The organism is Sphingomonas sp. ACRSK, from assembly GCF_022346685.1.
In the GTDB taxonomy this organism is placed as follows: Bacteria; Pseudomonadota; Alphaproteobacteria; order Sphingomonadales; family Sphingomonadaceae; genus Sphingomonas; species Sphingomonas molluscorum.
Map to the genome: position 1 here is coordinate 1 of NZ_JAKRNR010000009.1, position 56,166 is coordinate 56,166.

Here is a 56,166-nt window from a genome sequence, read left to right on the forward strand (position 1 = left end):
GCTGGCGCTGGGGGCGGGCGGTGCGCTGTGGATCAGCCTGACGATCGCGCTGAGCTTTGCCTTCTATGGCCTGATCCGCAAGCTGGCACCCGTCGAGGCGTTCGAGGGGCTGACGGTCGAGACGCTGCTGCTGGCGCCGTTTGCGCTGGCCTATCTCGTCTGGCTGTCGGGCCACGGTGGCATGAGCTTCGGCCGGGAGGGTGGGACCACCGCGCTGCTGGTGCTGGCGGGGGCGGTCACCACGGTGCCGCTGCTGCTGTTCGCGGCGGCCGCGCGCGAGCTTCGCATGGCGACGTTGGGCCTGCTCCAGTTCCTGGCGCCGACCATGCAGTTCCTCTTGGCGATCACGCTGTTCGGCGAGCGGCTGGACCCGGCCAAGCTGCTGAGCTTCGGACTGATCTGGGCCGGGCTTGCGGTCTATGTCGGCGGCAGCGTCCTCGGCCGCACGCGGCGGGACGCAGTCGCCTGACGGAAGCGGGGCCGGCAGGCGCCGGCCCCTCCAGGCTTAGCGGCAGACCACCTCGCGACGGTCCAGCGAGCGGCCGAGCAGTGCGCCGCCCGCACCGCCGATCAGCGTCCCCAGCAGCTGCGAGTCGCCGTTGGTGAGGATGTTGCCCAGCACGCCACCGGCCAGGCCGCCGACGATCAGTCCGGTCGTGCCGTCTGTGCGGCGGCAGTAGTAGCGGCCGTTGCTGCCGCGGTAGACGCGGTCGTTCCGGCTGAGGTAGCGCGGCTGGTAGTAGTTGCCGCCGCGATAGTAGCGATCGGCATAGTAGCGGCCCTGGCCACGCTCGTACCGGTTGTAGTCGTAGTTGCGGTACTGGCGCCAATCGCGCTGGTTCTGGACGGCGCGGCGCCGGTCGTCGCGGCGATCCTCGCGGCGTTCGTTCCAGCGTCGCTCGTTCCGCTCGCGCTGCTGCCGGGCGCGGGCATCGCGATAATCCTGATCGCGCCATCCCTGCGCGGCCGGCGCTGCCGACGCTGCAGCCGGGATGGTGGGAAGAACCATGGCCGCCATCAGGCTGGCGATCAGGGGAATACGCATGACAGTCTCCACTTGGCTTTGATGCGTGAAGAACGGTGCGATGGAGTCCCGGGTTGCGTGAACGGCATACTACCTTCCGTTCATCCAGAGGCCAGCAAGCGAGGCGGAGAGCGATGCATGATGGCCAAGAATGGGTGGGGAGCCACCATTGTCCCGTTGGCCTTCAATGCGTCGTTTGCTATTCTGCTTGAATGACAAGTCCGCTCGGCGAAAATATCCAGCGTGAATGGGATAACGAGCCTCTTTCCGACGAACTCTGGGACGCACTAGAGGCAAAGAAGAGCAACCAAGCGACCGGCTTGGCGATGCTGACCGACCTAGCGTCGGGCGGCTCCGCATTGGCGATGATGTATCTTGGACATGCCTGCGTTACCGATAACGGCCAAGCTAGTTTGGTTTTGGGAGAAGAGTGGCTGAAACGTTCAGCCGATGCGGGCTCGATTGAAGGTCGCTTACAATTGGCAGTTCACTACCAACGGCAAGAGCGTTGGACCGATGCCGAAGCTGAACTCAGAGCGCTTGTGGCTCAAGACTATGCGCCAGGAATGTATGCCCTCGGGCACTTACTCTATGCAAGACACTCGGGACAGAAGTCCGTGTCAGAGGCTATTCGTTACCTCAAGCTAGCAAAGGCTGCCGGTCATCTCCCCGCGACGGGTCTCCTTTCTTGGATTTACCGAAAAGAGAAATTTGGACTGCGTGGACGAGTAATTTCGCATTGGCATTGTGCAGCTAAAATCCCATCTGCGATCTGGTATCTTTGGAGATATCCGAACAGCGACAGACTTCGACGGGGCTAGGGATTGCCGTTCTACCGAAGCTACGTCCGCAAGTGGGCGCTAGCTGCCGCTCTCGTTCAGGCCGCAACCTAGTCCGCGTCTGCCGAGCCGAGTGCCTCGGCCATGCCCGCGGCGGCTTCGCGCAGCATCGCTTCGGATTGCGCGGCGGCTTTCAGGAAGTCCGCCTGGGAGGCGGGCGTATAGTTGCAGCCGACGAACAGATGGTCCGCGGGAGGGGACGGGGGCGCCTCGCCGCCGAACGCCTTGGCCAACGCCGCCTCGATCGAACCGCCGGTCGGTTCATAGGCGCCGAGCATGGGGCCGGTCTCGGGATCCACGAAGCGGTAATATTGCTCGGCGACCTTGACGGGCGCGCGCTCCATCTTCTGCGCGGCGATGAAGGCCGCCGCCTTGTCGCGCGGCCAGAACGTCACGACCCAGTCCTTCAGGAAATAGACGGTGGAGACCTGCTCCCCCAGGAACGCGACGGGCTTGGAGAGCGTGTAGCCGTAGAGGCCGATCACGCCCTTTGTCTCCTCGCTCTCCTTGATCTCCCGCATCCAGGCGGGCGGCTTGCCCTGGAGGAACAGCGCCGTGGCGAACGCGACCGCGGCCGGATGGGACCGGCAGGCGAGCGCCTCGCCCAGCGTCTCGGGCGTAAGCGGGATGTCCTCGTCCTCCACCGCGTCCTCGGTCGCCTCAGGCTCGGCCTCGTCGGCCTGGGCGAGCGCGGGCAGGGGCAAGGCAAGCGAGAGCGGAAGCAGCAGGCGCAGCAGAGTCGCGTTCATCAACCAACCTGTCGAACGGAGGCGGGGCCGACCCGACCGCGGGCGCGCGGGTCGGCCGTGTGGATCAGGCGGCGATGCGTTCGCTGCCCGGGTAGGCGAACAGCAGGTCGGCGCCTTCGCCGGCTTCGACCTGGGTGGTGCCGGTCAGCGTCAGGCACTCGCCGGCCTTGAACGGCGTGCCGTCGGCGGTGCCCTCGCCGGTGACGGGCACGAGCCAGCCGGTGGTGCCTTCGGGAAGCGTCACGGTGCGGGAGCCGGCGGGCCAGCGCTCCAGCACGAATTTGGGGCCTTCGACCAGGATGGTGCGGTCCTCGGCGATCTTGCCAGGTGCGGCCGGGGCGACGAAGGGCACGGCGTCCGACACGGCGACGCCGTCGTCCAGGTGCAGCTCGCGCGGGCGGCCATAGTCGTAGAGGCGGTAGGTCGTCTCGGAGTTCTGCTGGATCTCGATCAGCGTGATGCCCGCCCCGATCGCGTGGACGGTGCCCGAGGCCGAGTAGAAGAAGTCGCCCGCCTTTACCGGCTTCCAGTCGAGCTTGTGCTCGATCGAGCCGTCCTCGGCCGCCGCGCGCAGTTCCTCGTGGGTCATGGGGGCAAGCGTGCCGAGCGCGATGGTCGAATCCGGCTCGGCGGCCAGGATCACCCAGCATTCGTCCTTGCCGCGCGGCAGGCCGCGGGCCTGGGCCTGGGCGTCGTCGGGGTGGACCTGCACCGACAGCTTCTCGCTGGTGAAGAGGTACTTCACGAGCAGGTCGGGGGTCGAATCGCCGGGCGACTTGAACCAGACCTCACCGATAGGATCGCTGCCCGGGGCCGGATCGGGGAAGCCGGGCCACAGGTCGGTGCGGCCCCAGGGCTTCTCGACGCGGTGGGTTTCGAGCATCGTCGCGGGCAAGTCGGTTCTCCGTTCTCGTGGGGCACAAGGCATCGGGATGCACGACGGGGCCGCCGTGCATCCGATCGGTTTCACGTTGCGCGAAAGCTATTGTTCGCGCCACCCCTAAGCGGCTAGGACGCAGCTCATGCGTAAGTCCCTGTTCCGTGCAAGCACGCTGGTCCTGTTCGCCGCTGGAGCGGCAACCCTCTCCGGCTGCGCGCGCAGCGGGGGCGGCTCCGCCGACACGCCCTATGTGGCGCGCGACGTGGGCACCCTCTACACCGCGGCGAAGAACCGCCTGGATCGGGGGCAGTACAAGCTCGCCGCCGGCCTGTTCGACGAGGTCGAGCGCCAGCATCCCTATTCGGTGTGGGCGCGCCGTGCGCAGGTGATGGGCGCGTTCAGCTATTACCTCGACAAGGACTATGCGAAGGCGATCGCCGGCGCGCAGCGGTTCCTGACGGTGCACCCGGGCAACCAGGAAGCGCCCTACGCCTATTACCTGATCGCGCTGTGCTATTACGAGCAGATTGCGGACGTCACCCGCGACCAGAAGATCACCGACCAGGCGATGACCGCCCTGGGTGAACTGATCCGCCGCTATCCCCAGACCAACTATGCCGCCGACGCGCGCCTGAAGCTCGACCTGGTCCGCGACCATCTCGCCGGCAAGGAAATGGAGATCGGCCGCTTCTACGAGCAGCGCGGCCAGTGGCTGGCGGCGTCCATGCGCTTCCGCCGCGTCGTCGACGAGTATCAGACCACCACCCATGCGCCCGAGGCGCTGATGCGCCTGACCGAAACCTATCTGGCGCTGGGCGTGCCGGACGAAGCGCGCAAGGCCGCGGCCGTGCTCGGCGCCAACTATCCCGGCACCGAATGGTACGAGCGCGCCTACAAGCTGATGCAGGAGCATGCGCCCCAGACCGCGGCCGCCAAGGACGCCTGACGCGCGCGATCCCCGACCCCGGACGATGAGGACGGATCGATGCTGACGGCACTGTCGATCCGCGACGTCGTGCTGATCGAGGCGCTGGACCTGGAGTTCGGCGCCGGGCTGGGCGTGCTGACCGGCGAGACCGGGGCGGGCAAGTCGATCCTGCTCGACGCGCTCGGCCTTGCGCTCGGCGCACGCGGCGACACCGGGCTGGTGCGCGATGGCGCCACTCAGGCGGTGGTGACCGCAAGCTTCGATGCGCCCTCGGCCGGCACGCCGCTGGCCGCCATCGTCGAGGAAAACGGGCTGGAGCTGGAGCCCGGCGAGCCGCTGATCGTGCGCCGGCTGGTGAAGCGCGACGGCGGCAGCCGCGGGTTCGTCAACGACCAGCCGGCGTCGGTGGCGCTGCTGCGCGAGATGGGCCAGCATCTGGTCGAGGTCCACGGCCAGCATGACGATCGTGGCCTTCTCAACCCGCGTGGCCACCGCGCCCTGCTCGATGCCTTTGCGCGGATCGACGCGCGGGAGGCGGCTGCCGCCTATCGCAAGTGGCGCGATGCCGAGGCGGCGCTCGGCGAAGCGCAGGCGGAGATCGAGACCGCCCAGCGCGACCGCGAGTGGCTGGAACACGCCGTCGCCGAACTCGACGCGCTCGCGCCCGAGCCGGGGGAGGAGGAGGCGCTCGCCGACCGCCGCCGCCTGATGCAGCGCGCCGAAAAGGCGTCCGACGATCTGCGCGCAGTGGAAACCTTGCTGGAAGGATCGGGCGGCGGCCTCTCGCAGCTGCGCCAGGCGGCGCGGGTGCTGGAGCGGCTGGGCGACGACCATCCCGCGCTCGCCGAGGCGCTGGCGGCGGTAGATCGCGCGGTGATCGAGGGGGCAGTGGCCGAGGACCGGCTGCGCGAGGCACGCGCGGCGCTGGCGTTCGATCCGCGCGCGCAGGAGGAGGATGAGGCACGCCTGTTCGAGCTGCGCGGCGTCGCGCGCAAGCATCGCGTGCGGCCGGACGAACTCGCGGATCTCGCCGACGAGCTGCGCGGGCGGCTGCGGCGGCTGGAATCGGGCGAGGAAGGGATCGCCGCGCTGGTGGCGGAGGTCGCGACGGCGCGCGGCGCCTATGATGCGGCGGCCGAGGCGCTGACCGAGCGGCGGACGGCGGCGGCGGGCGCGCTGGGCCGTGCGGTCGCGGGCGAGCTGGCGCCGCTCAAGCTGGAGGCGGCGCGCTTCCGCACGGTGGTGGCGCTGCTGGGCTCCGAGCAATGGTCGGCCGCGGGCAAGGACCGGGTCGAGTTCGAGATCGCGACCAACCCGGGCACGCCGTTCGCGCCGCTGATCAAGATCGCGAGCGGCGGCGAACTGTCGCGCTTCATCCTGGCGCTGAAGGTCGCGCTTGCCGAGGAAGGCGGCGCGGGGACGATGGTGTTCGACGAGATCGACCGCGGCGTCGGCGGCGCGGTGGCGTCGGCGATCGGCGACCGCCTCGCGCGGCTGGCGGAGCGCACCCAGGTGTTGGTGGTGACCCACAGCCCGCAGGTCGCCGCGCGCGGACGGCGGCACCTGCTGATCGCTAAGCGCAGCGACGGGGTGGTGACGCGCACCGGCGTGACCCCGCTTGATCCGGCGGAACGGCGCGAGGAGATCGCGCGGATGCTGTCGGGGGCGGAGATCACCGACGAGGCGCGCGCGCAGGCGGCCCGGCTGATCGACGCCGCCTGAGGGGGGGCATTGCGGGGTGCTGGGTGGTGAACCTCTAACAGCGGACGTCCGCTTCCGCCCATAGTCGGCCGTTCAGCGCTAGACTGTCGCTTTCTGAAAGCGGACGCGCGGGCTGTCAGTCTAACCAGCGTGTGCGCGGCTCTTGCGAGGCCAGCGCGATGGTGTTCGCATCCCGCTCTTCGATGTTGATGACGTGCTTGGCGGTGAAGGGAAGTTCGCTGCCAAGCCAGAATTCGTTGTTCTCAGCGATGGCGTCCGGTTCGTTATCGAGAACCCCAAGATACCCGTTTGCCGTGCGCTTCCGAACAAGGACCCACATCCGCTCGACAGCGACATTCTCGTCGGCGTTATCCACGCTGATGCGGAAAATGAGTTTGGCAAGATCACGGCCTGAAGGCCCTCTCGCCTGTGCCGCTTAGGTATCCAGAATGTGTCGGGCGCTCGGGCGTGGTAAGCCTCTCCGTCCTCAAGGCACCACCCGTCTATGTCAAAGTCTGGTTCCCGCATGTGACGAGCTTAGCGCGATGCTGAGCGTCTGCAATGCGCTGCCGGTCGCCGAAAGCGAACTGTCCGCTTTCCACCACTTCCGGTCCTCCGCAACAGAGACACCCTCCGCTCGGCCTGCCGAGGCCGCAGAAACGCTGGCAGGGGCCTGGAACGCATCGCTGTACCCCAGCAGTGCCTACCTTCACCGGCAGCCCCCTACTTCGAACATGAGGCGCCGTGCTATGGATGACCCATGCTCGGTCTAAAGCTAGCCTCGTGCGCCCTTCTCTTCATGGGGGTTCTTACCCCTTCGGCGAACGCATGCCGCGTGTTGCAAACACCGGAGAAAAGGATCGCGAATGTATACGCTGAGGAGCCCGAACTGCGGGTGGCGCTGGTGACTGTGACCGAAGCTCGGCACCTCAGCAATTCAATGACCCGAAGGATGCAGGCCCTTTTCGAAAGCTACGAGGCTCCGTGGCGCGTCACCGCTTCGATCAACCAGACGGTCCATGGGGGCGACTCACCCGAGCTGGTCGTCTTCGACAGGGGGTGGGGAGCTGCGGCATGTGATGACGAAACGCCGATGCCACGTCCAGGAGATCGTTGGGTGATCTACTATGTTGCTGACCACGAGATTGGCGCAACGAAAGTCATCCTGAGCTACCCGCTGGATACCGCGAAGCGCGTGGACCCCCGACTACATGGCCTGGGCAGCTAATCCACACCGGACGTTCACTTGGGTAAGCCGGTTGCCTGAAAGCCAGCGTTCGTGAGAAACCAGCGAGGTGTTTATTCGGGGTGCGCTGATGCCAGAAAAGACCGTCGATGCGGTGCTTGACTACCCACCTGCTTGGGCGGTCGCTAAAATTCTGACGCTGTCCGTCTTCATGATTGCGACCGCTGAGTGGTGGGTTCGGCGCTCGCCCTTGATGCTGGCAGTAGACCTACTTCTAGTCGGCCTTTGGTTGGCAATCCGGCGATTGAAGCCCGTCGATTATGATCCCAGATGGCCGCGCAAGCTTAGATACGACCCCTGATCCGCAGGGCAGCGGCAGCTTGGACCTTCCAACGCCCCAAAATGGACCGTCCGTTTCCCCTCCTAATGCGACAGTCAGGTCAGCGATCGGCGGAGCGACCGTGACCGCCCGGTTGCCGACGCGAAATCGCTCAAGCGATGAATGACGATGGACGCAGGTTATGGGGGCTTGAACCACGTTTCCTGGCGCCTGTGGCATGCCGCTTCTGATTGCAGCTATCCTGCTCTAGGGTGGTGCTTTCTCTCCCTCCCCGAAAGTTGCCGATGCGTTCCCTGCTGCTTTGCCTGCCGTTGCTTTCCCTGATCGCGGCACAGCCCGCGCTTGCCCAAGCCGCGCCTGCGGTGTCCACGGCCGAGGCGGCGCTGACCCCGAAGCAGGCGGCGCTGAAGGCGCATGTCGCGTTCCTGGCCTCCGACGCGCTGCGCGGGCGGGAGGCGGGGACGCCGGACTATGACGTGGCGGCGGAATATGTCGCGGCGCAGATGCTGGCGGCGGGGCTGACGCCGGGTGGCAAGGACGGCAGCTGGTTCCAGCCGGTGCCGCTGGTCGCCGCCAAGCCGGCGGGCGAGCCGACGATGGCGCTACGCGTCGCGGGGCAGGTCGTGCCGATGGCGTTCGGGACCGACTGGACGATCCGGGTGACGCCCACTGCCGAGCGCGTCGCGCTTTCCGCGCCGGTGGTGTTCGCGGGCTATGGCATCATCGACAAGGCCAGCGGGCGGGACGATTATCGCGGGCTGGACGTGCGCGGGAAGATCGTCGCGATCCTCTACAGCGGGCCCAAGGGGCTCAACAGCGAGATCGCGGCGCACCTGAGCAACCGGCTCGACCGCGCGCGGGTCGCCAAGGCGCATGGCGCGGTGGGCGTGGTGGTGATCGAGACCAGCCAGATCCACCAGGTGTTCCCGTTCGAGGCGATGGCCGAGGGCTGGGACACGCGCGGCGTGACCTGGGCGGACGCGGCGGGCAAGCCGCGCGACGCCGGCGTGCCGACGCTGGGCGTGCTGAGCTTTGCCGGTGCGGAGAAGCTGTTCGCGGGATCGAAGATCCGCTGGAGCGACGTGCGTGCCGCGGACGATGCCGGCAGGAAGCTGCCGACGGGGGCGCTGGCGGCGACGCTGTCGACGGAGCAGCGCTTCACGATCGAGCATGTGCCGAGCGCCAATGTGGTGGGCATGCTGCGCGGCTCCGACCCGACGCTGTCGAGCGAAGTGGTGGTGCTGTCTGCCCACCTCGACCACATCGGCGTGACCAAGCCGGTCGATGGCGATGCGATCAACAACGGCGCGCTCGACAATGCGATCGGCATCGCCTCCATGCTGGAGGTTGCCAAGGCATTCGGCGCGGCGGGCACGCGGCCGAAGCGGAGCCTGTTGTTCGTGGCGGTCACCGCCGAGGAAAAGGGGCTGATCGGCTCCGACTATTTCGCGGTGCACCCGACGGTGGCGAAGGAGAATGTGGTCGCCAACGTCAACCTGGACATGCCGATCCTGACCTATCGCTTCGTCGACCTGGTCGCGTTCGGGGCGGACCGGTCGAGCATCGGACCGGCGGTGGCGGCAGCGGCCAAGGCACGCGGCCTCGCGCTGGTGCCGGACCCGGCGCCCGAGGAAGCGGACTTCGTGCGCACCGACCATTACAGCTTCGTACGGCAGGGCGTGCCTTCTGTGTCGCTAAACCCAGGACCCGGCGGGCCGGGGGCGGCGGCGACCAAGGCGTTCCTGGAGAACAACTATCACCAGCCCTCGGACGAAATCGGGCTGCCGATCGACTGGAAGGCGGCGGAGGACTTCGTCGACGTGAACCAGGCGATTGCGCGCACGCTGGCGGATGCGCCGGACCGGCCGCGCTGGAACAAGGGCGATTATTTCGGGACGCTCTACAAAGGGCCGATGGCGAAGTAGGCGGGTCGCGCAGGATCCCACCCCCGTTTGTCTCGAGCAGGGATCGAGCTTGTCGAGAGCCCGTGTCGAGAGGGAGGCGCGACCTCTCGACACGAAGGGGAGGGGTGCAGGCGGGCTGTGAGAACGGCGTCGAAAGAGCCGCAAGCGATTTCTCGATACGCCGTCTCGACAGGCTCGACGGCTACTCGAAACAAACGGGTAGGAGGGATGGCGTGGTGAGGATGGGGTCGGTCTAGGATGCGGATGCTGGTGTTGGGGCTGGGCTATGCCGCGGGCGTTGCTGCCGAGCGGCTGCGCGTGCGGGGCTGGCGGGTGATGGGCACGAGCCGAGACGGGCGTGATGGGACGATCGCGTTTGGCGATGCCGATCGCGTCCGCTTCGAGATTGCTGCGGCTGATGCGGTGTTGTCGAGTGTGCCGCCCGAAGGCGACTTGGACCCGGTGCTGGCGGCTTATGGCGCGACGCTGGCCGAGCGCGGATGCTGGCTCGGCTATCTGTCGTCGACTGGGGTCTATGGCGATGCCGGGGGCGGCTGGGTGGACGAGAGCGCGCCGCTAGGCGGGCGGCGGCCGGCGCGGGTGGCGGCGGATCGGGCGTGGCTGGCGCTGGGCGCGCGGGTGCTGCGGCTGCCCGGCATCTATGGTCCCGGGCGCTCGCCGCTGGAGCGGGTGCGGGCCGGGAGCGCACATCGGGTGGATCTGGAGGGCCAGGTGTTCAGCCGCGTGCATGTCGAGGACATCGCCGCTGGCGTGGCTGCCGCGCTGGACGGGCCAGCGGGGGCGTACAATCTCTCCGACGATCTGCCGGCGGATCAGAATGCGGTGGTCGACTATGCTGCGCGGCTGCTGGGGATGCCGCCGCCGCCGTTCGTGCCGCTCGAAAGCCTGTCGCCGATGGCGCAGGGTTTCTATGCCGAGAACCGGCGAGTGGCGAACGGGCGGGCGAAGCGCGTGCTCGGCTGGCGGCCGCGCTATCCCGACTATCGGTTCGGCCTGCGCGCGCTCAATGCGATGACCAGCCCGGTGAGTACCAGCAGCGCGCCGCCTCCGGCGAGCAGCGACCAGCGATAGCCCTCGAACAGTGTCGACAAGAGCATCGCAATCACCGGCACGACGACGCCGTTGTACGCCGCCTTGGCCGGGCCGATCGCGCGGATGATGCCGAAGTAGAGCGCAAACGCGATCGCCGAGCCGAAGATCGCGAGATAGAGGATGCCCGCGACATAGGCCCAGCGCCAGTCGAATACCGGGGGGCCGACGGTCGCGGTGGCGAAGGCGGCATCCATCGCCGCGCCCATCAGCATGGCGATGCCGAGCACCGGCGCCATCGGATAGCGCTTGGCGGCCTTGGTCGCCTGCATGACGTTGGCGACGGAGGCGCAGAGCACGCCGGCAAGGGTGATGCCCATGCCGAGCAGCACCGTGTCGCTGTCGGCCGCTGCCTGGCGCAGCTCATGCACGAACAGTAGTGCGACCCCGGCCATGGCGATGCCGGAGCCGACCAGCAGCTGGCGGCCCATGCGCTGGCCAAGGAAGATGCGCGCGAGCGTCGCATTGGGGACGATCAGCAGCGCGTAGACGACGGCGACCAGGCCGGAGGTCACGAACTGTTCGGCGCGATAGACGAAGTTGAAGTTGAGGCAGAATTGGGTGAGCGCCAGCACGGCCGCGAAGCTCCAGCCGCGCGCGTCGAGGCGCAGCGACTCGCGCCGGAGCAGCGCCCACACCAGCATGGCGATGCCGCCGACGCCGAAGCGATACGCGACCGACCAGGTCGGCGGCACCACGCCCAGCTGGTCACGGATCACGATCCAGGTCGATCCCCAGATCAGCGTGACGATCCCGAACGGGATCAGCACGCCCAGCGTAGCGGAGCGCGGCGTCTCGCCGGCGGGGACGGGCGTGGTCACAGCGCCGCGATGGCGTCGGCGAGCGGGCGGATCTGCTCCTCGGTCTGGTCCCAGGAGGTGACCAGCCGGATCTCGCCCGGCGCCCAGTCGTAGAAGTCGAAGCCGAGCGCGCGCAGCGAGGCGGCTTCCTCGGGGCTCGCGCGCAGGAACACCTCGTTCGCCTGGACCGGGTGGACGAGGCGGTCGCCTGCGGCCCGCGCGAGCAGCGCGGCCCCGGCGTTGGCGGCACGCGCGTTGGCGAGCCACAGGTCGTCCTCCACCATTGCCAGGATCTGCGCGGCGAGGAAGCGGCCCTTGGAGGCGAGCAGGCCGGCGCGCTTGCGGCGGTATTTGGTCGCGGCGGCGAGTTCGGGCTTGAAGAACACCAGCGCCTCCGCGCTCATGCCGCCGTTCTTGATGAAGCCGAAGCTCAAGGCGTCGACGCCGGCCTTCCAGGTGACCTCGGCGGGCGAGCAGCCGAGATGCGCGACGGCATTGGCGAAGCGGGCACCGTCCATGTGCAGGCCCAGGCCCCGGGCGCGGGTGATCGCGCCGATCGCTGCGACCTCTTCGGGCGTGTAGACCAGGCCATATTCGGTGGCGTTGGTGATGGAGACGGCGTGCGGCTGGACCCAGTGGACGCCGTCGACGATGCGGTCGAGGCGGGCGGTGAGCGCGTCGGGCGTGAGCTTGGCGCCGGGGCCCTCGACCAGCAGCAGCTTGGCGCCGTGGGTGTAGAATTCCGGCGCGCCGCCCTCGTCGTTCTGGATGTGCGCGTCGGCGTGGCAGACGACGGCGCCGTGCGGCGGGCAAAGTGCTGCGAGCGCCAGGCAGTTGGCGGCGGTGCCCGAAGGAACCCACAGCGCCGCGACCTCGGTCTCGAACAGCTCCGACAGGCGGCCGTCGAGCGATTGGCTGAGCGCGTCGCCGTCATAGGCGGTGTCGAGCCGGTTGGCGGCGAGGATCGCCTCGATCACCTGCGGGCAGGCGGCAGCGGCATTGTCGGAGAAGAAGCGCATGGCCGCGCCTTGGGCGGCGGCGCGGCCGAGGTCAACGGCTAGCTAGGCCGCGCTCACTCTTCGTCTTCAGGCAGGCGGCGGGCGTCGGGTTCCCGCGGCGGCGGGGGCGGGCCGCGGCGGTCGCCGTTGCGGTCCACCACGATGCCGCCGTCCCGGTCGAGGCGCAGGTTGAGGCCCAGCCCCTGGACCTGTCCCTCCAGCGCGTCCGTCGCCTCGTCGATCCTGGCACCGGCCTCGTCGATCGCGTCGCCTGCGATGTCGACGCTGTTGTCGATCGCCTCGTCGAAGTCCTCGTTCACCTCGGGCGGCGGGGGCGGCAGTTGCACGCCAAGCGCCTCGGTCATGAAGTCGCGCCAGATCCGCGCGGGCAGGCCGCCCCCGGCGAGGCCGGGGTTGGGCGTGTTGTCGTCGTTGCCGAGCCACACGCCCGCGACGATGTCGCCGGCATAACCCACGAACAGCGCGTCGCGGGAATCCTGGGTGGTGCCGGTCTTGCCGAACGCCTCGATGGGCAGGTTCGCCTGGTGGCCGGTGCCGCGGATCGAGGCGGCGAGCAGCTCGCGCATGCCGTCGAGTTCGCGGCGGCCGAGCGGGCGGCTGCTGTTGCGCAGCCGTTCGAACCAGCTGGTCTGTTCCTCGGCCTTCAGGCCATGCGGGCGGACCGGCGCCTCGCCGGCCGCGATCGCGGCATAGGCTGCGGTGAGTTCGAGCAGTGAGACGTTGGCGGTGCCGAGCGCGATCGTCGCCTCGTTGGGGATCGGGGTCGAGATGCCGAGGTCGCGGGCGGCGCGGATCACGTTGCGCACGCCCACTTCCTGCGTCAGCCGCGCCGAGGCGACGTTGCTGGAGCGGGCAAAGGCGCGGGTGAGCGGGATGGTGCCGAGATAGCGGCCGTCGCTGTTCTTGGGGCTCCAGTCGCCGATCGTGAGCGGCTCGTCCTGCACCGGCGAGTCGGGGCTGAGGCCGGAGCGCAGCGCCGCGAGGTAGACGAAGAGCTTGAAGGTGGAGCCGGGCTGGCGGCGCGCCTGCACCGCGCGGTTGAAGGGGCTGTCCTTGTAGTTCTTGCCGCCGATCATCGCGATGACGCGGCCATCGGGGTGCATCGCGACCAGCGCCACCTGGGTCTGGCGCAGGCCGGCACGGCGAACCGCACGCTCGGCGGCGCGCTGGATGCGGCTTTCCAGCGTGGTGGTGACGCGCAGGTCGGTGCCGACGCCGCCGGCGCGGTCGCGCGCCGCCGGGATCACCCAGTCGGCGAAGTAGGTGCCGCTGGGGAGATCGTCGCCCTTGGACACGCGGAGCTTGGCGGGCTTCACCGCCCGTGCCTCGGACGCGGTCAGGAAGCCGGCGGCCTTCATCGTCGAGACGACCACGGCCTGCCGCTCGCGCGCGCCCTTCAGGTTGCCGGTGGGAGCGAGGCGGGAGGGCGCCTTGACCAGCCCGGCCAGCATCGCTGCCTGCGCGGTATTCAGGTCCTGCGGCTTGCGGCTGAAATAATGCTCGGACGCGGCCGACAGGCCATAGGCGTTGTCGCCGAAATAGACGTTGGAGAGATAGCGGGAGAGGATCTCGTCCTTGGTCAGCCAGGCCTCCAGCCAGAAGGCGATCATCACCTCGCGCAGCTTGCGCGCGGCGGTGCGGTCGGAGTCGAGGAAGGCGTTCTTCGCGAGCTGCTGCGTGATGGTGCTGCCGCCCTCGCGCACGCCGCCGGACATGGTGTTGTGCACCATGGCGCGCAGGATTCCGCGCGGGTCGATGCCCCAGTGGCTGTAGAAGCGGCGGTCCTCGACGGCGAGGAACGCCTGGGTCACGCGCTTGGGAAGCTTGGTCGCGTCGACCGGCTTGCCGATGTTGGCGCCGCGCTGCGCGATCGGCTTGCCCTCGGCAGAAAGCAGCGTGATCGAGGGCGGCAGCGGCGGCTGCAGCGACTTCGACAGGGGGGCGGTGAGCGCCAGCCAGGCGATCGCCAGCACCAGCAGGATGATGCCCGCCGCCACCAGCCGGATCGTCCAGCGCAACCAGCGGGGGCGGCCGCTGCGGACCGGAGGAGCAGGCGGCGGCGGCGGGGGCGGCGGTGCCCCGAAGCCGCCGTTGTTGCCGAGCGGCGTGGCGGTGCCGGCACCGGCGCCAGCCGCCAGATCGAACTCCGCCAGCGCGGCATCGAACTGCGCCATCCGCGCACGGCGCTGCTGCTCCAGCTCGCGCAAGGCGGTGGAGGAGCGGCCGACGCGGGCCGGATCGAGCGGGCGGCCTTGCGGAAAGGGATCGTCTTGCATCTGAAGGGCTGTGTTACGTCTCTAGCACAGCATCCGCAAGCGCGGGTGCGTCGCGGTGGTGCGCAAGGAGCCGCTAGCGCAGGAGCTAGGCGAGGAAAAGGCAGGTGGGGGTGCGAGACGTGGCTGGCTTGACCGGCCCGGCCCTCAGGCCTCCAGCTCGGCGTCCCAGTAGAGCCAGTCGTGCCAGGTATCGTGCAGGTGGTTGGGCGGGAAGCGGCGGCCGTGTTCCTGCAACTGCCAATTGGTCGGGCGGATCGGCGCGATGTGGAGCGGCATGGCTGCCTGGGCGGGGGTGCGGCCGCCCTTTCTGAGGTTGCACGGCGCGCAGGCGGTGACGACATTCTCCCAGGTGGTGCGGCCGCCCTGCGCACGCGGTACGACGTGGTCGAAGGTCAGATCCTTGGGCGCGCCGCAGTACTGGCAGGCGAAACGGTCGCGCAGGAACAGGTTGAAGCGGGTGAAGGCGGGAAAGGCGGAGGGGCGGACATATTGCTTGAGCGCGATCACCGAAGGAAGCTTCAGCGAGGCGGTGGGGCTGTGTACTTCGCGTTCGTAATGGGCGACGATGTCGACCCGGTCGAGGAATACCGCCTTGATCGCGGTTTGCCAGGGCCACAAGCTCAAGGGATAGTAGCTGAGCGGCGTATAGTCGGCGTTCAGCACAAGGGCCGGGCAACTGTCCGGATGGCGCATCAGATCGGGATGAAACATGCGTTCCCCTCGCCCTCGTTCCCGGCTGCCTATGACAGCGCGTGGTGACAAGGGCATGACAGCATGGGCCAACAGGGCCGGTCAAGGGGGAGTTGCATGAGCCGCACCAGTCGCTTCGCGCCGAGCCCCACGGGACGGCTGCACCTGGGACACGCCTGGTCGGCGGTGCAGGCCCATGCGCTGGCGCGGGCGAGCGACGGCCGCTTCCTGCTCCGCATCGAGGACATCGACCAGGGCCGCAGCCGGCCCGAGCATGTCGAGGGGATCCTGGCGGACCTCGCCTGGCTGGGGCTCGATCACGACGGGCCGGTGCTGTTCCAGTCGCAACGGCTGCCGATCTACGCCGAGGCGCTCGACCGGCTGAAGGCGCAGGGGCTGGTCTATCCGTGTTTTTGCACCCGCGCCGACATCGCGCGCGAAGTGGCGGCAAGCGCATCCGCTCCCCACGGCAGCGACGGGCCGGTCTACCCGGGAACCTGCCGCGAGCTTGCGCCCGATGTCCGCGCCCGCCGGCTCGCGGTCGAGCCGCACGCCTGGCGGATCGACATGGCGCGCGCGGTAGCGGTCGCCGGCCCGCTCGAATGGCACGATGCTTATGCGGGCGTGGTGCGCGCTGATCCGCAGGGTCAAGGCGATGTCGTGCTCGCCCGTAAGGACGCGGGCGTCAGCTATCACCTGGCGGTGACCGTGGACGACGCGGCACAAGGCGTCACCGACGTGGTACGCGGCCGCGACCTGTTTGCGGCGACCCATGTCCATCGCCTGCTCCAGGCGCTGCTCGCCCTGCCGACCCCCTTCTACCATCACCACCGGCTGCTGGTGGGCAGCGATGGCGAGCGGCTCGCCAAGCGCCATGGCGCGCCGACGCTGGAGTCCCTGCGGCTGGCGGGCGTCGATGGGCGGGCACTCGCAGGCGAGCTGAGGGCGGAGCGCCTGCCGCTTGGCTTCGCGCTGGCAAGCGCCTAGGCTCCCCGCATGAACACGTTTCTCGTCCTGCTCCTGATCGCGGCGATGATCGCGACGGTGGTTGCGCTGGTCCGTGGCGTCGTCACGTTCCTGAAGACCTCCGGTGAGGAGGCGCGGGGGCAGGGGCCGAGTGCGGCGAGCGTGAAATCGAACAAGATGATGCAGGCGCGGATCCTGTTCCAGGCGATCGCCATCCTGATTGTGGTACTGATCCTGTTCGCGGCGGGGCGCACCTGATGGTCAAGCTCAACAAGATCTACACCCGCACCGGTGACGACGGCACCAGCGGCCTGGCCGACGGTTCGCGGGTTGCGAAGTCTTCCTTGCGCATGACGGCGATCGGCGACGTGGACGAGGCGAACAGCGCCATCGGCGTCGCGCGCACGGCACTGGGGCACGGCATCGTCGAGGAAGCACTGGCGCGGATCCAGAACGACCTGTTCGACCTGGGCGCGGACATCGCCACTCCGCTGGTGGAAGGGGAAGCGCCGGGCGCGGCGCTTCGCATCGTCGCCTCTCAGGTCACCCGCCTGGAGCAGGAGATCGATCGGCTGAACGACGAGCTGAGCCCGCTCACCAGCTTCGTGTTGCCGGCAGGGGACGCGTCCGCGTCCGCTCTCCACCTCGCGCGCGCCATCGCCCGGCGCGCCGAGCGTAGCGCGGTTGCCGCTACCCAGGATGCGATGCTGAACCCGCTGGCGCTCGCCTATCTCAATCGTCTGTCCGATTATCTGTTCGTCGCCGCCCGCTGGGTGAACCAAGCCGGGGCCGGAGACGTTCTCTGGGTTCCAGGGGCACAACGATAGGCGAAGCGGCGGGCGATGCAGGACATTCAGTACGAGCCTGCGTATCCCCCGCTCCAGAGTCGGTTCGCCGGGGTGCGCGCCTTGAGCGAGGCGCTGGTCGCACCGCTCTCGGATGCCGACGCCAGCGTCCAGTCGATGCCCGACGCGTCGCCCGCGAAATGGCATCTGGCGCACACCAGCTGGTTCTTCGAAACCTTCGTGCTGCGGGACCATGTGCCGGGCTACACGCTGCACGATCCGCGCTTCCCCTTCCTGTTCAACAGCTATTACGAGGCAGAGGGAAAGCGGCATGCCCGCGCCCGCCGCGGCATGGTGACTCGCCCGACGCTCGCGGAGGTGCTCGCCTATCGCCGCGCGGTGACCGAGGCCGTGCTGGCGCACTGGGCGCGCCTGCCGCCGTACGCCTTGGAGCTGGTCGAGCTCGGTTGCCACCACGAACAGCAGCACCAGGAACTGCTGCTCACCGACATCCTGCACCTCTTCTCCGAGAACCCGATCGAGCCGGCGCTGTGGCCTGCGCCGCGCAAACAGCCGGTCGCGGTGCCGCCGCCCACCGGCTGGATCGAGCATGGCGGCGGCATCGTCGAGGTGGGGCATGATGGCGGGGGCTTCGCCTTCGATTGCGAGGGGCCGCGCCACCGGGTGCTGCTGAACCCCCATGCGATCGGGGATCGTACCGTCACCAATGGCGAGTGGGCGGCCTTCATTGCCGACGGCGGCTACCGCGAGCCGCGCCACTGGCTGTCGGACGGCTGGGCCTGGGTGCAGCGCGAGGGGATCACCACGCCGCTCTATTGGGCGGAAGGCGAGGGCGGCGGCTGGACCCGCTTCGGGCTGGATGGACGGCGTCCGATCGATCCTGCCGCCCCGGTCACGCATGTCAGCTTCTTTGAAGCGGATGCCTATGCCAGCTGGGCGGGCGCACGCCTGCCGACCGAGCAGGAGTGGGAAGCGGCAGCCGCGGGTGAGGATGCCTGCGGCGGTAACCAGCTGGACGGGGCCGGGCCGGTCGAGCCGCGTCCCGCCGCGGCCGCTCCCGCCTTCTTCGGCGATGTGTGGGAATGGACCGGCAGCGCCTACCGTCCCTATCCGGGGTTCCACGCGGCCGAGGGCGCGGTCGGCGAGTACAACGGCAAGTTCATGAGCAGCCAGTTCGTGCTGCGCGGAGGCTCCTGCGCCACGCCGCGCGGGCACCTGCGCGCCAGCTACCGCAACTTCTTCTACCCGCACCAGCGCTGGCAGTTCACCGGCGTGCGGCTCGCGAAGGACCTTTGATCCCCCTGATGCCAGGACACCACGCTGCCGCGCCGGCCGCCGTCGACCCGCGCTTCCGCGCCGACGTGCTCGCCGGCCTTTCCATGCGCCCGCGTGCGATTCCGGCGCGCTGGTTCTACGACCGCCGCGGATCGGAGCTGTTCGAGGAAATCACCCGGCTGCCGGAATACTACCCGACCCGGACCGAAACTGCGCTGCTCCACCAGGCGGTGACGGAGGTCGCGGCGCTGTGCGGGGCGGGCCGTGCGGTGGTGGAGTTCGGGTCGGGTTCCTCGGCCAAGACACCCATCCTGCTGGGCGGCATCGCACCCGCCGCTTATGTGCCGATCGACATCTCGGGTGACTTCCTTCGCGACTCCGCCGCCGAGTTGCAGCAGGCATTCCCGACCCTGCCGGTCCTGCCGCTGGAGGCGGACTTCCTTCGCCCCGTGACGCTGCCCGGCGCCGTCGACGGCCAGCCCAAGCTCGGCTTTTTTCCCGGCTCGACGATCGGCAACATGGAGCCCCATGCCGCGGTCGACCTGCTGCGGGCGATGCGCGGATCGCTTGGGCAGGGCGCGCAGCTGCTGATCGGGATCGACCGGGTGAAGCCGGAGGCGGTGCTGGTTCCCGCCTATGACGACGCCCAGGGCGTCACCGCTGCCTTCAACTGCAACCTGCTCGAACGGATCAACCGCGAGCTGGAGGGGACGATCCCGGTCGCGCACTTCGTCCACCGGGCGATCTGGAACGACGCCGCCTCCCGCATCGAGATGCATCTGGAAGCGACGCGCAACCTGCGCTTCACCGTCGCTGGCCAATCGTTCGAGATCGGCGCGGGCGAGACGATCCACACCGAGAACAGCCACAAATATGGGGAGCGCGGTGCCCGCGTGCTGCTGCGCGCCGGGGGCTGGACCCCGATCGGCGAATGGTCCGACGAGCAGGGCTGGTTCGCGCTGATCCTGGCGGAGGCGCAGCCCTTCGCGACTGCGCCCTAGCGCCTCAGCGCACGACCCGGGCGCGCCACGTCGGCAGGTACACCTTGCTGCCGCGGCACTCCGGCATCTCCTCCTGTCGGGAGAGGCGGAAGCGGGTGCCGTCCCAGACGAACTCCTGGCGGATGCCGCAGTCGCCGAGCCCACGGCCCCGCGCGAAGCTGGTGAGCACCTCATTCTCGAAGCTGCCGTCGACCACGTTCTGGATCGGCGAGTCGTCTTCGGACATGCCCGACGGCGCGTCGAACTGCGCCGGGGTGTGCTTGCCGTCGCGCACGGTGAACACCGCCATCATCAGGTTATAGGCGCCCGACGAGCAGGGGAGCAGGACGAGGGTGCGGTCGCCGAGCGGCTTGGCCTGCGGCGGGCCGAGGTCGCGATCGGTTTCGCATCCCGCCTCGCGTTTCATGGCCGCGACGCGGGCGGGATCGAGCAGTGCGGCTTCCCCGCGTACCGGCACGGCCCGGATCACCGGAAGTGCGGGGGCGGGGGCCGTATCCGCCTTGCTCCCGCGCGCGACCAGTGCGCCGCTGGTGCCGGCGCGTCCCTGCCGTTCGTCCATCCAGCGAAGTGCGGCGGCGGCGCCCGACAGGCTCACCGTGCCGATCGCCTTGCCCGTGCCGTCCGAGACAGCGAGCCGCCGTCCGTTGCCGAGCGCGGCCGCGATCCGTTCCGCATCGGCGCCGTCGAATTGCACCGCGCCATCGGCTGCCGTGCCGCCCTTGGCGAGTTGCGTCCCGCCTACCGAGATGGTGACCGGCGGCAGGCGCTCCTTCTGTCCCGTGATATGCACCTCGGGCACCGCTCCCGGTCCCGCCGCACGGTCGAGGGTCAGCATCAGCGTCGGCTGGATCTCGTCTTCCGGCGCAAGCGCCACGGCCCGGCACGCAAGCCCATTGTCGCAGCCGACGATCCAGTCCCGGAACGTCTTGGTCTCGGCAGGCTTCGGGGAAGCGTGACTGTCCGCATCCGCCTGCTGCGGTGTCTGGGCAAGCGGCTGGGGCGCAGCGGCGGTCTGGCCCGGCTGGGCGTTGGCAGGCGCGGAATCGTCGCCGCAGCCGGCGAGAGGCAGGAGGAAAAGGCAGGCGAGCAGGGAGAGGCGGTGCATGGGGCGACACTATCGCGCTGTGCCGGCCGTCGAAACCCGCTATTGCCCCCGTCAAAGACAGGAGGATGGATGATGCAGGCAGTCGGAGTGATCGGCGCAGGGCAGATGGGGGCGGGGATCGCCCAGGTGGCGGCGCAAGCCGGCTATCGCGTGCTGCTGTCGGACGTGTCGGTCGAGCGCGCCGAAGCAGGCAAGGCGGGGATCGCCAAGCAGCTTGCCCGCGCCGTCGAGAAGGAAAAGATTACCGCCGAAGATCGCGATGCGGCGCTCGGGCGCATCGAAGCGGTAGGCGACGTCGCCGCCATGGCGCCCTGCGACCTGGTCATCGAGGCGGCCACCGAGCGTGAGGCGATCAAGCGCGCGATCTTTGCCGAGGTGGGCAAGGTGCTGGGTCCCGATGCGATCCTGGCGAGCAACACCTCGTCGATCCCGATCACCCGCCTGGCGCAGGCTTCGCCCGATCCGGCTCGCTTCATGGGCGTGCACTTCTTCAATCCCGTGCCGGTCATGGGGCTGATCGAACTGATCCGCGGGCTCGCGACCTCTGACGAGACGGTGTCGCGCGTCGAGGCGTTCGGCCGGTCGCTGGGCAAGCGCATCGTCCATGCGAACGACGCGCCCGGCTTCATCGTCAATCGCGTGCTGATGCCGATGCTCAACGAGGCATGCTTTGCGCTGGGAGAGGGCGTGGCGACGATCCCCGACATCGACGCCGCCTGCCAGCTCGGGCTCAACCACCCGATGGGGCCGTTCACACTCGCCGACTTCATCGGGCTGGACACCTGCCTGGAGATCACGCGCGTGCTGTTCGAGGGGACGGGGGACCCCAAGTTCCGGCCCGCGCCGCTGCTGGTGAAGTATGTCGAAGCCGGCTGGTATGGCCGCAAGACCAAGCGCGGCTTCTATGACTACACGGGCGCGGAGCCGGTGCCGACGCGGTAGGCGACCGGCGGGGTGAGGCTTCTGCTGGGCTGCCAACGGTAGCCCAGCACTCCGTATCCCCGCGCAGGCGCGGATCCAGGGCCAAGCAGAGCAACGGCGGGCAGTCCCTGGAACCCTGGGCTCCCGCTTTCGCGGGAGCACGGAAAGCGAGCGTGAGGCGGATACGCCTGCCCCCCCAGTGGTCGAGCGCATGCGGGGGCGCTAAAGGTCGTTCCTGGGACGAAATGGTCGACTGCGCGAAACGAATGCGCGGCTGTGGGGTTAGGAGAGGCATGCAAGTTTCGTCGGCGTCCGCGGCTCTGGTCGAGCCTCCATTTTCTCTGCTTCGTGATGCAAGCCTGTTCCTGGATTTCGACGGGACGCTGGTGGAACTGGCCCAGCGGCCGGACGGCGTCGCCGTCGACGAGGCGCTCCACACGCTGCTGCAACGCCTGGGCGAGCGGCTCGACGGGCGCGTGGCGATCGTCAGCGGGCGCTCGATCGCGCAGATCGACGACTTTCTCGGTCGTTCGCTTGGGCGGATCGCGGTCGTGGGCAGCCATGGCGCGGAGATCCGCCGCGCCGGCGGCGCGATCGTCCGGCCGGAGCGCCCTGCGGCACTGGAGACCGCCGAGGCTGCGTTCACGGAGCGCTTCGGGAATCGCCCCGGCGTCGTCATCGAGGTGAAGTCGCTGGGGGTCGCCATCCACTACCGCATGGCGCCCGAAGTGGAGGCGGAGGCCCGGGCGCTGGTGGAGGCCTTCGCACGGCATGACGGGCTAGAGGTACAGCACGGGAAGATGATGGCCGAGCTGCGCATGGCCGGCCATGACAAGGGCACCGCGATCGCCGCGCTGCTGGAGGATGCGCCGTTCCTCGGCCATGCGCCGATCTTCGTCGGCGACGACCTGACCGACGAGCCCGGCTTCGTGTTGTGTGCCCGTCATGGCGGTGCCGGCATCCTGATCGGCAGCCCGCGCGATACCGCGGCCCGGTTCCGGATCGAGGACGTGTGGAGTCTGCGCCGCTGGCTGGAGGCGGCGGCTTGACGGCGACGCTCGATCTCTGGCCGATCGGCAACTGCCAGGTGTCCGCGCTGGTCGATCGGGCCGGCCGCTTCGTCTGGGGATGCGTCCCGCGTGTCGACGGTGAGCCGACCTTCTGCTCGCTGCTCGACGACCGGCCCCGGGGTGGCGAGGAGGGTTCGAGCGGCTTCTGGGACATCGACCTCGAAGGCTGCGTCGAGACCCGCCAGTCCTACGTCCGCAACACCCCGGTGCTGATCACCCGGCACAGCGACGCCGACGGCAACGCCATCGAGGTGGTCGACTTCGCGCCGCGCTTTCGCCGCAACGGGCGCATGTATCGGCCGGTGGCCTTCTGCCGCATCGTCCGGCCGGTGGCGGGATCGCCGCGGGTGCGCGTGCGGCTGCGCCCGGCGCGCGACTGGGGCGCGCAATCGCCCGAGCGGACGCGGGGCAGCAACCATATTCGCTACCTGCTGAACGACATGACGCTGCGGCTGTCGAGCAACGCGCCGATCGGCTGGATCGAGGAGGAGCGCCTGTTCCGGGTAGAGCGCCCGCTCTATTTCTTCCTGGGGCCGGACGAGAGCTTCGCGGCCGCGATCCCGACCGCGATCGATGCGATGCTCGACCGGACGGTGCGCGAATGGCGGCATTGGGTGCGGGATCTCGCCACGCCGGCGGAGTGGCAGGATGCCGTGATCCGCGCGGCGATCACGCTGAAGCTCTGCCAGCACGAGGAGACCGGCGCCATCGTCGCGGCGCTCACCACTTCCATCCCCGAGCATGCGGGGTCGCAGCGCAACTGGGATTATCGCTTCTGCTGGATCCGCGATGCCTATTACACGGTGCAGGCGCTCAACCGCCTCGGCGCGCTCGACGTGCTGGAGGGCTATCTCGAATATCTGCGCAACATTGTCGACAACGCCAAGGGCGGGCACATCCAGCCGCTCTATGGTGTGGGTGGCGAGGCGCAGCTTCCCGAGCGCATTGCGGAGAGTCTCCCCGGCTATCGCGGGATGGGCCCGGTCCGCGTCGGCAACCAGGCCTATGAGCAGGTTCAGCACGACGCCTATGGGCAGATCGTGCTGTCGAACGCCCAGGCCTTTTTCGACCAGCGGCTGTTCCGGATCGCCGGGCAGGGCGACTTCGAGGCGCTGGAGCCGGTAGGCGAGCGCGCCTTTGAGGCGTTCGACAAGCCCGACGCGGGGCTTTGGGAACTGCGCACGCGCAGCCACGTGCACACCTATTCCGCCGCGATGTGCTGGGCGGCATGCGACCGGCTGGCAAGCGTGGCGAAGCACCTGGGGCTCGCGGATCGTGCCGCCTTCTGGCGCGACCGTGCGGACACGATGCGGCAGCGCATCGAGCAGGCGGCGTGGCGGCCGGACACGAAGCGCATGTCGGCGACCTTCAGCGGCGACGATCTGGACGCGAGCCTGATCCAGCTGCTCGACCTGCGCTTCGTCGCTCCCGACGACCCGCGCTTCCGCGGCACGCTGGAGGCGGTGGAGGCGGGCCTGCGCCGCGGATCGCACATGCTGCGCTATGCGACCGAAGACGATTTCGGCCTGCCGCATACTGCCTTCAACGTCTGCACCTTCTGGCTCATCGAGGCATTGCACGCGACGGGGCGTGTCGAGGACGCGCGCGTCCTGCTGGAGGAGATGATCGAGCGGCGGACGCCCGCAGGACTTCTTTCGGAGGATATCGATCCAAGCACCGGGGAGCTGTGGGGCAATTACCCCCAGACCTATTCGCTGGTGGGGCTGATCAATTCGGCGATGCTGCTCAGCAAGCCGTGGACGGAGGTACGATGAGTCGCCTGATCGTGATTTCGAACCGCGTGCAGGCGCCGACCGCCGCCGACGCAGGGGGTGCACAGGGCGGCCTTGCGGTGGCGCTGACGGCGGCGCTGCGCGAGGAGCACGGCATCTGGTTCGGCTGGTCGGGCGAGACCGGGGAGGACCACAAGCTCCGGTTCGAGACCTATGAGGGCGTGACCTCCGCGGTCATGGACCTGTACGAGCAGGACGTGGAAGAATATTACGACGGCTTCGCCAACCGCACGCTGTGGCCGCTGTTCCACTATCGGCTCGACCTCACCGAGTTCGAGCGCGACTTCCAGGGCGGCTATGAGCGGGTGAATCGCGTCTTCGGCCAGGCGATCGGCCCGCATATCGAGCCGGACGACGTGGTGTGGGTCCACGATTATCACATGATCCCGCTCGGTTGGGTGCTGCGCCAGCAGGGCGTGAAGAACCGCATGGGCTTCTTTCTCCACATCCCCTGGCCGCCGACCCGCCTCCTGGTCGCGCTTCCGCAGCATCGCCGGCTGGTCGAATCGCTGTTCGCCTATGACGTCGTCGGTTTCCAGACGGAGGAGTGGCTCGAATCCTTCCGCCACTATGTCGTGACGGAAATGGGTGGCGTGCTGTCGGACGGCGACTGCGTGACCGTGGGCGGCCGGACCATCCGTGCGATCGCCTGCCCGATCGGCATCGACGCGGACTCCTTCATCAAGGCTGCCAATGGCCCCGTTGCTAAGGCGACCCAGCTGCGCATGCTCGAAAGCGCGGTTGGCCGCAGCATGATGGTGGGCGTCGACCGGCTCGACTATTCGAAGGGCCTTGCCGAGCGCTTCTCGGGCTATGAGCGGTTCCTCCAGAACCATGCCGATCGCCGCGCGCTGGTCTATCTGCTGCAGATCGCGCCGCCGTCGCGCACTGCGGTGCAGAGCTATCGCGATATTCGCGACAATCTGGACGCCATGTCCGGGCGCATCAACGGCGCCTATGCCGATATCGACTGGGTCCCGATCCGCTACGTCAACCAGGGCTATCCGCGCGACGTGCTGGCGGGGATCTACCGCGCGGCCCGGATCGGCCTCGTCACCCCCTTGCGCGACGGCATGAACCTGGTGGCCAAGGAATTCGTGGCGGCGCAGGACCCGCATGACCCCGGCGTGCTGATCCTGTCACGCTTCGCGGGTGCGGCTGCGCAGATGCCGCAGGCGGTCCTCTGCAATCCCTACAGCGCCGAGGACGTGGCCGACGCCATCGACAAGGCGCTGCGCATGTCGCGCGAGGAGCGCATCGCCCGGTGGAAGCCGATGTTCGACAACGTCCGCAACGAGGACGTCCTGTGGTGGCGCCGGCGCTTCCTGGATACGCTCACCAACGCGCCGCTGTGCGAGCGGAACACGATCTAGGCCCGGCCGCTGCGTCCCGGGTTCAGGACAGCAGCAGCCCGGCCAGGGCCGCCGACATCAGGTTCGCAAGGCTTCCGGCCACCAGTGCGCGTACGCCCAGCTTGGCGATCATCGGGCGCTGATTGGGCGCCAGGCTGCCGGTCGCGGCCATCTGGATCGCGATGGAGCTGAAGTTCGCGAAGCCGCACAGCGCAAAGGTGACGATGGCGACGGTGCGCGGCGACAGCTGGTCGCGCAGGTTGCCGAGCTCGATGAACGAGACGAACTCGTTCAGCACGACCTTGCTGCCGAACAGGCCGCCGGCGATGCCTGCCTCGTGCCAGGGGATGTTGAGCAGGAACATCACCGGCTGGAACACGGTGCCGATGATCATCTGGAAGCTGAGCTCCGGATGGCCGAACCAGCCGCCCACCGCCCCCAGAAGGCCGTTGGCGAGTGCGACCAGCGCGACGAAGGCGAGCACCATGGCCCCGACGGCGACGGCGATCTTCACGCCGATCTGCGCGCCCGTGGCCGCCGCCATGATCAGGTTGGCGGCCTTTTCCTCTTCGAGATTGACTTCCGCCGCGCGGATCGCCGCCTCCTCGTCCGCCTGCGCGTCCGCATCCTTTGCGGCGATCGGCGCGTCCGGCATGATGATCTTGGCCATCAGCAGCCCGCCGGGTGCCGCCATGAAGGAGGCGGCGAGCAGGAAGGGGAGCGACTGCGGGCCGAGGAAGGCGGCATAGGCCGCGAGGATCGTGCCGGCGACGCCCGCCATGCCCACCGACATCACGGCGAACAGCTGCGATGGGGTGAGGGTGGCAAGATAGGGGCGGATCACCAGCGGCGCTTCGCTCTGGCCGACGAAGATGTTGGCCGCGGCGCACAGCGACTCGACCTTGGAGACGCCGGTCACCTTTTCGATGCCCCCGCCGACCCAGCGGACGACGAACTGCATCACTCCCAGGTGGTAGAGGATCGAGACCAGTGCCGCGAAGAAGATGATGACCGGCAGGGCCGAGATGGCGAAGCTGTGGCCGCCCATCTCCGGCCGCGCGAGCGGGCCGAACACGAAGTCGGTGCCCGCCTGCGCATAGCCGAGCAGCGCGGAGACGCCAGCGGCGGCGGCCTGGATCAGGCGGCGGCCGAAGGGCACGTAGAGCACCAGCACGGCGATGCCGACCTGCAGCGCGAAGGCGGCGCCGACGACGCGCAGCCGGATGGCCCGGCGGTTCGTCGAGATTGCGAAGGCGATCGCAAGGATCACGACGATACCGGCCACGCCGATAAGAAAACGGTTCATTCCTGGTTCCGGCCCCGTGCCCGCTCGGCAGGCGTAGTGATGGTCACGTCGAGCTTCTGGCGCAGAAGCGCGGCGGGACTATGGCCAAGCGGCGCCCGCGGCAACAGTCCTTTCGTCGTGGGACGTTCCATTTCAGGCGGTTGCGCGCATTGACCGACACGGGAAAGCGTCTAGCGTCGCGCGAATGACTCCCCATCCTTCCACCGCGGTGCCGCGGTCGTTGTTCGTGTTCTCCATCTTCTACGGCGGCATGGTCTGCATCGCAGGCGTGCTCGGCAACAAGCAGGTCGCCGTCGGGCCGCTCGCCGTCGAAGCGGGTATCTTCGCCTTCCTGTTGCTCGTGACCGTCTCCAGCGCCGTCGCGGAACTGCACGGCCGCGCCATGGCCAACCGCCTGGTGCAGTTCGGCTTCGTGCCGCTGATCTTCTCGATCCTGCTGTTGCTCGCCGTGCTGACGGTGCCGGCCGCGCCCGAGATGGAGCCGGAGCGGCTCGCGGCATTCGAGTTGATGATGCGCGCGACCCCGCGCATCTGGGGGGCGGGCATCGTCGCCTATGGCGTATCACAGACGTTGAACGTCACCATCTTTGCCGCGATGCGCCGCGGGGTGGGCAAGTTCCTGTGGCTGCGGGCGGGAACGGCCAGCGCCCTGTCCCAGATCGTCGACACGCTGATCTTCATCACCATCGCCTTCTACGGCGCGTTCCCGATCGGCCAGCTGATCGTCGGCCAGATGATCGCCAAGGTGGTGCTCTCGATCGTGCTGGTCCCGCCGCTCATCTACTTCTTCGTCGCGCTCGGCCGCTGGCTGGACGGGACCCGCGCGGAGCAGGCGGCATGAGCGACGACTATATCTATGACGAGGCGACCGGCGAGTGGATCAGCCCGGCCGACGCCGCCGCTGCCGCCCCGGCGGAATCGCCGAACGGCGGCGTCGAGGTGCGGGATGCCGCGGGCAACCTGCTCGCCGACGGCGACAGCGTGACGCTGGTCAAGGACCTGAAGGTCAAAGGCGCGAACCAGACGCTGAAGCGCGGCACCGTCATCAAGTCGATCCGCCTGACCGGCGACGCGCAGGAGATCGACTGCCGCTACGAAGGCATCAAGGGGCTCGTCCTGCGCGCGGAGTTCGTGCGCAAGCGGTGAGGCTCGCGCCGCTGGGCCTCTCTTGAGTACCCCGGCGGAGGCCGGGGCCCAGTTGGGATCGCGTCGGCGAGGGCGCGCCAACTCTCGGGAGCCTCCGCAACTGGGCCCCGGCCTTCGCCGGGGTACGCGGGTAGGCCGGGCGCGGTAGCCGTCCCTCAAAATCTTTGGCGTGTCGCGCGCTTGGCGCTACAGGCGCGCGCATGACCGACCATTCCCCCGATCCCGCGATGCTTGCCAAGGCGGAGACGCTGACCGAAGCGCTGCCCTATCTCCAGCGCTACGCCGGCATGACCTTTGTCGTGAAATACGGCGGCCACGCGATGGGCGATCCCGAGCTGCAGCGCGACTTCGCCGAGGACGTGGTGCTGTTGAAGGCGGTCGGCATCAACCCGGTGGTGGTGCACGGCGGCGGCCCGCAGATCGGCGCGATGCTCAAGCGCCTGGGCGTCGAGACCCGCTTCGTCGACGGCCTGCGCGTGACCGATGCCGCCACGGCCGAGGTCGCGGAAATGGTCCTGGCCGGCAAGATCAACAAGGAAATCGTGTCCTGGATCGCTGCCGCTGGCGGGCGCGCGGTCGGTATCTCGGGCAAGGACGCCGGCCTCGTGCGCGCCGAGAAGGTACAGCGGACCGAACCCGACCGCAATTCGGGCGTCGAGCGGCACGTCGACCTGGGTTTCGTCGGCGAACCGGTCGCGGTCGACCCGACGCTGCTCAACAGCCTGGCGCGCGACGGCTTCATTCCCGTCGTGGCGCCGGTGGCGCTGGGCGCGGACGGCCATACCTATAACGTCAACGCCGACACCATGGCGGGCGCGATCGCCGGCGCGCTGGGGGCTGCCCGCTTCTTCCTGCTGACCGACGTGCCGGGCGTGATGGACAAGTCGGGCGAGTTGCTGACCGACCTTCAGCCCAAGGACATCGCCGCCTTGAAGGAAGACGGCACCATCCGCGGCGGCATGATCCCCAAGGTCGAGACCTGCGTCGCCGCCGTCGGCGCCGGCGTGGACGCGGCGGTGATCCTGGACGGTCGCATCCCCCACGGGCTGCTGCTGGAGATCTTCACGCGCCAGGGTGCAGGTACGCTGGTGCGCGCCTGATGCGCACCGCTTCCGCATCCGGGCAGCGGGCGCTTGTCCGCTGCCGTCCGGGTAGGGTATCGCTGCCCAAGACCGTTTCGGAGCCGCACCGTTGAACGTCCTGATTCAAATCATCGACTACCTGCTCAACGTCCTGTGGTGGGTGATCTTCGTCCAGTTCGTGTTGTCGATCCTGATCGCCTTCAACGTCATCAACACGCACAGCGACTTCGTGCGCAGCGTGTGGCGGGCGCTGAACGTCATCACCGAGCCGATCTATCGCCCGTTCCGCCGGATCCTGCCGGACCTGGGCGCGATCGACCTCGCGCCGATGGCGGTGCTGGTGACCATGGGCATCCTGCAGACGATCGTGCTGCCGGCGCTCTACCGGGCGACGCTGCCCTACGCGATCTGATGCGGGGCGGGGCGGCCTGGTCGCCCGACAAGCACGGCCTCCGCATCGCCGTCCGGGTGACCCCGCGTTCCTCGCGTGAGGCGTTCGGGGGCAGCGATGCCGAGCATTTCGCCGCCCGCCTGACGGCGCCCCCGGTCGAGGGGGCGGCCAACGCTGCCCTGGTGCAGCTGGTCGCGCGCAGCTTCGGCGTCCCCAGGCGCGCGGTGACGCTCGTCGCCGGCGACACGGCGCGCGTGAAGCGGTTGCTGGTGGAAGGCGACACCGCAACGCTGGAACAGACGGCCGCGAGCCTCTATGCGACCAAGGCATGAGCGCTGACATCATCGACGGGAAGGCCTTCGCGGCCAAGTTGCGGGGCCGGGTAGGCGAGGCCGCAGGAGCATTTGCCGAGGCCGCGGGCCGTCCCGCGGGACTTGCGGTGGTGCTGGTGGGCGAGGATCCGGCCTCGGCCGTGTACGTCCGGTCCAAGGGCAAGGCGACGGTCGCCGCCGGCATGGCGAGCTTCGAGCACCGCCTGCCGGCCGACACGGACCAGGCGACGCTGGAGGCGCTGGTCGACCAGCTCAACGCCGATCCTGCCGTCGACGGCATCCTGGTGCAGCTGCCGCTGCCGCGCCACCTGGATGCCGACGCAGTGCTGCTGCGCATCGACCCGGACAAGGACGTCGACGGCTTCCATCCGGTCAACGCCGGCCGCCTCGCTTCCGGCCTGCCGGGGTTCGTTCCATGCACGCCGCTCGGCTGCCTGATGCTGCTGCGCGACCGGCTCGGCGACCTGTCGGGGCTGGAAGCCGTGGTGATCGGCCGCTCGAACATCGTCGGCAAGCCGATGGCGGCCTTGCTGACCGCCGACAGCGCCACGGTCACGCTGGCCCATTCGCGCACGCGGGACCTGCCGGCGCACGTCGGACGCGCCGACATCGTCGTGGCGGCGGTGGGGCGCCCGAACTTCGTGCGCGGCGAGTGGCTGAAGCCCGGCGCGACCGTGATCGACGTCGGCATCAACCGCGTCGAAGGCGGGCTGGTCGGCGACGTCGACTTCGCCTCCGCAATCGAAGTGGCCGGGGCGATCACACCTGTGCCAGGCGGGGTGGGGCCGATGACCATCGCCGTCCTGTTGCGCAACACGCTGGTGGCGGCGCACCGCCGCGCGGGCGTGCCGCTCGACGACGCCACGCTCTAAGATCGGGGAGGGCCCGCCGTGCTCGAGCTGTTCATCTCCGCCCTGATCACCTTCTTCGTGGTGATCGATCCTCCCGGCTGCGCCCCGATCTATGCGGGGCTGACGGCGGGGGCGAGCGGGGTGCAGCGCCGCAGCATGGCGATCCGCGCGGTGCTGACGGCGGCCGCGATCCTGCTGGTGTTCGCGCTGTTCGGCCGCGGGCTGCTTCATGCGCTCGGCATCAGTCTCGACAGCTTCCGCATCGCGGGCGGCATCATGCTGTTCCTGATCGCGCTGGAGATGGTGTTCGAGAAGCGCACCCAGCGCCGCGAGGACCGCGCCGCCAAGATCATCGAGACGCACGAGGTGGAGGACGTCTCCATCTTCCCGATGGCGATGCCGATGATCGCGGGACCGGGCTCCATCGCCAGCGTGATGCTGCTGATGGGGCAGACCGACGGCACCACCGCCAAGCTGGTCGTGCTCGCCGCCCTGGCCAGCAACCTCCTGCTGATGCTCGTCGCGCTGCTCGCCGCCGCCCCGCTGATGCGCCTGCTGGGTGCCAAGATCGAAGCGGTGATCACCCGCGTGCTGGGCGTGCTGCTGGCGGCGCTCGCCTCACAGTTCGTGATCGACGGCCTGCGGGCGAGCTTCTTGTAACCCGCGGCACCCTTTGTTGCGGTTCTGCTACACGCACGACAGAAAATTTCGCGGCCGACGCAACTTTCTTTACAGTCCGGTATTCGCGAGCCATCCCTGGGGAATGCGGGCGTAAGGGCGCCTGTAATTCCGATGCCCGGACCAGCGTGCGGGCACACAGGGGGACAACAAGTTGATGAGTTCTTCCACGAAGCGCACCGTCCTGCGCGGAACCACTGCACTTTCTGCTCTTGCTCTGATCGGCGTGACTGCGCCTGCATTCGCTCAGACGGCCACCACTGTCGCTCCCGATGAGGCCACCACGGTCCCCGCGCCTGCTCCGCAAGAGACGGCGACCGAGGAGACCGGCGCCGACATCGTGGTGACCGGCTCGCTCTTCCGTCGTACGGACGCGGAAACCCCGTCGCCCGTCACCGTCCTGAGCTCCGAGTCCCTCGAACAGCGCGGTATCAACACGGTTGCAGAAGCGGTGCAGCGCGTTTCGGCAAACGGCGCCGGCACGATCTCGCAGGGCTGGAACACCGGCAGCAACTTCGCGACGGGCGCAAACGCCGTATCGCTGCGCGGCCTGACGGTGCAGTCGACGCTGACCGTGTTCGACGGCCTGCGCATGGCGCCGTATCCGCTCGCGGACGACGGCCATCGCAACTTCGTCGATCTGAACACCATCCCGAGCGCGATCATCGACCGGATCGAAGTGCTGCGCGACGGTGCATCCTCGACCTATGGTGCGGACGCGGTCGCGGGCGTGATCAACGTCATCACCAAGAAGCAGATCGAGGGGCTCCACCTCAACGGCTCCGCCGGCATCTCGGATCGCGGCGACGCGGCCGAGCAGCGGTTCGACGCGACTTGGGGCTACGGCGATCTGAAGGAGCAGGGCTTCAACTTCTACATCAACGGCGAGTATCAGCGGAACGAGGCGCTCTATGCGCGTGACCGCGGATTCCCGTACAACACGGCGGATCTCAGCAGCCAGTGCGCCCCGTCGATCGGCCGCCCGGAAGTGCGCGACGCCAATGGGAACATCACCCAGACCGCCATCGCTCCCGGCACCACCACCTGCCGCGCCAATGGCATTCGCAACGGCTTCAACGTCGACGGCGGCTTCAACGGTCTGCTTTCCACCACCGTCCCTGTTGCACGTCCCGTGAATGATGCGGGTGCAGGCACCGGCCGTTATAACCTGATCAACGCCGCCGCGGGCTGCCGTGATCTTACCGCCGTCACCGTCCTGCCGAGCCAGTCGGCCACGGCAGGCTCGATTCAGTGCCAGCAGGATTTCCGGAACCAGTATTCGCAGCTGCTGCCCGACCAGGAACGCCTGGGCTTCGCCGGTCGCTTCACCGCCAACGTCGGTGATCGCGCGCAGGTGTATGCGATCGCCAACTATTACCAGACCAAGACGAAGACGCAGCTTTCGCCGCTCGGCTTCAACAACCAGACCACCCCGCCGGGCACCGTCCTGCTCAACCCGCTCTACCTCCCGGTGTATGTCTGCGCCGGTGGCGTGGGGTCGCTCACGATGCTCGACACCGGGTGCAATGCCACCAACGGCACGCTCAACCCGAACAACCCGTACGCGGCAAGCGGCCAGCGCGCCCAGATCCTGTCGCTGTACGACCAGCCCCGTATCATCGAGTCCAAGGCACGCGCGCTGCGCGGCGTCGTTGGGATCTCGGGCTCGTTCGGAAGCGACTGGAACTACGCAGCCGACTTCACTGCGTCGAACGTCCAGCTCGACATCAACCAGGCGAACTTCCTGATCCCGCAGCGGATCATGGATGTGGTCGCACGCGGCACGTACAACTTCGTCAACCCGGAGCTGAACTCGCAGGAGGTTCGCGATTATATCGCGCCGCTCAACAGCACCCGTTCGGAATCCGATCTGTGGCAGGCAAGCGCTACTCTGACCAAGGGTATCGTCCGGCTGCCGGGTGGTCTGCTCCAGGCCGCGGTCGGCGTCTCGTACCGTCACGAGTCGATCAACAACCCGAGTGCGAACCCGCAGAACGACTCCTCGCCGTATGATCGCTATTACGGTGTGAACTCGGTGGGTGCGATCGGCAGCCGCAACGTCCGCTCGGCGTTCTTCGAAATCAACGCGCCGATCCTCGAGCAGCTCGAGATCAACGGTTCGGGCCGGTACGACGACTACTCGTCGGGCCAGAGCAACTTCTCGCCGAAGATCGGCGCGAAGTTCACCCCGATCCGCGAGCTGGCGCTGCGGGGTACCTATTCGAAGGGCTTCCGCATCCCGAGCTTCAACGAAGCCTTCGGTCTTCCGACCACCGGCTACGTAACTCGGCAGCTCGACCGCAATGACCCGGCGCAGCTGGCGTTCATCAATGCGCATGGCGGCAACGACTATGCGACGGGTCAGTTCTCCGTGGGTAACACGACGACGGGTAACCCCAGCCTGGATCCGGAAAAGTCGACCAGCTGGACGGTGGGCGCAATTTTCGAGCCGATGCGCCGGGTCAGCCTGACGGTTGACTATTGGAACATCCGCATCGACGGCATCATCGGCGCTGCCGACGACACGGGCGTGTTCGAGCAGTACTATGCCAACAACGGCGTCGTGAACATCCCGGGGATCGCGGTTCGCCCGGGCATCGCGGACGTGAACTTCCCGAATGCGCTGCCGCACCTGGGCTTCATCGAGTCCTCGTTCCAGAACGGCGACTCCCAGAAGGTGTCGGGCATCGACTTCGGCGCGAACGTCGAGTTCCCGATCAACGACAACATCACCTTCATCAGCAGCCTGGAGGCGACGTATCTGCTCAAGTTCGAGCGGATCACCGAGTCCGGCAACGTCCAGCGGTATGACGGCACGCTCAGCCCGTGCGACGTTACTTCGTGCTCGGGTGCTCCGAAGTGGCGCGGCAGCTGGCAGAACACCCTCGTCATGGGCGATGCGTCCATCACGGCCACTGCCTATTACACCAGCGGCTACGACCTCGCGTCGATCGACTATGACGGTGTGAAGGGCGACTGCCTTGCCAGCATCGGCGCTTCGGTCGTCACCTATCGCGATGGCGTGACCCCGGTTCTGTGCGAAGGTCCGGAAACCTGGAACGTCGATCTGACGGCTAGCTACAAGATCAACGACAAGTTCACGCTGTACACCAACATCCTGAACGTCCTCGATCTGAAGGCACCGTTTGATCCGAGCGCTGCGTACAGCACGGGTCAGTACAACCCGGCATGGGCGGGTGCGAACATTCTGGGTCGCTTCATCCGCGTCGGTGCGAAGGTCGATTTCTAAAGAATCACCTCGACCCAACCAAGAAGGGCCGCCTCGGAAGAGGCGGCCCTTTTTTCGTCAGCATTGCCGAGCGAGTTCTCGCTCAACGCCCGCCCCTCAGTCGACCGTCAGCCGCAGCGCGCCCTCGCCTTCGTCGACGGTTACGGTCGAACCATCCCGGACCTCGCCCTTCAGGATCAGGTCGGCGAGCGGGTCCTGCAGGTAGCGCTGGACGGCGCGCTTCAGCGGCCGCGCGCCGTAGACGGGGTCGTAGCCCACCCGGCCCAGCCAGTCGCGGGCGGCGTCCGTCAGGTGGATCGTGATCTTGCGATCCGCCAGCAGCTTCGCCACGCGACCGACCTGGATGTCGACGATCGGCGCCATGTGAGCGCTGCCCAGCCGGTGGAACAGGATGATCTCGTCCAGCCGGTTGAGGAATTCCGGGCGGAAGTGCGCGCGCACCACGTCCATCACCTGCGGCTCGACATCCTCAACCGATTGGCCCTCGGCAAGGTTGGTGAGATACTGGCTGCCGAGATTCGAGGTCAGGATGATGATCGTGTTCGAGAAATCGACCGTTCGACCCTGGCCGTCGGTCAGGCGCCCGTCGTCCAGCACCTGGAGGAGCACGTTGAACACGTCGCCGTGTGCCTTCTCGACCTCGTCGAACAGCACGACCTGATACGGCCGGCGTCGCACCGCTTCGGTCAGCACGCCGCCTTCCTCATAGCCGACATAGCCCGGAGGGGCGCCGATCAGCCGCGCGACCGCGTGCTTCTCCATGAACTCGCTCATGTCGATGCGCACCATCGCGTTGGGATCGTCGAACAGGAATTCGGCGAGCGCCTTGGTCAGCTCGGTCTTGCCGACGCCCGTCGGCCCCAGGAACAGGAACGAGCCGAGCGGACGGTTCGGATCCTGTAGCCCCGCACGGCTGCGGCGGACGGCGGTGGAGACCGCGCGCACCGCTTCCGACTGGCCGATCACGCGCTTGCCGAGCTGCTCCTCCATGTGGAGCAGCTTTTCGCGCTGGCCTTCCTGCATGCGGTCGACCGGAATGCCGGTCCAGCGGCTGACCACCGCGGCGATATCGTCGGCGGTGACCTCCTCGCGCAGCATGGCGCCCTTGGTCTGGCTCTGCGCCTCCTCCAGCTGGCGGGTGAGGGCGGGAATGCGGCCGTAGGAGAGCTCGCCGGCGCGGGCGAGATCGCCCTGGCGCTGCGCCTGCTCCAGCTCGACGCGCGCGGCATCGAGTTGCTCCTTCAGCTTCGCCTCGGCGCCGATCTTGTCCTTTTCGCCCTGCCAGCGGGTGGTGAGCTCGGCCGATTGCTGCTCAAGGTTGGCGAGTTCCTCCTCCAGATTGGCGAGCCGGTCCTGCGAGGCGGCGTCGCTCTCACGCCGCAGCGCCTCCCGCTCGATCTTGAGCTGGATGATGCGGCGGTCGAGGGTCTCGATCTCCTCGGGCTTGGACTCCACCTCCATGCGGATGCGCGAGGCGGCCTCGTCCATCAGGTCGATCGCCTTGTCGGGCAGGAAGCGGTCGGTGATGTAGCGGTTCGACAGGGTCGCCGCGGACACCAGCGCGCCGTCGGTGATGCGCACGCCGTGGTGCAGCTCATACTTCTCCTTCAGGCCGCGCAGGATCGAGATGGTGTCCTCGACCGTCGGCTCGCCCACGAACACGGGCTGGAAGCGCCGCTGCAGCGCGGGGTCCTTTTCGACGTACTTGCGATATTCGTCGAGCGTGGTGGCGCCGATGCAGTGCAGCTCACCCCGGGCGAGCGCGGGCTTGAGCAGGTTGCCGGCGTCCATCGCGCCTTCCGATTTGCCCGCGCCGATCAGCGTGTGCATCTCGTCGATGAAGAGGATGATCTGGCCTTCGGCGCCCTTCACCTCGTCGAGCACGCCCTTCAGCCGCTCCTCGAACTCGCCGCGATACTTCGCGCCGGCGATCAGGCTGCCCATGTCGAGCGCCATCAGCGTGCGGTCCTTGAGCGTGTCGGGTACGTCGCCGTTGGCGATGCGCAGCGCCAGGCCCTCGGCGATCGCGGTCTTGCCGACGCCGGGCTCGCCGATCAGAACCGGATTGTTCTTGGTGCGGCGGGCGAGGATCTGGATCGTGCGGCGGATTTCCTCGTCGCGACCGATGACCGGATCGAGCTTTCCGGCGTGCGCCGCCTCCGTCAGGTCGCGCGCGAACTTCTTCAGCGCGTCATAGCGGTCCTCGGCAGTCGCGGTGTCGGCGGTGCGGCCGCCGCGCAGATCGTTGATCGCGGTGTTGAGAGCTTCGGCGCGCACTCCTGCGGCGGCAAGCGCCTTGCCCGCGGCAGTGTTGGGGGAAAGCGCAAGGGCGAGCAGCAGCCGCTCGACGGTGACATAGCTGTCGCCAGCCTTCTGGGCGACCTGCTCGGCCTGGTCGAGCACGCGCACCGCATCATTGTCGAGCCCGGGCGTCTGCTGCGCGCCGCTGCCCGACACGGCGGGGATCTTCGCCAGGGCCGCGTCCGTGTCCGCCACGGCCCGCCGCGGGTCGCCCCCGGCGCGCTCGATCAGCCCGGCGGCCATGCCCTGGTCGTCCTCGAGCAGCGCCTTCAGCAGATGCTCGGGCGCGATGCGCTGGTGGTTGAGCCGGATGGCGACGGTTTGCGCCGCCTGGAGAAAGCCCTTCGCGCGGTCCGTGAATTTCTCTAGGTTCATGACAAATCCCTGTTATCTTCGGGAACCAAGGTGGTGTTGCTTTTATGCAACACAAGAGGTGCGTGATGCTGACACTCGCGTTGTTGACCCTGGCTGCCGTTCAGGATGCGCCACCGCCGCCGTCGGTCAATCTGGTTGTGCCGGCCGGCCCCTGCAAGCCCACCATCGACGGCGTCGCCGTCACGCTCGACGGCCTGCGCGCGACGACGGCACGCTGGGCCGCCACCAAGCAGGAAGTGCGGTTCGAGCCGGACGCGAAGGCCGCCGAGACCTGCATGCAGGACGTGCTCAAGATCCTCGCCGCGGCTGGCGCAGGGGAGCGGTTCCCGATCGCGTTCGTGGACAACGAAGCCTTCACCGGCGTCGAGGGCGGCTGACGCCCGGCGCTCACGGGCGATCGCGAGGGGAGGGCGGACCCGTTTCGATGCTTGCGGCTGCTGCGGCGGCCGCTACTCTGATGCGGTGAAGTACGCCGCTGCTTCCCGTCAGCCTCCCGGCGCACCCCTGTGGATGCGGACGGCGGGGTTCGGCTCGGCGATCCTGCTGCATCTCCTGGCGTTTCTGCTGCTGTTGTGGCTGTGGGCACCGGTTCCGCCGACTGCGGGGCCCGAACAGCGCAGGCTGACCCTCTGGGAGCTTCCGCCTCCGCCTCCACCGCCGCAACCTCTTCTGCAGCCCACCGAGCAGCGCGTGCCTCAGCCGCAGGCGCCGCCTGCGCAGGAGATTGCCGGGGGCAGCCGGGGAGGGAGCCCTCCTGCTTCCATACCCGCACAGCAGGCTGTCGAGCCCCCGCCATTGCCCCTGGTGCCCGTGCGCCCCGCGGCACCCGCGCCCATCGCGGCACCGTCGAGCGGGAACGGCGGTTCGACGGGCGATGCCAACGGGTCTGGGGCCAGCGCCTCGGGAACCGGTAGCGGGAGCGGGGATGGCACGGGCGTCGGCAGTGGGCGCGGCGGGGCGGAACCTGCGATCACGGTAGCGCGCTGGGTCCGGCGCCCCGGCTTTCGAGAGTTGAACCCGTCGATCCCTTCAGAGGTCCGCAAGCGCGGCATCTCGGGCACGGCCTATCTGGTCTGTCGGGTCCAGAGGAATAAACACCTGCGCAACTGCTCGGTGCTCAAGGAGACGCCGGCAGGAAGCGGCTTCGGCGCGGCGGCGCTGGCGGCGTCGCCCAAGTTCCGGATCTATCCGCCGGAGGTGGACGGCAAGCCGTCCGATCTGGCGTGGGTGATCGTGCCGATTGAATATCATTTCCAGGAGTAAGGGGCGGACAACGCGCCCCTCGAAATGCCGGGCTGCGACGACGCGATGATTTCGTACGACGAGCCGCAGTTTTCGTTGTCAGTCAGTTCGTGAGCCCATAGGCTCGCGCTTTCCGCTCCGATCGCGAGGTTTCATGTTCCGCTCCTTCGCCTATGCCCTTGCCGCTTCCACTGCACTCGCCAGCGGCTCCGTCGCCTGGGGCGCGCCGCTTCCGGCGCAGACGGCACCGGCGCCCACGGCGCAGCTGCCGGCCGCACCGCTCGCGGAGCTCATTCGTCCGGTGGACATCCCCCACGAGAAGTTCACGCTGCCCAACGGCCTGACCGTGATCGTCCATACCGACCGGAAGGCGCCGATCGTCGCGGTCTCGACCTGGTACGACGTCGGCTCCAAGCACGAGCCCAAGGGCAAGACCGGCTTCGCGCATCTGTTCGAGCACCTGATGTTCAACGGATCGGAGAATGCACCCGGCGATTTCTTCGCGCCGCTGCGCGAAGTGGGGGCGACCGACTTCAACGGCACGACCTCGTTCGACCGCACCAACTATTTTGAAACGGTGCCCCGGGCGGCACTGGACCGCGCCCTGTTTTTGGAAAGCGACCGCATGGGCTATCTGCTCGGCGCGATCACCCAGGGCGTGCTCGACGAGCAGCGCGGCGTCGTCCAGAACGAGAAGCGTCAGGGCGACAACCAGCCCTATGGCCTGGTCAAGTACAAGATGACCGAGGGCCTGTTCCCTGCAGGCAGCCCGTACCATCACTCCGTGATCGGCTCGATGGCGGATCTGGATGCGGCGAGTCTGGAGGATGTGAAGACCTGGTTCCGCAGCCACTACGGCCCGAACAATGCGGTGCTCGTGCTCGCCGGGGACATCACCGCGGCAGAGGCGCGGCCGCTGGTGCAGAAGTATTTCGGCAGCATTCCGAAGGGGCCGGAATCGGCGCGTCCGGCCATCACCGTGCCGACGCTCTCTGCGCCCAAGGTCGAGACGATGCGCGACCGCGTCGCCACCACCCGCGTCATGCGCATGTGGGCGGTGCCGGGCATGGACAGCGCCGATGCGACCGCGCTGGACGTCGCGGCAGGGGCGCTCGGCGGGCTGGGCAGCTCGCGGCTCGACAATGTGCTGGTACGGCAGGAGAAGCTGGCGGTCTCGGTTTCCGCCTCCAACCAGACGCTCGCGCAGGCGGGCATGTTCGTGATCAGCATGGACGTGCGCCCGGGCGTGGATGCGAAGCTTGCCGCACAGCGGCTGGACCAGGTCGTGGCCGACTTCCTGCGCACCGGCCCGACGGCGGAGGAGGTGCAGCGGGTCGCCACCGTCACCGTCTCCGGCACCGTCGCGGGCCTGGAGGCGGTCGGCGGCTTCGGTGGCAAGGCGGTCGCGCTTGCGGAAGGCGAGCTCTATCTGCGCGATCCCGACTATTACAAGAAGCAGCTCCAGCGGCTCGCCGCCACGACCCCGGCGAGTGCCAAGGCGGCGGCGACCAAGTGGCTGTCGCGGCCGGTCTATGCGCTGACGGTGGAGCCGGGCGCGCGCGACGCCTATGAGGAGACGCAGGCGGCGCCCAAGGTCCCCGCCGGCAACGCCGCGCCCACGCCCGCGTCGGCGGAAGGTCCGGCAAAGGGTACCCGCGGGGCCATGCCGGCGGTCGGCCAGGTGCAGGACCTGAGCTTTCCCGCGATCCAGCGGAGCCGCCTCTCCAACGGCATCGAACTCGTCTATGCGCAGCGCACGGCCGTGCCGGTGACGCAGATCGCGATCAGCTTCGACGCGGGTGCGGCCGCGGATCCGGCGGGCAAGCTCGGCACCCAGGCGCTAACGCTGGCGGTGATGGACGAAGGAACCACCACCCGCAATTCGGTGGCGCTGGCAGAGGAGCAGGAACGCCTCGGCACCCGCATCTTCTCCTCGAGCTCGCCGGACCTGACCTACATCGGCCTGGGCGGGCCGAGCGCGAACCTTGCCAGCAGCGTGACCCTGCTCGCCGACGTCGTGCGCAACCCTGCCTTCGCTCCGGCGGAAGTGGAGCGGCTGAAGGCGACGCAGCTCGCCCGCATCGCACAGGAGATGACGAGCCCGGGCGGTCTGGCGAGCCGCGCGATGCCGCCGCTGCTCTATGGCAAGGATTCGCCCTATGCGAAGCTCGCCGCCGGCAGCGGGGACCCGGCAGCGGTTCAGGCGCTGACTCGCGACGATCTCGCCGCCTTCCACCGCGCCTGGCTGCGCCCGGACAAGGCGAAGGTCTTCGTCACGAGCGATCGGCCGCTCGCCGAGGTGCAGGCGGCGCTCGAGAAGGGCTTCGGCGACTGGCGTGCCAGCGGGCAGGCCGGGGTCAAGAACTTCGCATCCGCGCCCGTGCAGGCCACTCCCAGGATCCTGCTGATCGACCGGCCGGATTCGCCCCAGTCGTTGATCTATGGCGCGCAGCTGACGGCGGAGAAGGGAACCGACGACCTGCTCGCGCTGAACACCGCGAACGATGCGCTGGGGGGCAACTTCCTGTCGCGGATCAACATGGACCTGCGCGAGGAGAAGCACTGGTCCTACGGCGCCCACGGATCGGTGAACCAGCTGCCCAACGCGGTGAGCTATGTGATCTCGGCGCCGGTCCAGGCCGATCGCACCGGGGATTCGATCGCGGCCCTGCAAAAGGACGTGCGCGAGTTCCTGACCACCAACGGCATGACCCAGCAGGAGTTCGACCGGACGATCACGGGCGAGACGCGCGAGCTGACCGGCCGGTTCGAGACGTCGGACGCGGTGCTGAACGCGATGATCTCGAACGACCTGCTCAAGCGGCCCGACGATTATTACGCGACCATCACCGACAAGTACCGCGGCTTCACCCTGCCGCAGCTCAATGCAGCCGCCCGCAAGGCGCTGCGCCCGGACCGGTTCGTCTACGTCGTGGTCGGTGACGCCAAGGTCGTCCGGCCCCAGCTTGACAGCCTGGGGCTGCCGGTCGAGGTGGTTGCAGCACAGCCCGCAGCAAGCGCGCAGGGCAGCAAGTAGGAGAGCGTAGCATGGCAGATATCGACGGCAGCTGGGATACGGTGACCAAGACGCCGCTGGGCGAGCAGCAGGCGACGCTGACCATCCGGCAGGAAGGCAGCGGCTTCACCGGCACCTATTCCGGCGCGATGGGCTCGGTCGACATCGAGAACGGCCAGGTCGAGGGCGACACGCTGCGCTGGAAGGTGTCGGTGACCGTGCCGATGCCGCTGACGCTCGACTGTACCGCGCGGATCGAGGGCGACACCATCACGGGTGACGTCGGCGCCGGTGCATTCGGCAGCTTCCCGATGACGGGAACGCGCGTCGCCTAAAGGCGCAGCCATACGCGCATACGAAAAGGGCCCGCTTGCCACTTCGGCAGGCGGGCCCTTTTTCATGGATGCGCGATCCTATTCGACGATCACGACCGGGATGCGCCGGATCGGGCGGCCTTCCTCGGCCATTTCCTTGCGGAAATCATGTTTGGCGTCGGCGACCTCACGCCGATACTCGGCCCAGGCATCCTCCCGGTCCGCTTCGTCGTCCGCGCGCGCCAGGTCCTTGCGGAGCTCACGCTTCGCTTCGCTGATGTCGGTCTTGTAGTCGAGATAGTGGGAATTCGCGTCCGAGTAGATCGGCGCCCGGCTCCGATCCCCGGCGAGGGCGGGGGTGGCGAGCACGGTTCCGGCGGCGGCAAGGGCCAGCATGGTCTTGTACATGATACGCTCTCCTGATGGCACCTGCCGCAAACCGGTGTTGCCAAGCGGGAGTTCCGCTGTTGCCGCAAGCGGTGCCGTGGCTGCGCCGAGCCGAGGCAATCGGGCTTTACAAATGCAAAAGGCGTGATTGCCACATCTCGGCCACGTTTCGGCGGCTCCCCTGCCGCAGTTGGCGCGCTTTGTTCACCCCCGCGTCAGGAACTGTTGCCGAAAGGCCACTGGTTCCAACTGAGTGGCGCCGCGAAACGATCGCGGTGCAACATTCCTGATGCTGGCCGGTTAACGGAGCCTCGGATAGCCGGCGCACCAACGACACCGGATCCAAACGAGTAACAGAGGTACAGAGTATGCGTAAGTTCACGCTTGCGGCCGCCGCCGCCGCCGCCTTCGTCGCCATGCCGGCTTATGCGCAGGACGAGGCCCCCGATGGCTCGCGCGCGTTCGGCATCGATCCGTATGTCGCCGTGCTGGGTGGCTGGGAGCAGTTCGACAACGAGCCGAACGAAGCAGGCATTCCGGCTGCGACCCGCGGCCGTCTCGACGGCAGCCTGGTCCAGGGCATCGTCGGCTTCAACGTGCCGCTCGGCCCCGTGTTCGTGGGCGCCGAAGGCAATGTCGCCAAGGGCATCTCGGGCGACATCGACTGGGAGTATGGCGTTGCTGGCCGCGCGGGCGTTCGCGCTGGTGAGAGCGGCCTGATCTACGGCAAGGTCGGCTACCAGTGGGTGAACTTCGCAGCGTTCGGCAAGGACAGCCCTGACTATCACGCCATGACCTACGGCCTCGGCTTCGAAGTCGGCCCGAAGGACATCGGTCTCGGCGGCATCACCGACAACGCTGGCGTCCGCCTCCGCGCGGAAGTCACCACCTTCGGTGACGCCCAGAGCCTCCGCCCGATGGCGGGTCTGGTCGCGCACTTCTAAGCGCGATCGTGTAACTGCGTACCGGAAGGGGCGGGGTTCGGGAGATCGGACCCCGCCCTTTCTGCGTCCGGAGGATGCGAACGCCGGCCGTCCCCTGGCCGGCCGGGCAAGGGGGGGCTATCCTGCGCCTCATGAAGCTTCCCACCGTCCACGCGCCAAGCCTTGCCATTCACGACAGCAGCGCCCGTTTCCCCGTGCGCCGCATCTATTGCGTCGGCCAGAACTATGCCGAGCACGCCCGTGAAATGGGCAATGATCCCGATCGGCAGCAGCCCTTCTTCTTCTCGAAGCCGGCCGATGCGGTCGTCCCGACCGGCACGGTCATCCCGTTCCCCACGCGGACGCAGGACCTTCACCACGAGGTGGAACTGGTGATCGCGCTGGGTGCCGGAGGATGCGACATCCCGGTTGAAGACGCCGAGCAAATGGTTTTCGGCTGCGCGGTGGGGATCGACCTCACCCGCCGCGACCTTCAGGCGGTAGCCAAGAAGGCGGGACGTCCGTGGGACATGGCCAAGGGCTTCGACCAGTCGGGGCCGGTCGGCCCGCTTGTTCCCGGGCCGGTGCCGCGGGACGCCGCGATCACGCTCGCGGTGAATGGCAGCCCGCGGCAGTCGGGCAGGCTTTCCGACATGATCTGGGCGCCCGCCGAGATCGTCGCGATCCTCTCCACCTACGTCGAACTGGCGCCCGGCGACCTGATCTTCACGGGCACGCCCTCCGGAGTCGCACCCCTGAACCGCGGAGATGCCGTCGAGGCTGTTGTGGAAGGGCTGCCGCCGCTCACCTTCGAACTGGTATGAAGGTCCCGCGGGAGCAGGGCGTTTGCTCCCGCGGGATAGGCGAGCCCGAACGCTCGCCCGCCTAGCTCAGAACCGGAAGCGCAGGCCGAGCGAGTAGACGCGCTCCAGGTAGAGGACCTGGCGGGTGTAGGTATCGCCCGCATCGTTGAACTCGCGCGTCCGCTTGATCGGATTGCCCAGCAGATTCACGATGTCGAAGGCGAGGGTGACACTGGGGATCGGCGTGACGGTGGTCGAGAAATCGAGCTGGCCGCGACCTTCCTCGATCACCGGGCGGGTGCGCGGGGTGCCATCGGCACCCACGTCGAGTGCCTCGACGCTGTAGTAGCTCACGAAGTCCGACCGGTAGTTATAGGCGAGGCGCGCCGAGAAGTTGGGCTTCTCGTAGAGGCCCACCAGGTTGCCGGCCCATTTGGACACGCCGGTGAACCGCTGCTGCTCGCCCAGCACATTGGGGGAGCTTGCGAGACCGCTGGCGAGATCGCCCTTCGAGTCGATGTAGGTGCCGTTCGCCTGGATGCCGAAGCCCTTCATCCACTCCGGGATACCGTCGATGTCGAGGAAGCTGGTGAACGACACCTCGGCGCCCCGGAAGCGGGTGTCGCCCGTGTTTTCCGGCAGGTCGAGCCGCGACGGGCCATAGCCGATGTCGACCGGCGAAATCGCGACGCGGGAGATGAAGCCCTGCGCGTCGCGCTGGAACAGCGCGCCCGTGAGCGAGCCCGAACGAGAGAAATACCACTCGAGGCTGATGTCATAGTTGTCGGATGTGAGCGGCTTCAGATTGGGGTTGCCACCGGTGATGGTGCGCAGGTTGCTGTTCGGGGCGCACTGCGGCAGCGACGGGTCCTCCGTGCACTCGGGCGGGATCGTGGGGGGCGGGCCGACGGTGAGGGTTGGGTTGAGGTCGAAGAAGTTCGGCCGCGTCCGGGTCTGGTTGTAGGCCAGACGCAGTTGAAGCTCTTCGTTGAAGCGCACGCGCGCGCTCACATTGGGGAGGTAATCGGTGTAGTCGTTCTTGGCCGTCGTCGGAACGAACGTCGGCGTCGTGGCACCGCCGGTTTCGTCGCGGATGAAGCCGCTGATCCGGGTCTTGGTCTTGATCGCGCGCAGGCCGAGGAGACCATCGACGGTCATCGAGCCGCCCAGGTCGAACCCGTATTTGATCTGCGCATAGCCGGCGAGCGCCTTTTCGTTGGCGCGGAAGTTCTCGGTCGGGTTGAACTCCGGCGGGCCGGCGGGTGCCTCGAAGAAGTTTCGCAGTTCGGCGATATTGTCCCTGAGGCTCTTTGCCGACACCCCGGCGAACCTGCGGATCGGGAACGTGTCGTTATAGGTGAACGCCGGCTGCGTGGGTTCGACCGTCACGGGCAGGCTGGAGATCGGGATGCGCAGGTCCAGCACGTTGGTGCCGCCGATCGTGTTTACATACGGTGCGCCGCGGTCCCGCGTCGCATCGCGATCGTTGTAGCGCACGCCGAACTGGACGCGCTGCAGGAAGCCGCCGTCGAATTCATACTGCACGTCCCCGCGCGTCTGGATGTCCTTTCCGCTGACTTCCAGACGCTCCTGGAACAGGCCGCGCGCGATGAAGTTCGCGGGGTCGGTCACGTCGAAGTCGACGAACTCGAAGCTGGGGCCGCCATCCTGGCCCGGCGACTCGAAGACGACGTTGCGCGCCGGGGAGCTTGCGAAGGCATAGTCCAGGTTGATCAGGTTGAACGTGTATTTGCTGTCCGTGTAGGCCACGTCACCGGAGAGTTGGAGGCCGCCACGACGCCAGATCGCGCCGCCGCCGACCTGGAACGTGTCGGTATGGCCCCGGGCAGAGGTGTAGTAGCCGTCAGGGGCATTGGCACCCACAACGGTCGCGCTCTGGGCAATGTTGCCATTGCCTTCTCGGGTAGTGAGATTGTTCAGCTGGAAGCCGGCGCCGCCGAAGATCGGCACGAACATCCACTGATTGGAGTCCTTGCTGCGGAAACCCTGGTAGAGGCCGTCTGCGTAAATCTCCAACTCCGGCGTCGGCTTCCACTGGAATGCTGCGTTGGCCGATGGGCGGAAGCGGTCGCCGTTGCTGGTGAACCGGCCCTGCGCATCGGGATAGCGGATGCCGGCACCCGCCGCAGGGGCGTTTGCGGCAGTGGTCGTGCCGATCACGAGCGACTGTTCCCGCGTCGCATCCAGATAGTTCAGTCCGACATATGATGCGTTGACCAGCAACCCGATCTCACCCGCGCCGGTTTCCCAGCGATTGCTGACCAGCAGGTTCCCGTTCCAGGTAAGCTCGCTGGACTGTTCCCAGTTCACCCCGTTCAATGAGCCCGAGACCTCGAGCCCTTTGAAGTCGAACGGCTTGCGGCCGCGGACGTTGACCTGGCCGCCGATGCCGCCCTCGATCCGGTCGGCGGTGCCGTTCTTGTACACTTCCAAGGCGGCGACGGTGCCCGCCGGAAAGTCCTGGATCGCCACAAAACGCCCTTCGGCGGTGAAGATTTCGCGATCGTTGTAGGTGGTGGAGAGATCGGGCAGGCCGCGAACCTGAACCCCCGCTGCCTCGCCCGCGCCACGCGTCACCTGCACGCCCGGAACCCGCGCCAGCGCTGCCGAGGCGAAGGTGTCCGGAAGCTTGCCGATGTCCTCCGCGACGATGGCATCGACGATCCCGTCCGCATTGCGCTTGATCGCGGCGGCGCTTTCCAGGCTCCGGCGCACGCCAGTAACGACGATGGCGTCACCGGCGGCTTCATCCGGCTGCGTCGGCGTCGTGGCCGGCACCGGATCGGGCGTCGATGGTGCGGTGGTCGCCTGGCCCGCCGCCGGGGCCTGCCCTTCCTGTCCCCATGCCGCTGGTGCGCTCGTCAGCAGTGCGAGCACGGAAGTGGTGACGCAAAGACGCCTTCCCTTGATCATACATCCTCCCCAGGATTGTCATTATGGCGGCTTTGGCCGCTCGCTTAATGTCGGACAATAGGACGCCAACACTTGCGGATTTGCAAGTATCCAAGATCGTGTCGCTACAGGAAAACTTGGCTGTTGCTATTCTGACACAGCTTCACTGACGTCAGGGCATGGTATGAGTCCAGGCTGCGCCCAAGTGAGGTTCTTTTGATTGTCTCTGACATCAACGTTCAGTTCGTTTGAAACGGATAGACAAGCATCCAGCTTGAACCCAAGTCCGCTGGCCTGAAGCTATGAGGTAGCTAAACTCTCCCCATAGTTCGTTGGCCGTAAGGGGGCGAGGGAGGTGCTACGCCATGCTTGTAGGTCTTGCCGGGTCCCGCAGGAATATGCACAGCGATCATCGCATCGTCGCATTGAACTTGTCGCGCGGTTACCACGGGGTGAGAGGATCTTGTTCCGTGTCTTTAAAGGTCCCAAGCGTGGGGAGAACTCGGCCGGGCGTGGCGGCATAGCGTCGGCTTCGATTGCACCACTCGCTTCATGGTGCCGTCCTACGGAAGCTGCAATGGGCGCTGCGTTCGGGCGAGTAGGTGTGCGGCGGGGTGCTGCCCCCACTCCGCCGCACACCGCGTCGGTGGCAATCGGCGGACGTCGCAGCCAGGATGGTCCAGGGCGGGCAGGCCGTGGCCGCTAACTTGCCGCCGCCGCTGCGGGGGAGGGCTCGAAGCTTCGGCCGCAGGAGTATGGCCGTCGCGCCCGACTCGGCCCGGGAGGATGCCGCCGATCTCAGGGACGAACCTCCAGTCGACGTGGATCGTGTCCGCGCGCTCCCGGGGCCGCAGCTTCCCGCCTTGGCCGATCGTCCAGCCGCCGCGAGCCATATGGCACGGGGGGAGGAGCTCACCGGCAGCCTCAGGGCGACGGAGGAGGAACGCGTCGGTCGGGAACCGCCGCACGGCCGGGATCTGCGCATAGCGCCCCGGCAGTCTGTGTCCGACGAGCCATTCTGCCCTGCGCTCCTCCACGGGCTGCGCGTCGTCCACGTCGTCCGGCAGTTCGCGCCGGGCGTCGGCGGAATGGAGGATTATGTCCGGCAGCTCGCGCTCCAGCAGCGCGCGGCCGGCATGGGGGTGCGGATCGTGACCCTGGACCGCATCTTCGATCAATCGCAGCAGGCGCGGCTGCCGGCACGGGAGTGGATCGACCGGCTGGAGGTGCAGCGGCTGCCCTGGTGGGGGTCCAAGCGGTACCCGATCGCCCCCGGGGTGCTCCGTGCGCTCAAGGATGCCGATCTGGTGCATGTTCACGGGGTCGACTTTTTTTGCGACTTCCTCGCCGTCACGCGCGGGCTGCACCGCAAGCGGCTGGTGCTGTCGACACATGGCGGTTTCTTTCACACGCCCTTCGCGGCGCGGGCCAAGCGGCTGTTCTTCCATCACGTCACGCGGCGCAGCCTACGGGGATTCGCCGCCATCATCCCCTCCAGCGTAAGCGACGAGGCGCAGTTCCGGAGGATCCGGGCGGAGGGATCGGAGACCGTGGAGAACGGCGTCGACCTCGACAAGTTCGACGGCTGCGCCGATCCGGCTGCGCGCACCATGATCTATTTCGGCCGGCTCGCGCCCAACAAGGGACTGGACCAGCTGATCGGCTGGTTCGCGGAGGTGCATCGCCAGGACGCATCCTGGCGCCTGATCCTGGCCGGTCGACCCATGGGGGTGGAGCCGGACGCGCTTGCCGAGCAGGCCCGGCAGTCCGGCATGGCGGAGGCGGTGGAGGTCCACCCTTGGCCCAGCGATGCCGAGTTGCGGGGGTTGATCGGGCGCAGCAGCGTCTATGTCTGCGCTTCGGCCTATGAGGGATTCGGGATCGCAGCGGTGGAGGCGATGGCAGCCGGTCTCTATCCGGTGCTCAGCGATATCCCGGCCTTCCGGCGGACCCTCGCGCGGGCGGATTATGGCACCCGGACCTGCTTCGCTCCCGATCCCGCCAGCGTGGCGCGGACGCTCGCCGAAGTAGACGCGGGGCTTTGGGCGGCACCGGATGCGGACGAGCGGCGACGCCGGCTGGCTTCCTTCGGCTGGACGGGCGCGGCGGATGCGATCGGCGGCATCTACCTGCGTGCGCTGGGGCGAAGCCGCCGGCGCATTGGGCAGGTCTCGGTGACCGTGTCCTGCCGGCGTGAGTTTTTGCGCCGGATCGACCGGTGCCTTTCCAGCCCCGCGCGGCGTCCGCTGTTTGTCGCGTTCTGCAACGCCCACACGGCCAACACCGCGCAGCGCGACCCGGCCTTTGCCGCCGCGCTCGCCCAGGCGCTGGTGGTCAACGACGGGATCGGCGTCGACCTGGCAAGCTCGGTGCTGTTCGGAAGACCGTTCCAGGAAAACCTGGCCGGCACCGACCTGGTGGACCAGGTGTTGGAGCGGGCGGCAGGGAGCCTGCGCATCTTCCTGGTGGGCAGTGCGCCCGGCGTCGCGGAGCAAGCCGCCCGAGCCCTGCGCGAACGCGCGCCCCGGCACCGGGTGGTCGGCACCGCCCACGGCTTCTTCACCGATGCCGAGACGCCCGAGCTCATCGCCCGAATTCGAGCAAGCACCCCCGATCTGGTGCTGGTGGGGATGGGGCATCCGCGCCAGGAAATCTGGTGCGCCGCCCATCATCGCGAACTGGGGGCGATCACGATGGCGGTGGGTGCCTATCTCGACTTCCTCGCCGGAGAGGTCCGTCGCGCGCCCTACTGGGTGCGGAGGGCCCGGTGTGAATGGATGTTCCGGCTCGTCCAGGAGCCGCGCCGCCTGGCGCGCCGCTATCTGATCGGGAATATGCGATTCCTCGCGCGGCTGTTGCTGCAATGGTATCGTGGCGCCCGCATCTGACAGACCGGGTAGGCCGTGCCAGAGGTGCCGCGCTTGCGGAGCCGTGACGGGATCGAGAGGTTCAATCCCGCAGGTCCGGCGCCTGACCCAGGGCGCTAGCGTGATCGCACGTTCTGCCCCGCCGCGCCGACCGCTGGCGTCCGTGCCATCCCCGCTCCCGGTTCCCGAGGCGCTGACCCCAAAACCACTCGTATCGCCTGTCGAACCGCCGGTCCCGGTGGACGGTGCCCGATCGGGGCCGGGCCGCGGGGGCGCACGCGGATGGGAGCGTTGTGCAGGGCGGCGACAAGCGCGAAACCCGGCACCCGGCACCCGGCACCCGGCACCCGGCACCCGGCACCCGGCACCCGGCACCCGGCACCCGGCACCCGGCACCCGGCACCCGGCACCCGGCACCCGGCACCCGGCACCCGGCACCCGGCATCCGGCACCCAGCACCAGGAGCCAGGACCCAGGAACCAGGACCCAGGACCCAGGACCCAGCGCCCAGCCCCCAGCGCTCAGGGGCAACTCTGCTCCACCAGAGCGCGCTTCATCTCCGCGGTTCGGCAGCCGGCCTTCGTGACCGAACAGGCAGCGGCGGCGTCGAAACCGGCGCGACAGCGCGGCGAGTGGCGCGGTGTTCCGGCGGCGGAGGCACGACGCGATTAGCGGCTTCGAAGGGAAGGCCGGTGCGATCTTCCGGACAAGGACCCTTCGCACCTGGGCGTCCGCTGCCGCGTGGCGCCTTGCAGCCGGTGCTCAACGCGGCTGGATTGCGTTCTCCGGGCCGGACCTCACGAGGCGGGTGGCGATGGACAGGTAGAAATCGCAGACGTCCGCCACATCGTCGGCGGTGATGATCAGGCATTCCCCGACCGGAAACTGCTTGAGCGGTCCACTACGATCGGGTGCATCGGCCCAGCCGACCGTGAGCCAGGGAGAACCTGCTACGTCCCCGCGTGTCACCATCCCGCTGCAATAGAAAAGGCAGTCGCGGGCCCGCCCCAGCGCGCGGAGCCGCGCATGCTCGCCGCCGGGCTGCGCCGCGCTGGCCAGGAGCGCGCGCAGCTTGTTCGCGGTGTTGCGCTCCGCAGGGGAGGTTCGCTGCCCGGCTGCGATCGCCACCTCATCCACCAGCACGTTCAGGAAACGGTCGAGCTCGCGAAGTCCGTTGCCGATCACCTTGGCGCGGTAGCGGCCGAGGATCGGGGGCCGCGCCTGCAGAGGCTCGGCATAAAGGCCCGCCGCAAGGAAGCGGGCGCCCCGTCTCAGCGTGGCTTCTGCCCGGGCAAGTGGTGCGTGCGTCAGGGGAGTGCTCGACATTCGGCTGGTCAGCCGCCCGTAGCACGCCCGGCGATCGCCTGCTCGACCGCGGCAAGGCCCGTGTCGCTTCCGACCGCGAGGTCGAGCGGGCGGCCGTCCAGCACCGGATCATGCGTGTTGAGAAAGGCAATGGCCTCGTCACGGCCGCCGAGCATGCGGAACGCCATCAGGGTCACTCGACCCTGGCGGTCGGCCTCTTCCGCCGACAACCGCGGTGCCTTGTAGCGGCTCATGAACTGGCGGCGCTTCGGCCGTTGGGGCGATTCCGTCGGCTCCTCGGCCTTTGACGTTGCGACATCCGTGCTGAAAATGTCAGTCATCGTTCACTGCGCCTCGATGATCGGCGAGGTCGCGCCGAGGTGGACCCGCAGCGCGTCGATGCGAACGGCATATTCGCTTGCCAGACGCCGATGGGCGGAGCGTGCTTCACACCCTTCCGCCTCTTGCGCCCGCATCAGGGAAACTTGGTGGCGTGCCAGCAGGTAATTGAGATCCATGGCAGTCTCCGGCTTGTAAGCGGGAGCGCATGCGTCTCTCAGTCGAGGGCGCCTACGAAGCGGATTGCCACCGATCCCTTCAATATGGGGCATTTCGCGCGAAATGGAAGGTGCGGGCGCCTAGAACCAGAAGCGCACCCCGGCCGCGAAGGCGGTGTCTTCCACTTCGTCGCCGTCCTCCCGCGCAAGACGCGCCGTGTCGCCGAGCTTGCGGCTCCACGACACGCCAACATAGGGCGCGAACTCGCGCCGAAGCTCGTAGCGCAGCCGCAGCCCGAGTTCCGCATCGCTGAGACCGGAACCGGTGCGGGTCGCGGCCACGTCCTGTGCCGCGAAGTTGAGTTCCACGCGGGGTTGCAGGATCAGTCGTTGCGAGATCCGCTGATCGTACCAGCCCCCCAGCCGCCCGAGCAGGTCGCCCTTAGTCGACAGGAACAGCGCAGCTTCGGTGTGGAACTGGTAGGGGGCGAGTCCTTCAAGCCCCACTGTGGCATAGGTCCGATCAGGCCCGACGCCGAAGTCCTGCCGTACGCCCGCCTGCAGGTTGAAATAGGGGTCGATCGCACGCGAATAGAGCGCCTGCACTTCCGCATGCTCCATGTCGCGGCCGAAGCTGCCTTCGCCTTCGCTCTTGATCCACAGGCGATCGATGTCGCCGCCGAAAAAGGCCTCGCCGTCCCAGCGATAGCCATCCGTTCCGTTGCGTATCTGAACCTCGGTCAGGTTGAGGAGCACCTGGCCGTACCGCTGGCCGCCGCCCTCCTGCATCATCGCATGGTGGCCGCGCGCCATTTCCTCGGGCGGAAAGAAGCGGTCGGCGTAGCGGTCGCTCGGGACAGGCGGGGGCGGCGCATCGCCGGCGGGCAGGTCGGTGCCGACCGGCCCCGCCGGATCGGCCGCGGGCGCCGGCATCTGGTGGCCGGCGTGCGGGTCTGTCGGCGCGTGGTGCTGGATGGGAGCCGGGGCGGCGGGCGTCATCTCGTGTGCGCCATGGTGCTGCGCAAGGGCCGGAGCGCTGGCGAGGGTCGCGAGCGCCGTCCACGAAAGCACACGGATCATGCCGCTTCTCCCGCCGGTCGCACGCTCACGACGCGCATCATGCCCGACGCCATGTGATAGAGCATGTGGCAGTGGAACGCCCAGTCGCCGATCGCGTCGGCGGTGAAGTCGAAGGTGACGGTGCCGCCGGGCTGGACCAGCAGCGTGTGCTTGCGCGGGGCATGGCCGCCGTGACCGGTCACGAGTTCGAAGAAGTGGCCATGCAGGTGGATGGGGTGCCCCATCATCGTGTCGTTGACCAGCTTCACGCGCACGCGTTCGCCCAGGGTGAAGGGCAGCGGCGCCATCGCGTCCGACATGCGCAACCCGTCCATCGACCACATGTAGCGCTCCATGTTGCCGGTCAGGTGGACCTCGATCGACCGGCCGGGTGCGCGCACGTCGGGATTGGGCGCAAGCGCGACGAGATCGCGGTAGACGAGCACGCGGTGGCCGGCGTCCGCCAGCCCCTGTCCGGGCTCGCCAGTGCGGTCGACCGGCATCGGCGCGATGGTCTGGACGCTGGGGTCGCGCGCGACCTGCGGCGCGTTGGCGAAGTCGCGCATCCTCATGGAGCCATGCTCCATCGTGTGCGGCGCCGGTGTGCCGTGGCCCATCGCGGCATGATCCATGCCGGCGTGCCCCATGGCAGCGTGGTCCATCTGCCTCATCGCGCCGGGAGCCGTGCCTTGTGCCGGTGGCTCGGCGGCGGACGTGGCGAGCCGGGCGGAAGCGTTCTGCTCGGCGGTGGGATCGACACCGCGTGCGGGGGCGTGCTGCATGTCGCCCATGCCCATGTCCTTCATGGTCGCGACGGGCCGCGGGCGAAGCGGCTGCACCGGCCCGACCATGTCGGCGTGCGGCGCCAGGGTGGCGCGCGCCATGCCGGAGCGGTCGATGCTCTCGCCCACCAGCGTGTACGCGCGATCCTCCGCCGGCGTGACGACCACGTCGTACGTCTCGGCGACGGCGATCTGGAGCTCGTCGACGGCGACCGGGCGCACATGCTGCCCGTCCGCCTGCACCACCGTCAGCGGCAGGCCCGGAATGCGGACGTTGAAGGTCGTCATCGACGAGGCGTTGATGATGCGCAGCCGCACCCGCTCGCCCGGCCGGAATAGCGCGGTCCAGTTGTCCGCGGGGCCATGGCCGTTGACCAGATAGGTATAGGTATCGCCCGTCACGTCGGCGATGTCAGTCGGGTCCATGCGCATCGCCCCCCAGTGCAGCCGGTCCTTGAGCGGCTGGTCCTTGCCCGCGGCGAGGCCGGCGAGGGTCTGGCGCTGCCGGTTGTAATAGCCGGGCTCGACCTTCAGGTGCCGGAAGATCGCGTCGGGCGACTCGCGGCTGTGGTCGGACAGGACGATCACATGCTCGCGATCGAAGGCGACCGGGTCGGGGCCCGCGGGATCGATGACGATCGGGCCATAGAGCCCCATCTGCTCCTGGAAGCCCGAATGGCTGTGGTACCAATAGGTGCCCGACTGGACGATCGGGAATTCGTAGGTGAAGTGGGTGCGGGGGCGGATGCCCGGGAAGGAGACGCCCGGCACGCCGTCGAACTGCGCCGGCAGCAGCAGCCCGTGCCAGTGGAGCGAGCTGTCGACGTCGAGGTCGTTGTGCACGCGCAGGCGAAGCTTCTGGCCTTCGCGCAGGCGCAGCAGCGGGGCCGGCACGGTGCCGTTGATGCCGATCGCCTGCGTCCGCCGGCCGTCGATCGTCATCGTCTGCCGCTGGATGCGCAGCGTGATGTCCTCGCCCGAAAGCTCCGGAAGCGCGGTCCCGGTCGACACCGATTGCGCCCACGCTGGCATCCAGGCCGACAGCGCCATGCCACCGCCCGCCAGCGTGGCACCGCGCAACAACCTGCGGCGATCGAGAACCAGACTCATGCGTTCACCCTCATGCGGCCACGACTCTGCGGCCCTGCGAGCCCTTGCTCGCGTGAGGACCTTGGCGGCTGACACCGTGTCAGGGTCAAGCGGAAAGCAGCCCTTGACCCTGACATGATGTCAGTCCCCATCTAGGACGGCGATGGAGGATGCGATGCACGATCACCACTCGCCGATGACGGACCACGCGCAGGGAGGATGCTGTGGCGGAGGAGCCATGGCCAGGGACCCGGTGTGCGGAATGGCGGTGGATCCGGCCAAGACCGCCCATCATGCCGAACATCACGGTGTCGCCTATCATTTCTGCTGCGCCGGTTGCCGCACCAAGTTCCTGGCCGATCCCGACCGCTATCTCGGGGATGCGCCCCGCGCGCAGGCGCCTGCCGCGCCCGATGCGATTTATACCTGTCCGATGCACCCGGAGATCCGGCAGCAGGGGCCCGGCACCTGCCCGATCTGCGGCATGGCGCTGGAGCCGGAGGCGCCGTCGCTCGACGATGGTCCCAACCCGGAACTGGTCGACTTCACCCGCCGCACCTGGGTGTCCGCGGCGCTCGCGGTGCCGCTGCTCGGCCTCTCGATGGGGGCGGAGATGCTGGGGCTGCGGCTGGTGCCGCCTGCATGGTCGGCCTGGGTGCAACTCGCGCTGGCGGCGCCGATCGTCCTGTGGGCAGGGCTGCCGTTCTTCGAGCGCGGGTGGGCTTCGCTGCGCTCGCGCCACTTCAACATGTTCACGCTGGTGTCGATCGGGGTAGGGGCGGCGTTCCTCTACAGCCTGGTGGCGACGGTGGCGCCCGGGCTGTTCCCGTCCACCTTCCGCATCCACGGCATGGTGCCCGTCTATTATGAGGCGGCGGGCGTCGTCGTGACGCTGGTGCTGCTGGGCCAGGTGCTGGAACTGCGCGCCCGCGCCGCGACCGGCCGCGCCATCCGCGCGCTCCTGAACCTCGCGCCGAAGACCGCGCGCCGGATCGATGCCGACGGAGGCGAGACGGAAGTGCCGCTCGACGCCATCCTTGCGGGCGACCGGCTGCGCGTGCGTCCGGGCGAGGCGGTGCCGGTCGACGGGATCGTGGTGGAGGGGCAGTCGTCGATCGACGAATCGATGCTCACCGGCGAGCCCGCGCCCGTCGCCAAGGAAGCGGGCGCGGCGCTGACCGGCGGTACCGTCAACGGCACCGGTGCTCTCGTGATGGAGGCACGCGCGGTGGGCGCCGACACGGTGCTCGCGCGCATCGTCGCAATGGTGGCCGCCGCACAGCGCAGCCGTGCGCCGATCCAGGCGGTGGCGGATCGCGTCTCCGGCTGGTTCGTACCGCTGGTGGTGGCGATCGCGGCCGCGACGTTCCTGGTGTGGAATGTCGCCGGGCCGGAGCCGCGGTTCAGCCATGCGCTGCTGAACGCCATCGCGGTGCTGATCATCGCCTGCCCCTGCGCGCTGGGGCTCGCCACGCCGATGTCGATCATGGTCGGCACTGGCCGCGGCGCCCAGGCCGGCGTG

The 56,166-nt window shown here is 68.3% G+C and carries 51 protein-coding genes (1 of these 51 only partly in view); 32 read left to right on the plus strand and 19 right to left on the minus strand.

All coding sequences use genetic code 11. From position 1 onward, the window contains the following. The coding region (locus MHZ35_RS06565) for an EamA family transporter (protein WP_239434888.1) at positions 1-469 on the plus strand (469 nt) is incomplete at its 5' end. 36 nt (positions 470-505) lie between these two features. Here the strand turns inward: MHZ35_RS06565 and MHZ35_RS06570 are convergent. After that, a complete protein-coding gene (locus MHZ35_RS06570) occupies positions 506-1,045 on the minus strand; it encodes a glycine zipper 2TM domain-containing protein (protein WP_239434889.1) in 540 nt (179 codons plus the stop codon). Between the two features lie 191 nt (positions 1,046-1,236). Here MHZ35_RS06570 and MHZ35_RS06575 point away from each other — a divergent pair, with 191 nt between their 5' ends. Further along, positions 1,237-1,845, plus strand: a complete 609-nt coding sequence (locus MHZ35_RS06575) for a hypothetical protein (RefSeq protein ID WP_239434890.1) — start codon at positions 1,237-1,239, stop codon at positions 1,843-1,845. A 68-nt stretch (positions 1,846-1,913) separates the two neighbouring features. On the opposite strand, the gene MHZ35_RS06580 is transcribed toward MHZ35_RS06575, so the two are convergent. Together MHZ35_RS06580 and MHZ35_RS06585 are read right to left on the minus strand one after the other, a co-directional pair. Next, on the minus strand, positions 1,914-2,612 hold the full coding sequence (locus tag MHZ35_RS06580; protein ID WP_239434891.1) for a hypothetical protein: 699 nt from the start codon (positions 2,610-2,612) through the stop codon (positions 1,914-1,916). Positions 2,613-2,676: 64 nt separating this feature from the next. Then, a complete protein-coding gene (locus MHZ35_RS06585; protein ID WP_239434892.1) occupies positions 2,677-3,507 on the minus strand; it encodes a class I mannose-6-phosphate isomerase in 831 nt (276 codons plus the stop codon). 127 nt (positions 3,508-3,634) lie between these two features. On the opposite strand from MHZ35_RS06585, the gene MHZ35_RS06590 reads away from it, so the two are divergent. After that, complete coding sequence (locus MHZ35_RS06590) at positions 3,635-4,438, plus strand: outer membrane protein assembly factor BamD (RefSeq protein ID WP_125961676.1); 804 nt, start codon at positions 3,635-3,637, stop codon at positions 4,436-4,438. Between the two features lie 39 nt (positions 4,439-4,477). After that, positions 4,478-6,142, plus strand: coding sequence for a DNA repair protein RecN (recN, locus tag MHZ35_RS06595; protein WP_239434893.1), 1,665 nt, complete (start codon positions 4,478-4,480; stop codon positions 6,140-6,142). 115 nt (positions 6,143-6,257) lie between these two features. Here recN and MHZ35_RS06600 read toward each other — a convergent pair whose 3' ends face one another. Further along, complete coding sequence (locus MHZ35_RS06600) at positions 6,258-6,497, minus strand: hypothetical protein (protein WP_239434894.1); 240 nt, start codon at positions 6,495-6,497, stop codon at positions 6,258-6,260. Positions 6,498-6,920: 423 nt separating this feature from the next. On the opposite strand from MHZ35_RS06600, the gene MHZ35_RS06605 reads away from it, so the two are divergent. From MHZ35_RS06605 to MHZ35_RS06615, 3 genes are all read left to right on the plus strand, one after another. Further along, entirely contained in the window at positions 6,921-7,349 is a 429-nt protein-coding gene (locus MHZ35_RS06605; protein ID WP_239434895.1) for a hypothetical protein, read from the plus strand. 582 nt (positions 7,350-7,931) lie between these two features. Further along, positions 7,932-9,572, plus strand: a complete 1,641-nt coding sequence (locus MHZ35_RS06610) for a M28 family metallopeptidase (RefSeq protein WP_239434896.1) — start codon at positions 7,932-7,934, stop codon at positions 9,570-9,572. A gap of 237 nt (positions 9,573-9,809) precedes the next feature. Next, the gene (locus tag MHZ35_RS06615) at positions 9,810-10,643 is read left to right on the plus strand and encodes an NAD(P)-dependent oxidoreductase (RefSeq protein WP_239434897.1); all 834 of its coding nucleotides are present in this window, start codon (positions 9,810-9,812) and stop codon (positions 10,641-10,643) included. Here the strand turns inward: MHZ35_RS06615 and MHZ35_RS06620 are convergent. The 4 genes from MHZ35_RS06620 to MHZ35_RS06635 all read right to left on the minus strand — a co-directional run bounded on the left by MHZ35_RS06620 (position 10,553) and on the right by MHZ35_RS06635 (position 15,467). Continuing rightward, the gene (locus MHZ35_RS06620; protein ID WP_239434898.1) at positions 10,553-11,482 is read right to left on the minus strand and encodes a DMT family transporter; all 930 of its coding nucleotides are present in this window, start codon (positions 11,480-11,482) and stop codon (positions 10,553-10,555) included. The genes MHZ35_RS06615 and MHZ35_RS06620 overlap by 91 nt on opposite strands. Then, a complete protein-coding gene (locus MHZ35_RS06625) occupies positions 11,479-12,480 on the minus strand; it encodes a threonine aldolase family protein (RefSeq protein ID WP_239434899.1) in 1,002 nt (333 codons plus the stop codon). The genes MHZ35_RS06620 and MHZ35_RS06625 overlap by 4 nt, the downstream gene beginning before the upstream one ends. A gap of 53 nt (positions 12,481-12,533) precedes the next feature. Beyond that, on the minus strand, positions 12,534-14,756 hold the full coding sequence (locus MHZ35_RS06630) for a transglycosylase domain-containing protein (protein WP_239434900.1): 2,223 nt from the start codon (positions 14,754-14,756) through the stop codon (positions 12,534-12,536). Between the two features lie 144 nt (positions 14,757-14,900). Continuing rightward, positions 14,901-15,467, minus strand: a complete 567-nt coding sequence (locus MHZ35_RS06635; protein ID WP_239434901.1) for an HNH endonuclease — start codon at positions 15,465-15,467, stop codon at positions 14,901-14,903. Between the two features lie 96 nt (positions 15,468-15,563). Here MHZ35_RS06635 and gluQRS point away from each other — a divergent pair, with 96 nt between their 5' ends. From gluQRS to egtD, 5 genes are read left to right on the plus strand one after another with little or no spacing between them, the layout of a single operon-like run. Next, on the plus strand, positions 15,564-16,433 hold the full coding sequence (gluQRS, locus tag MHZ35_RS06640; protein WP_239434902.1) for a tRNA glutamyl-Q(34) synthetase GluQRS: 870 nt from the start codon (positions 15,564-15,566) through the stop codon (positions 16,431-16,433). Positions 16,434-16,442: 9 nt separating this feature from the next. Continuing rightward, positions 16,443-16,670, plus strand: coding sequence for a twin transmembrane helix small protein (locus MHZ35_RS06645; protein WP_239434903.1), 228 nt, complete (start codon positions 16,443-16,445; stop codon positions 16,668-16,670). Continuing rightward, the gene (locus MHZ35_RS06650) at positions 16,670-17,239 is read left to right on the plus strand and encodes a cob(I)yrinic acid a,c-diamide adenosyltransferase (RefSeq protein WP_239434904.1); all 570 of its coding nucleotides are present in this window, start codon (positions 16,670-16,672) and stop codon (positions 17,237-17,239) included. The genes MHZ35_RS06645 and MHZ35_RS06650 overlap by 1 nt, the downstream gene beginning before the upstream one ends. A gap of 15 nt (positions 17,240-17,254) precedes the next feature. Next, positions 17,255-18,514 (plus strand): ergothioneine biosynthesis protein EgtB, encoded by a 1,260-nt coding sequence (gene egtB / locus MHZ35_RS06655; protein ID WP_239434905.1) that lies wholly within the window; start codon positions 17,255-17,257, stop codon positions 18,512-18,514. 8 nt (positions 18,515-18,522) lie between these two features. After that, the gene (gene egtD / locus MHZ35_RS06660; RefSeq protein ID WP_239434906.1) at positions 18,523-19,494 is read left to right on the plus strand and encodes an L-histidine N(alpha)-methyltransferase; all 972 of its coding nucleotides are present in this window, start codon (positions 18,523-18,525) and stop codon (positions 19,492-19,494) included. A 4-nt stretch (positions 19,495-19,498) separates the two neighbouring features. Here egtD and MHZ35_RS06665 read toward each other — a convergent pair whose 3' ends face one another. Next, positions 19,499-20,599, minus strand: coding sequence for a DUF1176 domain-containing protein (locus tag MHZ35_RS06665; RefSeq protein ID WP_239434907.1), 1,101 nt, complete (start codon positions 20,597-20,599; stop codon positions 19,499-19,501). A 72-nt stretch (positions 20,600-20,671) separates the two neighbouring features. On the opposite strand from MHZ35_RS06665, the gene MHZ35_RS06670 reads away from it, so the two are divergent. From MHZ35_RS06670 to MHZ35_RS06685, 4 genes are all read left to right on the plus strand, one after another. Further along, positions 20,672-21,541, plus strand: a complete 870-nt coding sequence (locus MHZ35_RS06670; RefSeq protein ID WP_239434983.1) for a 3-hydroxybutyryl-CoA dehydrogenase — start codon at positions 20,672-20,674, stop codon at positions 21,539-21,541. Positions 21,542-21,813: 272 nt separating this feature from the next. Beyond that, complete coding sequence (gene otsB, locus MHZ35_RS06675) at positions 21,814-22,569, plus strand: trehalose-phosphatase (protein ID WP_239434908.1); 756 nt, start codon at positions 21,814-21,816, stop codon at positions 22,567-22,569. Next, entirely contained in the window at positions 22,566-24,365 is a 1,800-nt protein-coding gene (locus MHZ35_RS06680; protein ID WP_239434909.1) for a glycoside hydrolase family 15 protein, read from the plus strand. Before otsB ends, MHZ35_RS06680 begins: the two co-directional genes overlap by 4 nt. Further along, positions 24,362-25,756 carry an alpha,alpha-trehalose-phosphate synthase (UDP-forming) gene (locus MHZ35_RS06685; RefSeq protein WP_239434910.1) on the plus strand — a complete coding sequence of 465 codons (1,395 nt, stop codon included), beginning with the start codon at positions 24,362-24,364 and terminating at the stop codon, positions 25,754-25,756. The genes MHZ35_RS06680 and MHZ35_RS06685 overlap by 4 nt, the downstream gene beginning before the upstream one ends. A gap of 22 nt (positions 25,757-25,778) precedes the next feature. Here the strand turns inward: MHZ35_RS06685 and MHZ35_RS06690 are convergent, their stop codons facing one another. Both MHZ35_RS06690 and MHZ35_RS18005 read right to left on the minus strand, forming a co-directional pair. Further along, positions 25,779-27,041: a NupC/NupG family nucleoside CNT transporter gene (locus tag MHZ35_RS06690; protein WP_239434911.1), complete on the minus strand. Its 1,263-nt coding sequence runs from the start codon at positions 27,039-27,041 to the stop codon at positions 25,779-25,781. Continuing rightward, positions 27,038-27,172 carry a hypothetical protein gene (locus tag MHZ35_RS18005; protein ID WP_272695210.1) on the minus strand — a complete coding sequence of 45 codons (135 nt, stop codon included), beginning with the start codon at positions 27,170-27,172 and terminating at the stop codon, positions 27,038-27,040. Before MHZ35_RS18005 ends, MHZ35_RS06690 begins: the two co-directional genes overlap by 4 nt. A gap of 53 nt (positions 27,173-27,225) precedes the next feature. Between MHZ35_RS18005 and MHZ35_RS06695 the strand changes: the two genes are divergently transcribed. The 8 genes from MHZ35_RS06695 to MHZ35_RS06730 all read left to right on the plus strand — a co-directional run bounded on the left by MHZ35_RS06695 (position 27,226) and on the right by MHZ35_RS06730 (position 34,771). After that, complete coding sequence (locus tag MHZ35_RS06695; RefSeq protein ID WP_239434912.1) at positions 27,226-27,882, plus strand: queuosine precursor transporter; 657 nt, start codon at positions 27,226-27,228, stop codon at positions 27,880-27,882. Continuing rightward, positions 27,879-28,187, plus strand: coding sequence for an alkylphosphonate utilization protein (locus MHZ35_RS06700; RefSeq protein ID WP_239434913.1), 309 nt, complete (start codon positions 27,879-27,881; stop codon positions 28,185-28,187). Before MHZ35_RS06695 ends, MHZ35_RS06700 begins: the two co-directional genes overlap by 4 nt. Positions 28,188-28,387: 200 nt before the next feature. Then, positions 28,388-29,287 carry an acetylglutamate kinase gene (argB, locus tag MHZ35_RS06705; protein ID WP_239434914.1) on the plus strand — a complete coding sequence of 300 codons (900 nt, stop codon included), beginning with the start codon at positions 28,388-28,390 and terminating at the stop codon, positions 29,285-29,287. Between the two features lie 91 nt (positions 29,288-29,378). After that, complete coding sequence (locus tag MHZ35_RS06710; RefSeq protein WP_125961655.1) at positions 29,379-29,681, plus strand: YggT family protein; 303 nt, start codon at positions 29,379-29,381, stop codon at positions 29,679-29,681. Beyond that, entirely contained in the window at positions 29,681-29,992 is a 312-nt protein-coding gene (locus MHZ35_RS06715; RefSeq protein ID WP_239434915.1) for a DUF167 domain-containing protein, read from the plus strand. The genes MHZ35_RS06710 and MHZ35_RS06715 overlap by 1 nt, the downstream gene beginning before the upstream one ends. After that, a complete protein-coding gene (gene folD, locus MHZ35_RS06720; RefSeq protein WP_239434916.1) occupies positions 29,989-30,864 on the plus strand; it encodes a bifunctional methylenetetrahydrofolate dehydrogenase/methenyltetrahydrofolate cyclohydrolase FolD in 876 nt (291 codons plus the stop codon). Before MHZ35_RS06715 ends, folD begins: the two co-directional genes overlap by 4 nt. Positions 30,865-30,882: 18 nt before the next feature. Continuing rightward, the gene (locus tag MHZ35_RS06725; protein ID WP_239434917.1) at positions 30,883-31,503 is read left to right on the plus strand and encodes a MarC family protein; all 621 of its coding nucleotides are present in this window, start codon (positions 30,883-30,885) and stop codon (positions 31,501-31,503) included. Between the two features lie 244 nt (positions 31,504-31,747). After that, the gene (locus tag MHZ35_RS06730) at positions 31,748-34,771 is read left to right on the plus strand and encodes a TonB-dependent receptor domain-containing protein (RefSeq protein ID WP_239434918.1); all 3,024 of its coding nucleotides are present in this window, start codon (positions 31,748-31,750) and stop codon (positions 34,769-34,771) included. 96 nt (positions 34,772-34,867) lie between these two features. On the opposite strand, the gene clpB is transcribed toward MHZ35_RS06730, so the two are convergent. Beyond that, positions 34,868-37,447: an ATP-dependent chaperone ClpB gene (gene clpB / locus MHZ35_RS06735; protein ID WP_239434919.1), complete on the minus strand. Its 2,580-nt coding sequence runs from the start codon at positions 37,445-37,447 to the stop codon at positions 34,868-34,870. 65 nt (positions 37,448-37,512) lie between these two features. Here clpB and MHZ35_RS06740 point away from each other — a divergent pair, with 65 nt between their 5' ends. The 4 genes from MHZ35_RS06740 (at position 37,513) to MHZ35_RS06755 (ending at position 42,040) form a co-directional block, all read left to right on the plus strand. Then, positions 37,513-37,824: a hypothetical protein gene (locus MHZ35_RS06740; protein WP_239434920.1), complete on the plus strand. Its 312-nt coding sequence runs from the start codon at positions 37,513-37,515 to the stop codon at positions 37,822-37,824. 634 nt (positions 37,825-38,458) lie between these two features. After that, positions 38,459-38,710, plus strand: a complete 252-nt coding sequence (locus MHZ35_RS06745; RefSeq protein WP_239434921.1) for a TonB family protein — start codon at positions 38,459-38,461, stop codon at positions 38,708-38,710. 133 nt (positions 38,711-38,843) lie between these two features. Further along, the gene (locus MHZ35_RS06750) at positions 38,844-41,726 is read left to right on the plus strand and encodes a M16 family metallopeptidase (RefSeq protein WP_239434922.1); all 2,883 of its coding nucleotides are present in this window, start codon (positions 38,844-38,846) and stop codon (positions 41,724-41,726) included. An 11-nt stretch (positions 41,727-41,737) separates the two neighbouring features. Beyond that, entirely contained in the window at positions 41,738-42,040 is a 303-nt protein-coding gene (locus tag MHZ35_RS06755; RefSeq protein ID WP_125961647.1) for a hypothetical protein, read from the plus strand. Between the two features lie 78 nt (positions 42,041-42,118). Here MHZ35_RS06755 and MHZ35_RS06760 read toward each other — a convergent pair whose 3' ends face one another. Further along, positions 42,119-42,427, minus strand: a complete 309-nt coding sequence (locus tag MHZ35_RS06760; RefSeq protein WP_239434923.1) for a hypothetical protein — start codon at positions 42,425-42,427, stop codon at positions 42,119-42,121. 347 nt (positions 42,428-42,774) lie between these two features. On the opposite strand from MHZ35_RS06760, the gene MHZ35_RS06765 reads away from it, so the two are divergent. Together MHZ35_RS06765 and MHZ35_RS06770 are read left to right on the plus strand one after the other, a co-directional pair. Next, positions 42,775-43,350: an outer membrane protein gene (locus MHZ35_RS06765; protein WP_132884353.1), complete on the plus strand. Its 576-nt coding sequence runs from the start codon at positions 42,775-42,777 to the stop codon at positions 43,348-43,350. Positions 43,351-43,481: 131 nt separating this feature from the next. Beyond that, positions 43,482-44,153 carry a fumarylacetoacetate hydrolase family protein gene (locus MHZ35_RS06770; RefSeq protein ID WP_239434924.1) on the plus strand — a complete coding sequence of 224 codons (672 nt, stop codon included), beginning with the start codon at positions 43,482-43,484 and terminating at the stop codon, positions 44,151-44,153. 66 nt (positions 44,154-44,219) lie between these two features. Here the strand turns inward: MHZ35_RS06770 and MHZ35_RS06775 are convergent, their stop codons facing one another. Beyond that, positions 44,220-47,066 (minus strand): TonB-dependent receptor, encoded by a 2,847-nt coding sequence (locus MHZ35_RS06775; RefSeq protein ID WP_239434925.1) that lies wholly within the window; start codon positions 47,064-47,066, stop codon positions 44,220-44,222. Between the two features lie 980 nt (positions 47,067-48,046). On the opposite strand from MHZ35_RS06775, the gene MHZ35_RS06780 reads away from it, so the two are divergent. Continuing rightward, on the plus strand, positions 48,047-49,933 hold the full coding sequence (locus MHZ35_RS06780; protein ID WP_239434926.1) for a WecB/TagA/CpsF family glycosyltransferase: 1,887 nt from the start codon (positions 48,047-48,049) through the stop codon (positions 49,931-49,933). 741 nt (positions 49,934-50,674) lie between these two features. Here MHZ35_RS06780 and MHZ35_RS06785 read toward each other — a convergent pair. The 5 genes from MHZ35_RS06785 to MHZ35_RS06805 form a co-directional block, all read right to left on the minus strand. Next, the gene (locus MHZ35_RS06785) at positions 50,675-51,238 is read right to left on the minus strand and encodes a hypothetical protein (protein WP_239434927.1); all 564 of its coding nucleotides are present in this window, start codon (positions 51,236-51,238) and stop codon (positions 50,675-50,677) included. Between the two features lie 8 nt (positions 51,239-51,246). After that, positions 51,247-51,558 (minus strand): antitoxin Xre/MbcA/ParS toxin-binding domain-containing protein, encoded by a 312-nt coding sequence (locus MHZ35_RS06790; protein ID WP_239434928.1) that lies wholly within the window; start codon positions 51,556-51,558, stop codon positions 51,247-51,249. Positions 51,559-51,561: 3 nt separating this feature from the next. Then, complete coding sequence (locus MHZ35_RS06795) at positions 51,562-51,735, minus strand: hypothetical protein (RefSeq protein ID WP_239434929.1); 174 nt, start codon at positions 51,733-51,735, stop codon at positions 51,562-51,564. A gap of 120 nt (positions 51,736-51,855) precedes the next feature. After that, positions 51,856-52,794, minus strand: a complete 939-nt coding sequence (locus MHZ35_RS06800; RefSeq protein ID WP_239434930.1) for a copper resistance protein B — start codon at positions 52,792-52,794, stop codon at positions 51,856-51,858. Beyond that, positions 52,791-54,665, minus strand: coding sequence for a copper resistance system multicopper oxidase (locus MHZ35_RS06805; protein ID WP_239434931.1), 1,875 nt, complete (start codon positions 54,663-54,665; stop codon positions 52,791-52,793). Before MHZ35_RS06805 ends, MHZ35_RS06800 begins: the two co-directional genes overlap by 4 nt. Positions 54,666-54,882: 217 nt before the next feature. Between MHZ35_RS06805 and MHZ35_RS06810 the strand changes: the two genes are divergently transcribed. Then, positions 54,883-56,166, plus strand: partial view of a heavy metal translocating P-type ATPase gene (locus tag MHZ35_RS06810; RefSeq protein WP_274615708.1) — the 5' portion only. 996 nt of this gene lie beyond the right edge of the window; only the first 1,284 of its 2,280 coding nucleotides appear in the window; the start codon lies at positions 54,883-54,885; the stop codon falls past the right edge of the window.

Excerpts from the sequence above, each read along its gene's own strand:
- MHZ35_RS06570 (WP_239434889.1), bottom strand. The coding sequence starts at position 1,045 with ATGCGTATTCCCCTGATCGCCAGCCTGATGGCGGCCATGGTTCTTCCC.
- MHZ35_RS06575 (WP_239434890.1), top strand. The coding sequence starts at position 1,237 with ATGACAAGTCCGCTCGGCGAAAATATCCAGCGTGAATGGGATAACGAG.
- MHZ35_RS06580 (WP_239434891.1), bottom strand. The coding sequence starts at position 2,612 with ATGAACGCGACTCTGCTGCGCCTGCTGCTTCCGCTCTCGCTTGCCTTG.
- MHZ35_RS06590 (WP_125961676.1), top strand. The coding sequence starts at position 3,635 with ATGCGTAAGTCCCTGTTCCGTGCAAGCACGCTGGTCCTGTTCGCCGCT.
- recN (WP_239434893.1), top strand. The coding sequence starts at position 4,478 with ATGCTGACGGCACTGTCGATCCGCGACGTCGTGCTGATCGAGGCGCTG.
- MHZ35_RS06605 (WP_239434895.1), top strand. The coding sequence starts at position 6,921 with ATGGGGGTTCTTACCCCTTCGGCGAACGCATGCCGCGTGTTGCAAACA.
- MHZ35_RS06610 (WP_239434896.1), top strand. The coding sequence starts at position 7,932 with ATGCGTTCCCTGCTGCTTTGCCTGCCGTTGCTTTCCCTGATCGCGGCA.
- MHZ35_RS06615 (WP_239434897.1), top strand. The coding sequence starts at position 9,810 with ATGCGGATGCTGGTGTTGGGGCTGGGCTATGCCGCGGGCGTTGCTGCC.
- MHZ35_RS06625 (WP_239434899.1), bottom strand. The coding sequence starts at position 12,480 with ATGCGCTTCTTCTCCGACAATGCCGCTGCCGCCTGCCCGCAGGTGATC.
- MHZ35_RS06630 (WP_239434900.1), bottom strand. The coding sequence starts at position 14,756 with ATGCAAGACGATCCCTTTCCGCAAGGCCGCCCGCTCGATCCGGCCCGC.
- MHZ35_RS06635 (WP_239434901.1), bottom strand. The coding sequence starts at position 15,467 with ATGTTTCATCCCGATCTGATGCGCCATCCGGACAGTTGCCCGGCCCTT.
- gluQRS (WP_239434902.1), top strand. The coding sequence starts at position 15,564 with ATGAGCCGCACCAGTCGCTTCGCGCCGAGCCCCACGGGACGGCTGCAC.
- MHZ35_RS06645 (WP_239434903.1), top strand. The coding sequence starts at position 16,443 with ATGAACACGTTTCTCGTCCTGCTCCTGATCGCGGCGATGATCGCGACG.
- MHZ35_RS06650 (WP_239434904.1), top strand. The coding sequence starts at position 16,670 with ATGGTCAAGCTCAACAAGATCTACACCCGCACCGGTGACGACGGCACC.
- egtB (WP_239434905.1), top strand. The coding sequence starts at position 17,255 with ATGCAGGACATTCAGTACGAGCCTGCGTATCCCCCGCTCCAGAGTCGG.
- egtD (WP_239434906.1), top strand. The coding sequence starts at position 18,523 with ATGCCAGGACACCACGCTGCCGCGCCGGCCGCCGTCGACCCGCGCTTC.
- MHZ35_RS06665 (WP_239434907.1), bottom strand. The coding sequence starts at position 20,599 with ATGCACCGCCTCTCCCTGCTCGCCTGCCTTTTCCTCCTGCCTCTCGCC.
- MHZ35_RS06670 (WP_239434983.1), top strand. The coding sequence starts at position 20,672 with ATGCAGGCAGTCGGAGTGATCGGCGCAGGGCAGATGGGGGCGGGGATC.
- otsB (WP_239434908.1), top strand. The coding sequence starts at position 21,814 with ATGCAAGTTTCGTCGGCGTCCGCGGCTCTGGTCGAGCCTCCATTTTCT.
- MHZ35_RS06685 (WP_239434910.1), top strand. The coding sequence starts at position 24,362 with ATGAGTCGCCTGATCGTGATTTCGAACCGCGTGCAGGCGCCGACCGCC.
- MHZ35_RS06690 (WP_239434911.1), bottom strand. The coding sequence starts at position 27,041 with ATGAACCGTTTTCTTATCGGCGTGGCCGGTATCGTCGTGATCCTTGCG.
- MHZ35_RS18005 (WP_272695210.1), bottom strand. The coding sequence starts at position 27,172 with ATGGAACGTCCCACGACGAAAGGACTGTTGCCGCGGGCGCCGCTTGGC.
- MHZ35_RS06695 (WP_239434912.1), top strand. The coding sequence starts at position 27,226 with ATGACTCCCCATCCTTCCACCGCGGTGCCGCGGTCGTTGTTCGTGTTC.
- MHZ35_RS06700 (WP_239434913.1), top strand. The coding sequence starts at position 27,879 with ATGAGCGACGACTATATCTATGACGAGGCGACCGGCGAGTGGATCAGC.
- argB (WP_239434914.1), top strand. The coding sequence starts at position 28,388 with ATGACCGACCATTCCCCCGATCCCGCGATGCTTGCCAAGGCGGAGACG.
- MHZ35_RS06715 (WP_239434915.1), top strand. The coding sequence starts at position 29,681 with ATGCGGGGCGGGGCGGCCTGGTCGCCCGACAAGCACGGCCTCCGCATC.
- folD (WP_239434916.1), top strand. The coding sequence starts at position 29,989 with ATGAGCGCTGACATCATCGACGGGAAGGCCTTCGCGGCCAAGTTGCGG.
- clpB (WP_239434919.1), bottom strand. The coding sequence starts at position 37,447 with ATGAACCTAGAGAAATTCACGGACCGCGCGAAGGGCTTTCTCCAGGCG.
- MHZ35_RS06740 (WP_239434920.1), top strand. The coding sequence starts at position 37,513 with ATGCTGACACTCGCGTTGTTGACCCTGGCTGCCGTTCAGGATGCGCCA.
- MHZ35_RS06750 (WP_239434922.1), top strand. The coding sequence starts at position 38,844 with ATGTTCCGCTCCTTCGCCTATGCCCTTGCCGCTTCCACTGCACTCGCC.
- MHZ35_RS06755 (WP_125961647.1), top strand. The coding sequence starts at position 41,738 with ATGGCAGATATCGACGGCAGCTGGGATACGGTGACCAAGACGCCGCTG.
- MHZ35_RS06760 (WP_239434923.1), bottom strand. The coding sequence starts at position 42,427 with ATGTACAAGACCATGCTGGCCCTTGCCGCCGCCGGAACCGTGCTCGCC.
- MHZ35_RS06765 (WP_132884353.1), top strand. The coding sequence starts at position 42,775 with ATGCGTAAGTTCACGCTTGCGGCCGCCGCCGCCGCCGCCTTCGTCGCC.
- MHZ35_RS06770 (WP_239434924.1), top strand. The coding sequence starts at position 43,482 with ATGAAGCTTCCCACCGTCCACGCGCCAAGCCTTGCCATTCACGACAGC.
- MHZ35_RS06775 (WP_239434925.1), bottom strand. The coding sequence starts at position 47,066 with ATGATCAAGGGAAGGCGTCTTTGCGTCACCACTTCCGTGCTCGCACTG.
- MHZ35_RS06785 (WP_239434927.1), bottom strand. The coding sequence starts at position 51,238 with ATGTCGAGCACTCCCCTGACGCACGCACCACTTGCCCGGGCAGAAGCC.
- MHZ35_RS06790 (WP_239434928.1), bottom strand. The coding sequence starts at position 51,558 with ATGACTGACATTTTCAGCACGGATGTCGCAACGTCAAAGGCCGAGGAG.
- MHZ35_RS06795 (WP_239434929.1), bottom strand. The coding sequence starts at position 51,735 with ATGGATCTCAATTACCTGCTGGCACGCCACCAAGTTTCCCTGATGCGG.
- MHZ35_RS06800 (WP_239434930.1), bottom strand. The coding sequence starts at position 52,794 with ATGATCCGTGTGCTTTCGTGGACGGCGCTCGCGACCCTCGCCAGCGCT.
- MHZ35_RS06805 (WP_239434931.1), bottom strand. The coding sequence starts at position 54,665 with ATGAGTCTGGTTCTCGATCGCCGCAGGTTGTTGCGCGGTGCCACGCTG.